The following is a 57,671-nucleotide window of genomic DNA, read 5'->3' as shown; positions in this document are numbered from 1 at the left end:
CTGTCTGAGTTACCCTCACGTAGTACTGGGTTTACAGCACTACCTAGTACTTTTGCAAATCTTGCACGTATAGATTTTTCTTCATCTGTTGTAGGCTCTTCCGGAAAATCTGGAATTGCATATCCATCACTCTGTAATTCTTTTATAGCCGCTGTAAGCTGTGGTATAGAAGCAGAGATATTAGGAAGCTTTATAATATTTGCTTCTGGTTTTTTTGCAAGTTCTCCTAGTGCTGCAAGCGCATCTTCTTGTCTTTGATCTTCTGTAAGATATTCAGAAAAGTTTGCTATGATACGACCAGCCAGAGAGATATCCACTAGCTCCATCTCAATATCAGAAGATTTTGTAAAGCGCTTTACAATAGGGAGGAATGAATGTGTTGCAAGCATAGGAGCTTCATCCGTAAGTGTATATTTAATGGTGGTTTTATCTGTCGCCATTCAGGAGTTTTTTTATTTAATAAATCAGTTGAAATTTACTTGCTGAGCAAGCCTAGCAAATATAGTAATTTGTAGGGCATTTTTCCACCTAAAATCACGTCTAACTTAAGTCATCTTTTCTGTTAATTTCAGCCTAATTATTTATGTTTATCTATCACAAAACTCGCTATGCTTCTTATTTGATATTTTGACAATATGTCTGTATTACAATTATTGCTTTGTAAGTCTAAAAGTGGAAGGAGTTACAGGCCAACCACAAAATCCGTCATTACCTTCAAATCCTTCAATAAAACGTAAATCAAATACCGTGTCGTCTATTTCGTCTATTGTGCCGTTTAAATCGTTAGATGGACCTAATAGCACTTGATGGTCAGCTTCTACACGTGATGAACAGACTATAGCTGAGCGTATGTATCGAGTCATTATAGCTTGGTCACAGGCTATAGTAAACTCAACTTCAGATAATATAAATGTACCATCAAACATTTGTTGCGTGTCTCTAAATATTTCAAAATGACGAACATTAGGTCGTGATCTTTCAAGTGTAAATTGATTTGGAGTTATAAAAGTAGGACCATCAAATCCATTTACTACACTGCTGTAGTCATAAACTCCTGTAAACTTATCATTATCGATGCCTTCTACAACGTATATATCATAGCTGAATGGAGAGTTTATTGAGCCTGGGTAACTTATAATAGGGCCTATGCTGTTCTCGTGATTAAAGGCCAGTCCATTGGTAAGATGCAGCGTCAAGTCTATAACAAATTTATCAGTACAAGATATTTCATTGATAGTAAGATTAGTGTTTTCAAGAAGCTCTTGGGTTGTTATTGTTAGTTCTGTGACTGGGTAACCTCGCTCACCTTGTGTAAAATCTGATGCGCTAAGTGTTTTAAAGAGCACTGAAGATGTGCTATTGTCTCCATTTTCAGATGTTCGATCTACAAATGATAGAAAGACGTCTACACGGTCAAGTAATTCTCCCTCGTTTCCATCTTGCATCTCAAGGACGTAAGAAATAGGTGTAGCAGGTGATTGTACATCATATACTGAGTTGTTAATTGCGCGGGTACGTAGCACAGCTCCGTTTCTTACGTTATCTAAGACATAATTAATTGCGTTGTCTGGTTCTTCACAAGATGTAAAAACCAATAGTGATACTATCACTGATAGGTATATTATTTTCATATTTGATTGATGTTTAGTTAGTTTTAAATATCGTGGGAAATGTTAAAATAATAGTACTATCCGATAAAAGTTTCCACAAGTTTTGAGCATTATAACGTTCATTTATATGAAAAACAAAAGCCATATCCCTGTACAAAGTACGTTGATATGGCTTTTTAGAAATTGCTTTACCGGTAAACCCTTGAAGTTTTATAACAGTGTTTTAATGACTGTAACCGTTCAATTTCTGCTGAAATAGTGTTGTTTGTCAATATAAAACAAACTATCTCAGGGATGTCGCGTTACTTAAGATTATTTGATAAGTAGATGATTTACAATATCTACTCATCTAGCTTGTGCAGCGGGTCTTATTAGTAACCACAACTTAACTAAAATAATATGGTAATACTATTGTAGTTTTCTGGATGGTTAAAATCGTCTAGTGGATTAGAACTATATAAATGTAGTAATAGTTTTGATTCGTTAGTTTAAAATGTATTTATTTAATTTTCAACCTATTATTAACTTGAGTTCTTAACTTTTGTTCATAAAAAAAGCCTCACTATAAAAGTGAAGCTTTTTGAATAAAATTGTCCAGTAAGACTATCCGCGTCTTTCTTTGATACGGGCTTTCTTACCTGTAAGACCTCTGAAGTAGAAGATACGTGCACGACGTACAATACCTCTTTTGTTTACTTCAATCTTCTGGATAGCTGGAAGGTTAAGCGGGAATACACGCTCTACACCTACAGTACCAGACATCTTACGGATTGTAAAAGTCTGAGTTCTTCCAGTACCTCTTAATTGTAATACAACTCCTCTAAAGAACTGTGTTCTACTTTTTTCACCTTCCTTAATTTCATAGTACACAGTGATAGTATCACCTGCTGCAAAGGTTGGGAAATCATTTTTTGGGATGAATTCGTCTTGTACGAATTTTACTAAATCTTCCATTTTATGGATATTAAAGTGATTTTACGTTAGGGCAACATTCACGAACATCGTCAGAGGTTAGCCTAAGCGGGTGCAATATTACTTGCGGTTTTAATTTTTTTAAAATGCCTTTTAATGTAATTTTTAACGCTTTCGCGAAAGCAATACTAAGCAGCATTTTAAATAACAAAAAGAACCCCTATATAAATATAGAAGTTCTCTGTATGTCTATAACGTATAACCCTTAAAGAGCTGCTACGTGCTTTGCAAGCTTAGATTTTAAGTTAGCAGCTTTATTATCGTGGATAATATTGCGTTTAGCTAACTTATCAATCATAGAAGCTACTGCTGGATATAAAGCCTGAGCATCTTTCTGCTCAGTCATATCGCGTAATCTCTTAATCGCGTTACGAGTCGTTCTGTGCTGGTAACGATTTCTAAGACGCTTTGCTTCGTTGCTTCTAATTCTCTTTAAAGCTGACTTGTGATTTGCCATTATTGTTTTTTCTAATAATTATAAAAATTGTAGCCCGTAGGGGAATCGAACCCCTCTTACATGGATGAAAACCATGCGTCCTAGCCGATAGACGAACGGGCCAGAAATTCTAGTTTCATATTTCTCAATATTACCTCTAGAATTGTAAATCAAAAATTGTAGCCCGTAGGGGAATCGAACCCCTCTTACATGGATGAAAACCATGCGTCCTAGCCGATAGACGAACGGGCCTAGAACAATCGCTTAAATTGCGGATGCAAAAATAAACATATTTCTAGATGATACAAACCATTTTTAAACTTTTTTTAAACTTTTTTAGTAAGCCTTGGCAAACAGCACTCTACGAGACGAACTTTTTCCAGAAAACACACAAGTTCCTTCTTCAATAATTGCATCCATAGGAATACATCTGATAGTTGCTTTAGTAATTTCTTTGATTTTGTCTTCAGTTTCGGTGGTGCCATCCCAGTGTGCGCTTATAAATCCACCTTTAGTGTTTAACACATCCTTGAATTCTTCAAAGGTGTCTACAGGTGTTATATGGTCGTTTCTGTAATTCTTAGCCTTAGTGTAGAGATTTTCTTGTATCTCCTTTAAAAGTGTGATAACAGTTTCTACTACTGTTTCTTTTGCAACAAATTCCTTTGTTAATGTATCTCTTCTAGCTAGTTCTACTGTGCGCTTCTCAAGATCTTTTGGTCCTATGCCTATTCTTAAAGGCACTCCTTTTAGTTCATACTCATTAAATTTCCATCCTGGTTTATGAGTATCTCTATTGTCAAATTTTACAGATACACCGTGTAGTTTCAGATCTTGCACCAGTTCATTTGCTACTTGAGATATAGCGTCAAGTTGCTCTTGGTTCTTGTAAATAGGAACAATTACTACCTGAAAAGGTGCTAAGTTAGGAGGTAGTACTAAGCCTTGATCATCACTATGTGTCATAATTAGTGCTCCCATAAGTCGTGTTGACACCCCCCAAGAGGTTGCCCAAACGTGCTCTTGTTTTCCTTGGTTTGAGGTAAATTTAACATCGAATGCTTTTGCAAAATTCTGACCTAAGAAGTGAGAGGTTCCTGCTTGTAGTGCTTTACCGTCTTGCATAAGCGCCTCTATACAATAGGTCTCATCTGCACCTGCAAAGCGTTCACTTTCTGTTTTAACTCCTTTTATAACGGGTACAGCAAGAAAGTTTTCTGCAAACTCTGCATACACATTATTCATAAGCTCAGCTTCTTGTAGTGCTTCTTCTTTTGTTGCGTGTGCCGTATGTCCCTCTTGCCATAAAAATTCTGCCGTTCTTAAGAAAAGGCGTGTGCGCATTTCCCATCTTACAACATTTGCCCATTGATTAATAAGTAATGGAAGGTCTCTATACGACTGTATCCAGCCTTTGTAGGTATTCCATATAATAGCTTCACTTGTAGGTCTTACTATTAATTCTTCTTCTAGTTTTGCATTAGGATCTACTATAAGTTTGCTTGAATCTTCTGGATCTGTCTTTAATCTGTAGTGAGTAACTACAGCACATTCCTTAGCAAAACCTTCGGCGTTTTTTTCTTCAGCCTCAAATAAGCTTTTTGGGACAAATAATGGAAAATATGCATTCTCGTGTCCTGTCTCCTTAAACATACGGTCAAGCTCTGCTTGCATTTTTTCCCAGATTGCATATCCGTAGGGTTTAATTACCATACAACCGCGTACTGCAGAATTTTCTGCAAGATCTGCTTGAACTACTAGCTCGTTATACCATTTTGAATAATCTTCACTCCTTTTTGTGAGTTTCTTGCCCATAAAAACCTATTTTGGCACAAATATTGTGACTTTGCTTATCGTAAAATTACCAAGCGAAATTAGGTATTTTTACACCAAGCAACAATTAAAACAGCACCGATATGAATTTTTCTACATCACTCACAACCTCAATTAAGAGTTTATCATTATCTGCACTGGCAGCTACATTACTAGTTGCTTGTAGTGCATCACAAACAGTTTATGACGATGATGGTATTTATAGTAGTAATGAAAGTGCTAATTCGACTACCCAAGAGGCAACTACTTCAAATGGGTCTAACACACAAGTCTATAAAAACTATTTTGAAAAGGGTGCCCAAGAACTTGGAGAGATTCAAGAAGAAGGAGCCATATTTACAGATATAGAAGAATATTCTTCTGAAGATAGTAATGCTATCTATGTGGACGGAACAGATTTTGAATCTGCTACCGGTTATGGTGCTTGGGGTGACGAAGTTCAAGATGTGCAAGTAACGATTTATAATAATAGTCCTTTATGGGGATGGAATCGCTGGGGCGGTTTAGGATGGAACGGTGGATTTGGCTGGAACGGTGGCTTTGGCTGGGGTAGAGGCTTTGGCTGGGGAGGAAACTTCTGGTCACCTTGGTATGGTGGTTATTACAACCCTTTCTGGGGTGGAGGCTTTGCTTACAATAGCCCATTTTACTATGGTAATTTTAACCATTTTAATAATAATTTTTATTACGGAAACCGTAGATATAACGGTAATAGAGTAGCTTACAATACAGGTAGAAGATCGATAAACGGTTCTGGAAGAAGAATGGGAGCAACAGATGCTATCGCTGCATCAAGATCAAGATTAAGAACATCATCTAGAAGTAGAGCAACTTATAGTCGTAACAAAGGTACTGCAAGACCTACATCTAACCGTAACGGTACTTATAGAAATGGAGTGTCTAGAGGAACGCCAAATTCAGCTCAAAGACCATCTACTGGTTCTAGACCTAATACGTACTCAAGACCTTCTTCAAGAACAAGACCTACAACTAGACCTAGCAGTCGTCCTACTCGACCAAGCGGAACTCAATCAAGACCTTCTTCAAGACCTAGTGGAAGTAAAGCAAGACCTTCTTCAAGGCCTTCTTCGAGACCTACGTCTAGACCTAGCTCTTCATCTAGAAGAAGTTCTTATAGTAGACCATCTTCTTCTTCATCTAGAAGCAGCGGATCAAGATCTAGCTCAAGTTCAAGCAGAAGCGGTGGACGCAGAGGATAATAACTGCAAACTACATTAAAAAAAAAACTACATATGAAAAAGTTATTATTAATGGTGGCCATTGCGGCCTCTGGAACAACTTTTGCCCAAAGTATAACAGAAGCACTTAATTATAGTACATCAAATACTACTGGTACGGCAAGATATAGAGCAATGGGAGGTGCCTTTGGAGCATTAGGAGGTGATCTAAGTGCTATAGGTGATAATCCAGCCTCGAGCGCGGTTTTTACTAAAGGAACTGTAGCGTTTTCGCTATCAAGCGATAATATAGATAATAGTACTACATTTCTGGGAAATGGAACTACATCATCAGATTCTGATCTTTCTGTCAATCAAGCTGGAGGTGTTTTTGTTATAGATGGAGCTGGAAACTCAAAATGGAATAAATTTACTCTTGGCTTTAATTACGATCGCATAGGTAATCTAGACAATCAATACAGAGCCATAGGTACCAATACAAACTCAATATCTTCATATTTTTCAGATTTTGCACAAGGAGTACCACTTGATTTACTGGAGACACTAGATGGTGAGTCTGTGACTGATTTATATCAATTTCTCGGAGAGACTGAAGGTTTTGGAGCGCAACAGGCTTTATTAGGATTTCAATCATTTATTCTCGACCCTGTAACAAATGATGCAGGTAATACGGAGTACTTTGTAAATACAGTAGGAGAGTCTTATGAGCAAGAATATTTATTTGCTTCTGAGGGTTATAGTGGTAAAGCTTCTTTTAATCTAGGGGCACAGTATAATGATAAATTATACTTAGGTCTTAACTTAAATTCTCACTTTTTAGATTATAATCAATCTACGGTGCTTTTTGAGTCTAATGATGCTGGGCCAGATCAAGGTTTTACAAATGTTACAGATGTAAGATTTGAAAACAATTTAAGAACAATAGGTAGTGGTTTTTCTTTCCAGCTAGGAGCAATCTCTAAAGTGACAGAAAACCTTCGTTTAGGTCTAACTTACGATTCACCTACCTGGACTACAATAGATGAAGAAACCACTCAGAGAATCACAACCACAGCTGTAGATGATGCAGGTGTGTTTACCACAGTAGTTAACCCTAGAGTAACTAATGTGTATGAGAGCTATGAGATTAAGTCACCGGGTAAATATACAGGTAGTGCGGCATATCTATTTGGCAAGAAAGGCCTCATAAGTTTTGACTATTCTTATAAAGATTACACAACACTAAGTTTTAGACCAGATAATGATGCATTTTTTAATGCTCAAAATGCGGCTATAGATAATCTACTTCAGCCGGTTAATGCTTATAAGCTAGGAGGAGAGATAAGAGCTCAGGAGTGGAGTTTTAGAGCAGGTTACAGATATGAAGACAGCCCTTTTAAAGATGAAACAACTGTAAGTGAGTTAACAGGTTACTCAGCGGGTATAGGTTATAATTTTGGAAATATTAAAGTAGACGTTGCATATGATAACTTTACTCAAGACCGCACAAGTCCACTATATTCAACAGGTTTAGTTAATGATGTAACCGTAGAGCGTGATAATACCTCTATTATCGCTACGCTTTCATTGAGCTTGTAATAATAATTTTATTTATTCATCAATCAATAAAAGACTATCTTCGGGTGGTCTTTTTTTATTTTAATATGAGCTCAATTATTGCATTATCAGGAAGTAACAGTACAAAATCTATAAACACGATGTTGCTAGATTATATAGTTACTACTATTCATTCTCACAAGGCGTCTAGACTATCATTATTATCCTATGATATACCTATGTATAATCTAGATTTAGAGCAGGAGAGGGGTATACCTGTGGATGTGCAGATTATAAAGAATAAAATAGCCGAAGCAGATGGTGTCATAATAGCCGTAAATGAACACAACGGAATGGTATCTGCCTTTTTTAAAAACATATTTGACTGGCTTTCACGTGCAGACCGTAATTTTCTAGCCGGTAAAAAACTTCTTGTGGTAAGTACCTCTCCAGGAGCTCGCGGTGCAGCATCTGCTTTAAATTATATAAAAGAGACGGCACCACGTTTTGGAGGTGAGGTAGTAGAGAGTTTTAGCTTCCCATCATTTCAAGATAACTTTGACGTAACCCAGTCTAGTATTACAAACTCAGATCTTGAGATGGGTATTAGCCAAGTTGTGGCTTCTTTTTTACAAGCACTAGATTAGTAATCTCTAGCAACTTCAAGTAGTACTATACTATAAGGCGTGTCTATTGATACCTTTCCATTTATTGCGGTAACCTCTTTTCCTGAGTATGCGTCTCTAAGTTTTTCCGCTTTCGCGAAAGCGTTACCCACTTCAATTTCCTTTTTACCCACAGCTAGGTCTAAACCTACGACTACTGTATCTGTAAAGTTGTCTTTTGTAAATGCTCTTTTAAAGACATAAGGAGCCTGGCTAAGCATCTCGTGAGTACCAGCACCCACAGATGGATGATTCTTTCTAAAAACACCTAGTTTTTGCCAGTGAGAGAGCACATCGCCAGTAGTCTCTGTGTCTATTGTGCCCCAGTTCATAAAGCTTCTTAGGGTTGCATCACCTTGAGTACCTTCTATAGTAAGATCACGTGCCGTCTCATCACCATAATATACTTGTGAGATACCTGTTGTGAGGAGGAGTTTTGTACCAGTTTCTATAGTTTTAGTGCGGTCTTTGTCAAATGGCTGCCCATCATCGTGAGAGGTTGCATAGTTTACAAAACTCTTGTCTTTAAATAGTGAGTCTTTTATGGTAGCATATTTATTAAATAAGGACTCATAGCTACCCTGCGCATCATACTTAAATTGAAAGTTGATGAGGTTATCAAATCCATTTTCGAAATAGTTTACCTTTTTATCGCCAAAATCATAAGCCAGTCCACCGTCTACAGAGTAGTTATACACTTCGCCAAACATAAAAAAGTCTGTGTCATCTAGTACTAGATCTGGGTTGTTGGTCTTAAAATCTGCAAATGCTTTATCTGCTTGAGCACGCAATACCACCCAAGACTCTTCATCTACGTGTTTTGTCGTGTCTACTCTAAAAGCATCTACACCATACTCTCGTATATAATCTGTAAGCCATTTTATGATATAGTTACGTGGTGTCTTTTTAAGATTATTTGAAACAAAGTAGGCATCTAGCTCTGCAATTTCTTCTTCATAGCGTCCTTCTTTTTTCCACTTTTCGATAAGCGTGGGAGGTAGTGTTACTTCTTTTGAGCTTTCTGTAAGGATATCTGGTAGATTTTCTACAAGGCTACAAGCTGTTGTGTTCTCATAGGTGCTAAAAGCGCAGTTAGGATTTTCTCTAGCCCAGTCTGTACCCCAGAAAGGATCTTGCTCTGTTACCGGTCCTGTATGATTAAGAACCACATCCATAACGATACGTATATCATTAGTATGTGCCGTCTCTATAAGCTCTTTGAGGTCTTCTTTTGTCCCAAAGTTTGGGTCAAGAGCTGTCCAGTCTTTTGTCCAGTACCCGTGATAGCCATAAGTAACACCTGTACCTTCATCTACCGGGCCGTGTACTTGCTCAACAACAGGAGTAAACCAGATAGCATTAATTCCTAAATCTGTAAAGTAACCCTCTTTAATTTTTTTTGTGATTCCTTTTATGTCTCCTCCTTCAAAACCTCTTAAAGTGGCAGTTTCTTCTGTTCTATTAAAATTTACATCATTTGATGTGTCTCCGTTATAGAAACGATCTGTAAGGAGGAAGTACATATTTGAAGCTTCCCAAAAGAAAGGTGCTTTCTCCTTTACTGGGGCTGTTGCAACAGTAGTCTCTTCCTTTTTACAAGCTATAAGTAAAAGAATTACAGAGGCGCTTAGTAGTGCATATTTTAGTTTCATAACGATGGGTGTTTTAATGGTAGCTAATCTAGTAAATCCTTTTGAAAGTTGAGACGAGTAGATGCCTAAAGAAAATAGTACATTTACGCACTTAAAATATTTTATGCCTTCATTTAAAGTCTGGCTTAGTGCCGCTCGCCCTCGTACCTTACCACTCTCTATAGCCGGTATACTAGTAGGTGGTGGCCTAGCGTTAAAAGAAAATGCTTATAATGGTCTCATCTTTGGCCTTGCTATACTAGCTACACTGGGGTTTCAAATCTTATCTAACTATGCAAATGATTATGGTGACGGTGTAAAAGGTACTGATAATGATGAGCGTGTGGGGCCTGCAAGGGCAATGCAAAGTGGCTTGCTCACCGCAACGCACCTCAAAAAAGCTATTATTATCACCTCGATTATCACTATTGTAATAGTACTAAGCCTTATTTATACAGCTTTTGGGAAGGATCAATTTATACTATCTCTCGTATTCTTTTTATTAGGTATAGCCGCCATTATAGCTGCAATAAAGTACACCGTAGGTAGAAGTGCTTATGGTTATAAAGGATTAGGAGATGTATTTGTCTTTTTGTTTTTTGGGTTAGTAGGTGTGCTGGGCTCTTTCTTTTTATTTACACAATACATACAGTTCATACATATATTACCCGCTATAACAATAGGTGCACTTTCTGTAATGGTATTACATCTCAATAATATGCGTGATCGTGTGTCTGATACTCGTGTGGGTAAAAATACCCTAGCCGTTATTTTGGGGCAGAAGGGAGCTGTGCGTTACCATAACATCTTGTTTCTAGTAGCGATTTGTTGCTGGGTTAGTTTTATAGCCTTGAGGGCAACAGATCTTTTAGACTATGTATCTATCATAGCATTCTTACCGCTGGTTAAGCATATGCTTACGGTGAGAAATACAAGGGAGCACGCCTTGCTTGATCCAGAGTTAAAGAAAGTGGCGTTGTCTACATTTTTACTCGCCTTGCTATTCTTTATGGGGAGTTACTTTTAAATGTAGTTTTTACGCTTTCGCGAAAGCGTAACATAAACCATAATAGTTCTAGTATTTATAAATAGGGCATAAAAAAAAGGAAGCATTACTGCTTCCTTTCTTTATATAACACTTAAAATCGACTAGTTTACAGAAGATGCAAGCTCAGATCCAGCTTTAAACTTTACTACATTTTTTGCAGCGATCTTGATAGTTTTTCCAGTTTGAGGATTTCTTCCTTCACGAGCATTACGCTTAGATACAGACCAAGATCCAAAACCTACTAGAGAAACACGTCCTCCTTTTTTAAGAGTACCTTCAACGTCTCCTAAGAAAGATTCTAATGCTTTTTTTGCTGCAGCTTTAGTGATACCAGCGTGCTCTGCCATTCCGTCGATTAATTCTGATTTGTTCATAATATAATTTGTTAATTAATTAATTGTGGTTAAACTGTATGTTTAATTCCCTAACAAATTTATACGGATTATTCGCTTACGCAAGCTATAGCAAGGGAAATCGGGGTTTTTGTTAATAAGTATGCCCATTTGTTGATAAAGAGGGGTGTATTTTGTAATTCTCTTAACGTCAATGGTTATGGGGGTTTAGCGCATTTTGGCATTTTTATCAAACTTGTAACCATTAAGTAGGTCCTTTACCGCCATCTTTTTCTTTCCAGAAAGCTGGATTTCTGTGATACAAATGTATCCTTCTGGAGTTGCAATGGCGAGATGATCATCTACCTGCGTTACGGCTCCTGAGGGAATGAGCATCTCTTTATCTGCTTTGGCGAAAGCGCCATAAATTTTTACGCGTTGCTCCTTGCCACCATTTTCTAGTATGGTATAAGCAGCAGGGTAAGGGCTTAGCCCTCTTATGTGATTGTAGATTTCTTGAAGTGGGGCGTCCCAGTTTATTCTCGTATTCTCACTATGTAATTTGTAAGCGGTCTTTAATTCTTTTGATGAGTCTTGTATATGTGTCTTTACATCATCTCGCTCAATTGCCTTAACCGTTTTAATTACAAGTTCTTTACCAGCTATCATAAGACGGTCGTGCAGGTGACCTGCATTTTCTTTATCATCTATAGCTAGTGATTCTTGTAAGATGATTTCTCCGGTGTCTATTTTTTCGTCTATAAAAAATGTAGTTACACCTGTTTCTGTCTCACCGTTTATAATTGCCCAGTTTATAGGCGCTGCACCACGATATTGAGGAAGTAATGATGCGTGTAGGTTAAATGTGCCATAAGCAGGCATCTTCCATACCGCTTCTGGTAACATTCTAAAGGCAACCACAATTTGAAGGTTTGCCTTAAGTGCTTCAAGTTCTTCTAGAAAAGATTCGCTCTTAAGATTAGTAGGTTGTAAGATGTTGAGGTTTCTCGCTTTTGCAAATGCCTTGACATCGCTCTCTCGTATTTTTTGTCCTCTACCTGCTGGTCTATCTGGTGCCGTAATTACACCTACTACGTTATATCCTTCGTCTAGTAAACCGTGTAAGATGGTCACTGCAAACTCTGGCGTGCCCATAAAAACTATGCGTAAATCTCTCATAATAGGGTGTATGTGTTATTAGGTAAAATGGCTATTTTTTTCTGTTCCAAAAGTAGTCGAATAGAATTGATTATTGTCTGTTGTGGGTATGCTAGTTGTGCAATTTCTCGTGAACTTTTTGCACCGTCTTTAAGTAAATCTATAATGGCATTATCTATAGATGTTCTGGTTTTTATAACTGTACGGTTTCTGCATACATCACAATTACCACAAGGCTCATCAAGCACTTCGTCAAAGTAATGCATAAGCTGTATAGCTCTACACGTAGTATCATTTGCTATATAGTCTTTAACGGCTTGTACTTGGTTTTTCTTGTAGTTTTCTTGGGTTTTTATAAAGGGAGCAATCACATTAATAGTACGGTCATCTTCTCTAGGGACTAAAAAGGTAATTGCCGTGTCAAAGTTTTGATGCTCGTAATCTATTATATCATCTTGGTCTAGCGTGAGAAGCACTTGATGTACTTGCTCTAGGGTTTTACCAGCTTTATTTGCAATGATATTATAGTTGATATTAGTCACCTGTTCAAAGACTGCTCCATACGTACGTAATACAGCCTTTACAACATCGTCTAGTTGATTGTTTCGTAGTAAGTAATAGGTGAGTGCAAAGTCATTTACTTTAAAGTTAATAGTTGCTCTCTTTGTAAACTCTTGAGATAAACTTATGACGCTATTGCGATCTAATACCTGTAACGCATTATAGGTGAGAATGGTGTGCAATTTATATGCGCCACAAAACTCACTAAAGTTAAAGCGGTGTAAGCTATCTTGTCCTTCTCCGTATGAGATTTGAAAATAGTTTACTAGATGTTTATAGGTTTTTTTTACCGTATGAGTGTCTGGTATTACTTTAAGAAACTGGTTTTCTAGACGTACCTCGTCGTTCTCATTATATAATAATACGGCTTGAGATTCTTGACCTGCCCTTCCTGCTCTTCCTGCTTCTTGAAAGTAGTTTTCTATACTGTCAGGAATTTCTAAGTGCACTACGGTATCTACATCTGCTTTGTCTATTCCCATACCAAAGGCACTTGTACCCACCATTACCTGTACTTTATTTGTACGCCAGGCTAAGTATTGTTTATGACGTTCCTCCCGAGACATACCCCCGTGATATGAGGTGGCTGTGATGCCTCGTCCCTTTAAAAAATGAGCTGTATTAAGTGTTGCCTTTCTATTACGTACATATACAATAGCGCTTTGCTGTGTGTTTGCTAGTATGGTTTCTAGCTCATAAAACTTATCTGTAGCAAGTTGTATTTTATATGTGAGGTTTTTTCTATGATATGAAGTTTTAAATAATTGTGGTTGTTTGAGATCTAGTAAAGTAGTTATATCCTCAAGTACCTTAGTTGTAGCAGTGGCGGTGAGAGCAATAATGGGGCAGTTAGGTTTTAAAGCTCTAAGTTTTGAAATATCTCTATATGCCGGTCTAAAATCGTGACCCCATTGCGAGATACAGTGAGCCTCATCTACCGCAATAAGGCTTACATTCATAAGCTTTATGCGTTCTTGCACTAGTTCTTGCTGTAATCGTTCTGGTGATAGGTAAAGAAGCTTGTAATTGCCATAAATACAATTATCAAGTAAGGTGTCTAGTTCTCCATAGCTTATGCCGCTTGTAATAGACAGTGCTTTTATCCCTTTTTCTTGAAGCCCCATCACTTGATCTTTCATCAAGGCTATGAGTGGCGATACTACAATAGTAATTCCATCTAATAGAAGTGAGGGCAGCTGGTAACATAATGATTTACCACCGCCAGTAGGTAATAAAGCAATGCTATCCTCACCAGCAAGAACGTTTTTTATAATCTCTGCTTGTTGCGGTCTAAAATTACTATGACCCCAGTATGTGGTGAGTATATCTTTTGCTTTATCTATCAAGAAGTAAGTGTGTTAAGTATAAATTGCGCTCTCTCTTCTACAGGACCAGTTGGTACAGGTATAGGTGAGTAGCCATACTGTTTATATGTCTGTACAAGATGTTCTTCTATTTCCTTTGCTTGGTCAAAGGTTTCATAACGTTCTTGATCAATCACGTGTATTTTTTCCCAAGTAGGTAATATAAAAACAAGGTCATAAGTGTGTGTCTTACAAGCCTCAATAAAATCTTCTGGATATTCTTGATTTACAAAGTCCATATATGCCACCGTGTCAGGTATGCCGCGATCTATAAAAACAAAATCATTTTTAAAACCCTCTACATCCTTAAATTGCTTGATACGTGCATCTCTTAACAGGGTAGAAAAGAGTAATGGCTTCTCTAAAAAAAGCTGGTCAATGCCCTCCTTTTGGGCATTGCTTATCACTTGTCGTGATATTTCTTCTAGGCAGGCATAGCCTAGATTTTCTAAGTGATTAAGTAATGTTGTTTTTCCTGTAGAAGGGCCACCTATGAGGAGTATTCTTTTTGGCATAAAAATGGTAATCTTTAAAGCAAAATTAAGCAAACTACAGGGAATGTGATTTCAGTATCTTTGCAATAGAAAATAAGAAGATGGATTCAGGAAAGAAAACAGAAGAATTTTACACAAAATTAAAAGCACAGTTAGCAGACACTTCAATGTGGCCAGCACCATATTTGTATAAATTTATAGTACCAGCAAGCGCCGAAAAGGAAGCACAAATCGTTAAGATTTTTGATCATCTAGGTGCCGTCATAAAGAAAAATGCATCACGCACAGGTAAGTACACTAGCGTTTCTATAAACGTGCGTATGAAAAACCCAGACGCGGTTATAGCAAAGTATAAAGAAGTGGCAGAGGTAGAGGGTGTCATCTCTTTATAGGGTGTGATTACGCTTTCGCGAAAGCGTACTTATAACAAATAACTGTTATCAATTTATTAAACCTGTAAGCATTTATACAAATTTTAGTATTTTGCAGATGTCTTTACATAAAAGATAACTTCACTTAATTTTTTACAATTGATAGATCAATTAGAGTACAACACGGAGAGAGTCCATCTCATCATACCCGAGTACGGGCGCCATATTCAAAAAATGGTAAATGATGCGACGGCAATGGAAGACGCCGAAGAGCGTAACAAAACTGCAAAAGCAATTATTGCGGTGATGGGTAATTTACAACCGCACTTGCGTGATGTACCAGATTTTCAACATAAATTATGGGATCAGTTATTTATAATGTCTGATTTTAAACTAGATGTAGAGTCTCCATACGGAAAACCATCTAGAGAAGAGCTTGCAGAGCGTCCAGAACCTCTAGAGTACCCACAAAATCATCCCAAATATCGTTTTTATGGTAATAACATAAAGCGTATGATAGATGTAGCGGTCTCTTGGGAAAAAGGAGAGATGCGTGAAGGGCTTGCAATGACTATTGCAAATCATATGAAAAAGTGTTTCTTAAACTGGAACAAAGACACCGTAGAGGATGATGTAATCTTTGATCACCTTTTTGAACTTAGTAACGGTGAGATTAACCTTAAAGAACGTGACGAGCAGTTACGTGATTCTGATAGATTAATACGTGCTAATAAAAAGGCTAAAGCTGCAGACAACCCAGTAAAGAAAAGAAATTATTCAAAAAACAATAACCGTAAGAAGCGTTATTAAAAAATATACCTCAATCTACCTATGGCAACATTTCAGATAGAAGGCGGTCACCAGCTTAAAGGTGATATTCAACCACAAGGAGCAAAAAACGAAGCATTACAGATACTATGTGGCGTACTGCTTACTCCTGAAAAAGTAACCATCAGTAACGTACCAGACATTATAGATGTAAACAAGCTCATTATGATCTTGCAAAATCTAGGTGTAAAGGTTGAGAAGTTAGAAAAAGGCGTCTTTACCTTTCAGGCAGATGAGCTAGATCTTGATTATCTAGAAAGCGAGAAATTTAAGAAAGAAGGAAGCGGTCTACGTGGTTCTATAATGATTGTAGGGCCTTTACTAGCACGTTTTGGTAAAGGATACATTCCTCGTCCGGGTGGAGATAAAATAGGTCGCCGTCGTCTAGATACGCACTTTGAAGGGTTTATAAAATTAGGAGCAAAATTTCGCTATAACCGTGAGGAGCGTTTTTATGGAGTAGAAGCTCCAGAAGGACTCACAGGTGCCTATATGTTACTAGATGAAGCTTCGGTTACTGGTACTGCAAACATTGTAATGGCAGCTGTGCTTGCAAAAGGAACGACTACAATTTATAATGCCGCTTGTGAACCGTACTTACAGCAACTCTGTAAGATGATGGTACGTATGGGAGCAGATATAAAGGGTATAGGTTCTAATATGTTAATTATAGAAGGAGTAGAAAAACTAGGTGGTTGCGATCACCGCGTTTTACCAGATATGATTGAGATAGGCTCGTGGATAGGTCTTGCTGCGATGACTAAAAGTGAGATAACAATCAAAAACGTGAGCTGGGATGATCTAGGTGTGATTCCTAACACCTTTAGAAAACTAGGTATCACATTAGAGCGCAAAGGAGATGATATTTATATCCCTGCTCATACAGATGGGTACGAGGTTGAGTCATATATAGATGGATCATTTATGACCATTGCAGATGCGCCTTGGCCAGGTTTTACACCAGACTTACTAAGTATCATACTCGTTGTGGCTACACAGGCAAAAGGTGAACTTATGGTGCACCAAAAGATGTTTGAAAGCCGTCTTTTCTTTACAGATAAGCTTATAGATATGGGAGCAAAAGTGATACTTTGTGATCCACACCGTGCAACCGTAATAGGACACAATTTCCAGTCTACACTTAAAGCAACAACAATGACATCGCCAGATATACGCGCTGGTATCTCATTACTTATAGCAGCCTTAAGTGCAAAAGGAACATCTACCATTCATAATATCGAGCAAATAGATCGTGGGTATGAAAATATAGATGAGCGTCTTAGAGCCATAGGAGCTAAGATTACAAGAATAGATTAATCTGATTATTATAGATATAACAAAGGCGCAAATTTAATTTGCGCCTTTTTTTGTTAATGTCATTTCTAAAACGATCTGTATATTACAGTAAAAGTTGAAAACCCCGTGACAAAAAATAAACCCATAATCATAGCGCATAGAGGAGCACAGTCTATCTATCCAGAGCATACAATGCAAGGATATAAAATGGCAGTACAACTAGGTGCAGATTATATTGAGCCAGACCTTGTGATGACTAAAGATGGTGTGCTCATAGCCCGTCACGAGCCATTTATATCTACTACAACAAATGTCTCAACACTACCACAGTATGCAAATCGTAAGACCACAAAGCTCCTTGATGGCGTTGCTGTTACAGACTGGTTTGTGTCTGATTTTACCCTTGGAGAGTTAAAAACATTACGAGCTAGACAGTCGTGGGCAAACAGAACGCACGAGTACGATGACCTTTTTGAGATACCTACCTTTGAGGAGATTCTCGCTTTCGCGAAAGCGCACAAAACCACAGCAGGAAACCCCGTAGGAGTTTACCCAGAACTCAAACATCCTACCTATCATAAAGAGCTTGGCTTGCCTATGGAAGATCATTTTTTAAAAATGATTAATGAGGCAGGTTATAACAGCAAAGAGTCCTCTATCTATGTACAATGTTTTGAGGTTGCAACCCTGCAATACTTGCGTTCAAAAAGTGATATAAAACTCATACAGCTACTAGGCGCAGCTGGTATTAAAAATGATGGTAATCTACTATTTACAAAAGAAGATGGAAGCTACGACCCAGAAGGTCAACCATATGATTTTATAAAAAATAAAGATAAGCGCTCATACCAGTTTTTTACATCAAAAGAAGGGGTTGAGTTTATGGCAACCTATGCAGATGCTGTAGGCCCTTGGAAACCTTTTATTATCTCTGTAACCTCAGAGGGTGTATTAACCCCAGTAACAAACTTTGTTGCGCTCGCTCATAGCCACAATCTTGAGGTGCATCCTTACACCTTTAGAAATGAAGATACCAAGTGGGTGAAAGATACTAATCATATAGACGAGTATCTACGCTTTTTTGAAGCAGGTGTAGATGGTGTCTTTAGCGACTACACAAATGAGGCAGTCGCTGCTAGAAGTAAATTTTTAAAAAGTCACTAGTTTATTTCTCCCACTCTGTGTGAAAAATACCCTCACGGTCTAGTCGCTCATACGTGTGTGATCCAAAATAATCTCGCTGCGCCTGTATCACATTAAGTGGTAGTCGTGTTGAGGTGTATGCGTCAAAATACGTGAGTGAGTTAGATAAACCTGGTAGGGGTATCCCATTTACAGCACCAAAGGCTACAAGCTCTCTTGCCGCATCTACCGTATCTTGAATTTTTGGAATAAATGATGGTGACAGTAACAGGTTAGGTAGCTCACTATCTTCTGTAAAGGCGTCAGTAATATCTGCCAGTAGCTTTGCTCTTATGATACATCCTGCACGCCATATCTTTGCAATAACCGCGATATCTAGGTTATAACCATACTCCTTAGATGCATCTGCGAGTTGGTGTAATCCTTGTGCGTAGGTGATGATATAAGAGAAGTAAAGTGCTTTTTCTGTAAGGTCAGTAAGTTTTTCTTTTGCCATCGTAGCAACCTCTGGGCGGTCATAAAGCGAGTCTGCAACTGTGCGTTCATCCTTAAGTGCAGAAATCTCACGCATACTTACGGCAATATCTATAGAGGGTACTGGTATACCTAGATCCATTGCGTTTTGCGATGTCCATTTTCCAGTTCCTTTTTGCTTTGCTTTATCTAGTATTTGATCTACTAGGTCACCATCTGTGAGGGTGTCTTTTTCGGCAAAAATTTCTGAGGTTATTTCAACCAGAAAAGATTGTAGTCTTCCCTCATTCCAAGACTTATATGTCTCGTGTAGTTCTTGATTACTTAGTTTTCCAGCTTTTTTAAGCACGTCATACATTTCAGACGTGAGTTGCATAAGTCCGTACTCAATACCGTTATGTACCATTTTCACATAGTTTCCGGCAGATTTTGGTCCTAGGTATGCCACACAAGGTTCGCCATTATATTTGGCAGATACTGCTTCAAAAATAGGTTGTACGGCGGCATAGCCAGGTTTTGATCCTCCAGGCATTATGCTTGGGCCTTTGCGAGCTCCTTTTGCACCACCAGAAACACCAGCGCCAAAAAAGTGTATTCCCTTTTCGGCAAGGTAGGCTTCTCTTCGGTCTGTGTCTGTAAAGAAGGAGTTTCCTCCATCTATAATGATATCACCTTTATCCAAGTGCGGTAAGAGGCTTTCTATCACGATGTCTACTACTTTTCCGGCAGGTACTAATAGCATAATTTTACGTGGTGATGAGAGCGCTTTCGCGAAAGCGGAAACTTCTACAGTCGCATTTACTTTATCTACATTGCCGCCTTCATCTATGAGTGCTTGTACCTTTTCTGTATCAAGATCATTACCCATTGCTGTAAAACCATTGTCTGCAACGTTAAGTATAAAGTTACGTCCCATAACGCCTAGTCCTACTAAGCCAAAATCATAAGTATTTTCCATAATTGATCTTTCTTTTACTACAAAACAACACCGCCTTGTAGCCGAAATTTTGTCTGTTACAATACACCACGCATCGCACATCAAAAATAGTGGAAAAATATTGGTTTTTTGTGGGTAAGTGGTGTCAAAGTCCGTTGGGAATGGTGTAAAGTTTCAATACTTTTGACCTTAAATAAAACTAGCTCATTATGCGCAAGACAGAGAATCAATTATTAGTCATTTTTGGCGCATCGGGAGACCTCACTGCCCGTAAATTAGTTCCTGCATTATATAAGCTTTACAAAGACAAGCATTTACCAGAGCACTTTGCTGTGCTAGGGGTGGCGCGTAGCTTTATGACAGATGAGGAGTTTAGAAAACGTGTAGCATTAGAGAGTAAGTATCTTGATGATAGTGAGGAGTTTATAGCTGCATTTTCAGAAAAGCTGTTTTATGAGGACCTACATAAAAAGTACGATGTAGATTATAGAGAGCTTAACGAGCGCGTACAAGATCTTAATACGACGTATCAATGTGATAATAACATCATATTTTATCTATCTACACCGCCTAGTTTATTTGAGGCTATTGCAAAAAATCTCACAGCAAAGGGTCTTAATGATGAGCGTCTAGGGTGGAAACGCCTTATTGTAGAGAAGCCATTTGGTTACAGTCTTGAGACTGCAAAGTCACTTAATGAGGGATTACACAGATATTTTAAAGAATCACAGATTTATAGAATAGATCATTACCTAGGTAAAGAGACCGTTCAAAATATACTCGTCACACGATTTGCAAACAGTATTTTTGAACCTTTATGGAATCGTGATTACATACACCACGTAGAGATTACAAATGCAGAGAGTGGAGGCGTAGAGTCTAGAGGTGGTTATTATGACAAGTCTGGAGCACTTAGAGATATGTTTCAGAGTCACTTACTGCAGCTTGTAGCACTTATAGTTATGGAGCCACCACTAAGTGCAAATCCTGAGGAGATACGTAATGAAAAGATGAAAGCCCTTAAGTCTCTACGATTAATGACTGACCCAAAGGTGCTGGAAGAAAATACCATACGCGGTCAATATCTAGCCTCAGAAATAGAAGGAGAGAAAGTAAAAGGATACAGAGAAGAGGTAGATGTAGATCCAGATAGTACTACAGAGACCTATGCCGCTGTCAAGTTTTATGTAGATAACTGGAGATGGGCAGATGTGCCATTTTATGTGCGTACGGCAAAGCGTATGCCTACTAAGGTTACAGAAGTGGTGATACACTTTAAGTCTCCACACCATCAGATTTTTAAAAATTCTGATATGAACAAGGATAACAAGCTCATTATACGCATACAGCCAGATGAGGGAATCTTAGTAAAATTTGGTGTAAAAGTACCAGGTCAAGGATTTGCAGTAGAGCGTGGTAATCTAGACTTTTATTATGAAAGCCTAGGTGACGAGTCACATATTATGGAGGCTTATGAACGTTTATTACTAGACGCAATGCAAGGTGACGCTACCTTGTATGCCCGTGCAGATGAGGTAGAGGCAGCCTGGAGATTTACAGACCCTATCTTAGATCACTGGAAAAAAGGTGATGCAAAGATTTATGGATACTCTGCTGGTGTGTGGGGACCACAACACGCAGATGAGCTTATAGAAGGAAAGAGTATGTGGCGTAACCCTTGTGAGAACCTCGCAGACGATGCTGGATATTGCGTTATAGAATAACTAAAGAAACACGATGAAACTACATATATCAAAAACTAAAAGCGACGTTGCTCAAGATTTTGCAAAATTTCTAATGGGCCTTGCAAGTGATGAAAAGTCTATTACAGTAGCCCTTTCTGGAGGAAGTACCCCAAAAATAGTTTTTGATTACCTCGCGGCTAATTATAAGGAAACAGACTGGTCAAAATTCCACTTTTACTGGGGTGATGAGCGTTGCGTGCTTCCTACAGATGAGCAGAGTAATTATAAAATGACGGTAGATCACTTGTTTTCTAAAATCCAACTACCAGAGGCAAACATACACCGCATACTAGGTGAAAATATTCCAGAGGCAGAGGCGGTGCGCTACTCAAAAGAGCTAGAACAAACACTAGCTTCTGAAAATGAGGTGCCACAATTTGACCTCGTGATTTTAGGAATGGGAGATGATGGGCATACGGCATCTATATTTCCGCACGAGATAGGTCTTTGGGATTCAGAAAACTGGTGTGAGGTAGCCACACACCCTGAGTCTGGGCAGCAGCGTGTAAGTATTACAGGAGATATTATAAACAATGCAAAGACTGTAGCATTTCTTGTCACGGGAGCTTCAAAACAAGAAAAGGTTAAGGTAATTATTAATAAAGAAGATAACTTTCTTGATTACCCTGCAAGCCTAGTCTCACCTCAATCTGGCGAGCTGCACTGGTTTATGGATGAAGAGGCGACCTTGCAGTTATAAATTATCGGTCCTATTTATCTTATTTCTTTTAGAAGTCTTCTTGGGATAATTACGCTTTCGCGAAAGCGTAATAAAAATCTACATCATACCTCTTGATTTAATTACTTTTGCACACTTAAATTAATACAATGATAGCAGTAGATAATCTTGCAGTAGAGTTTAGCGGCGACACGCTTTTTAGTAACGTTTCTTTCACCATAAATGAAAATGACAAAATTGCCCTTATGGGTAAAAATGGTGCGGGTAAGTCTACTATGATGAAGATTATTGCTGGTGTACAGAAAGCCACACGTGGTAACGTGCGTACGCCTAAGGATGCTGTCATTGCATACCTACCGCAACACCTCCTTACAGATGATGATTGTACAGTTATGGAGGAGGCTTCAAAGGCGTTTTCTACCGTGCTAGATATGAAGGCAGAGATGGATCGTCTCAATAAAGAGCTAGAGACACGTACAGATTATGAGTCTCAAGAGTATATGGATATCATTACTAAGGTGACAGATATCGGTGAGAAATTTTATGCCATTGAGGAGGTAAATATAGAAGAAGAGGTAGAGAAGGCGCTAAGAGGTTTGGGCTTTAAAAGGTCAGATTTTAATAGGCCTACCAGTGAGTTTTCTGGAGGGTGGCGTATGCGTATTGAGCTCGCCAAAATTTTACTCAAAAAGCCTGATCTTATACTACTAGATGAGCCTACTAACCACGTAGATATTGAGTCGGTAATTTGGCTAGAAGATTTCTTACTTAACAAGGCAAAAGCCGTTATTGTGATCTCTCACGATAAGGCGTTTATAGATAATATTACAAACCGTACCATAGAGGTTACGATGGGGCGTATATATGATTATAAAGCAAACTACTCTCACTATCTTGAGTTGCGTGCAGACCGTCGCTCGCATCAAATAAAAGCGTACCAAGAGCAACAAAAATTTATTGCAGATAACCAGGCCTTTATAGACAGGTTTAAAGGAACTTACAGTAAGACAAATCAAGTCTCATCTAGAGAACGTATGCTCGAGAAGCTTGAGATTATAGAGATAGATGAGGTAGATAACTCTGCGCTAGCACTTAAATTTCCGCCGGCACCACGCTCTGGAGACTTTCCGGTAAAGGTAAAAGAGCTCACAAAAAAATATGATGATCATACCGTTTTTAGCAACGCAAGTATGGATATCGCTCGAGGCGAAAAGGTGAGTTTTGTAGGTAGAAATGGCGAGGGAAAATCTACAATGATTAAAGCCATTCTGGGCGAGATAGAAGTAGAAGGAGACTGCGAACTAGGTCATAACGTAAAAGTGGGGTATTTTGCTCAAAATCAAGCAGCGCTACTAGATCCAGAGCTCACTATCTTCCAAACGGTAGATGAGGTTGCAAAAGGAGATATGCGCACACAGATAAAAAATATCCTTGGGCGTTTTATGTTTTCTGGTGATGCGATAGATAAAAAGGTAAGTGTACTCTCAGGAGGAGAAAAGACCCGTCTTGCGATGGTAAAACTATTACTAGAGCCTGTAAATCTCTTAATACTAGATGAGCCTACAAATCACTTAGATATCAAATCAAAAGATGTGCTTAAGGAGGCGTTACAAACTTATGATGGTACCCTCATACTTGTCTCTCACGATAGAGATTTCTTGCAAGGCTTATCAAAAAAAGTATTTGAGTTTAAAGAAAAGCGCGTGATAGAGCATTTTGAAACAATAGATGCTTTCTTAAAGCGTAATCGCATAGAAAACCTAAAAGAGATAGATCTTATGAAGTCTTAATACATCGTATTAGGATTTGCACTTTTTTCTGGCACCTGTTGTATAGAGTCCCAGTGTTCTACAATTTTTAGATTGTTGTCAAATCTAAAAAAGTCCATCGTGATGTATTGATCATTACCCGGCCATACTTGATGTGTGTGTAAGGCAACGAGGTCATCTTCGGCAATGGCACGTACAAAGTTAATTGACTTTTGGGGATACTCAGCCTGCATTCTTTCAAAGTAATCTATAAACCCTTGTGTGCCATTTGCCACATCTGGATTGTGCTGTATATACTCATCTCCTACATAGAGCTCAACAGCCTTTTTAGGATTGCCCTCATAAGCCATTTTGTAAAAGTTAATAGCATTTTCTTTCATCTGTGCGCGTGTGTCCATAGCTTTTGCTTTAGTTAAAATTGGTTACCATCATTTACTTCTACCCAGTAACCGTCTGGGTCTTGTATATATAATTGTCTCACCTTATCCGGGCGTGTTGATATTGCGTTTTTAGTACCTGGCCAGTCATAATAATCTAGATTGTAGTTTATAATGCTTTCGCGAAAGCGATCAAAATCCCGCACAGCAAGCGCCAGGTGTACTCCTTTTGGAATACGTTTATCTAGGCTATCTACCTCGATAATGTGTAACTCTTGTGTGCTGCCTAGTCTAAACCAGCGTATGTGGGGTTGCTCTGTGCCATCTTCTATTTCTTGTAAGCCAAATATCTTTTGGTAGAAATCAACACTTCTCTCTAGATCATTTACATTTATTGCATAGTGATCTATAGCCACTTCTATTTGTTGTGTTGTAGCCTCACTTGTGTCTGATAGTGCTTGCTCCTTGCAACTCTGGATAAAAAAAGCAGTAGCAACAAGTGCTACTGCTTTGATATGTATATTTTTCATATTATTTCCCTTGATCTACTGGTGGTGGTCCTGGAGGTACAATAGCTTCATAAACGGCATCGCCTTTGCGCTCTTTATACTCTGCTTTTACCTCTTCTACAAGTTTTGGGTTTTCAAAAAGGTCTAGCATTGTCATACCCATTGCCTTGCTGGCATAGGTCATTCCTTTATGTCCTATAGACATACCACCACAGGCTACAACTGCCCACGAGTGCCACGGTGTATCCTTAGGAGCCGTAGTTACACCTAGATTAATGTTTGCTACATTCCAGCTTACATCACCTACATCTGTGCTTCCGCCACCTGGGTTTTCTCTAGTTTCTTCAAGTGGCTTGATAGCACTATCCATACCTACTTGTGGTTTTCCTGTTACTTCTTGTATCTTTTTACCAAAGGCGATTTCTTCTGGAGTGTATGTGATAGGGCCTAGCAGCTCTAGGTTTTTTTGCATTGCTGCACCACCGGTTCTGTTTACGAGCACTTCATAAATACCAGAAATGAGAGATACTTTGTAATCTACATTTGCGAGTATTGCTGCGCCTTCTGCCATTTCTTGTACGCGCTTGTATACTGGCATCATTCCTTTGCGTTCTGTGTCACGCACGCGCATCCATAATCTAGAGTAATCTGGAACCACGTTTACTACTTGTCCACCATCTTGTATGTGGTAGTGCATACGTACCGTAGGTTTTACGTGCTCACGGTAGTAGTTTATACCTGTTGTATAAAGTTCTAATGCATCAGAGGCAGAGCGACCATTCCAAGGGTCTGCGCTGGCGTGTGCTGCTTGACCAAAAAATTCTATTTTAAAATCTACAAGGGCAAGTGAGCTTTGTACATCTGCCTTAATTTCGGCAGCTGGGTGCCACGATACATTTACATCTACACCGTCCCAAACGCCGTCACGTACCATCCATATTTTTCCAAAGAATTTTTCTTCAGATGGGGTACCCATAAATTTTACAGTTCCTTTTATTTTTCCTGCTTCTATTTGCTCTTTAATAGCAATTGCTGCCCCTAGGCTTGCCGCACCAAACATATTGTGACCACAACCGTGACCAGCCTGCCCCTCGTTAAGCGGATTCTTAGTAGGCTCTGTTTTTTGAGAGAGTCCTGGTAATGCGTCAAACTCGCCTAGTACACTTATCACTGGGCTACCAGATCCATAGGTAGCAACAAAGGCAGTAGGCATACCAGCAACGCCGCGCTCTACGGTAAATCCTTGTTTTTCTGCATAGTCTGCTAGAATTTTAGCCGATTGTGTTTCTTCAAAGGCAGTTTCTGCCAGTGCCCAGATCTCGTCTGAGATGCGTATGAGTTCTTTTTCGTGTTTTTCGACAGAGGCAATTACGGCCTTCTTGTTTACAGACATCTTTTGAGCAGAGAGGCTCAACGTCATAAGTCCTAATGCGTAGAGGAGTACTTTTTTCTTCATAAAATGGTTGATTTATAGTAGCTTCTAAGATAGTAAAAAAGGATAAGACAAATTTCTTACCCATTATAGCTACTATATACATCTATTATACCTTCTCTAAAAATGTACAGTGAGTATAATGTACCAGACCGTCACCGCCCATAACCAGCATATTATGATATATAGAATGGTACGTAATAGGGGAGAAGCGATGATTTTTTTTACAAAGTGAGCTGCCAGTCCTGCCCAGATGAAGCCTAACGACCAGAACATACCAGCACTTATAACCGCTGGCCAGACCCAGTCTCCCGTCCAGCTAGAAAAACTTGGGTACGATGTAAATAGAAAAGATACCGTATAATATAGTGCAGCCCCTAGCGCTCCCATACTCAAGAGTCCTAGTGCGCAGGTGACTATTGCGGCAATTATAGAAAAACGGGTGGTAAATGATAAGGACTTCCAGTATTTAAGCACAAGTTGATGTCTATGTGTGAATGCTAAAAGTAAGGTAATATACGCTTTCGCGAAAGCGTAATTTTTAATCCCTGCTAGACAATACCTCCGTTTGCATTTATCACTTGGCCAGTGATCCATTGTGAGTTATCGCTTACCATAAGCTGTACTACCTTTGCGATATCCTCTGGCTGGGCAAGTCTGTTAAAGGGTGATTTACCTTCAAGCTCTTTTATAAACTCTTGAGATTTACCTTTTAAAAATAGGTCTGTCTCTGTAGGGCCAGGAGCTATACAATTTACCGTTATGCCTCTGCCTATCTCTTGGCTAACTACACGAGACATTTGCTCGATAGCCGCTTTTGTAGAAGAATAGATTGCATATGATGGTAACATCATCTTAGTGGTGCTGGAGGAAAAATTTATAATCTTACCGTCATCTTGTAAGTGATTAAAGGCCTCCTGCATTGTATTAAATATTCCTCGTACGTTTACATCATATTGTGATGTATAGTCATCTTGAGTAACTTCATTAAACGGCTTATTTTTCATAATGCCTGCACAGTTTATGAGCATATCAAGTTTACCATAAACAGTAAGAACCTCCTTAAACATAGCTTTTACCTGCTCTGTGTCACTTACATCTGCTTTTATTTTTATGGCGTTGCCACCTTCGTTTCTTATAGCATCTAGTGTGTGTTGTGCATCTTCATCACTAGAGGCATAGTTTATCACTACTTGTGCTCCTTGTTGAGCAAGTAGTTGTGCAGTTGCACTACCTATCCCTTTTGAAGAACCAGTAATTAAGATGACTTTATTAGTAAGATTATTCATTATCAAGTGCTTTTAAGGTGTGCGTGTTAAGTAATTGATATATAGCTATCGCAAGTAATACAATTGCTATATACACGAGCATCATTTTTGGCTCTGGGCGTATCAAAAATTCGGTAAGTAGGCCACCTACCATTGTACCACTTAGTAGCAAATAGCCTGCTATATGAGTAGTCTCTGCTCTTTTAGCAACCGTAAGTGAGAGTGCAAGAAGTATTGCTGTAATTATCTCTACTACACCTGTAATATATCTCGCAAGATCATTTGGTATTCCTATAACTTCCTCAAAATTAGAAAAACCTTTTACACTTTGCTCTAGTCCAATGAGTTTAGGTATCGCAAAATACCCAATGGCTATAATCGCTATAACGGTAAGTACCGTGGCTGTTCTTTTTGTTTTCATTCTTTTTTTTTTCTCAAATATGCCAAGTATGAGTTGGCTTTCAAACGTAATTTGAGATTCTTTATGAAAACATTAGCGAGCGGTGTTAAACTCTATTTATTTTGTAAGGTTTAGAATATATAGGTATTACGCTTTCGCGAAAGCGTTCTAAGCAACCGCCTCTTTATACGTTTTAAGACAGCGCTCTCTAGCCTCTTTGTGGTCTACCATTTTATCTGGATACGAAAGCTCTTGTAGCTCTGGCACCCATTTATTGATATATTCCTTTTGCTTGTCAAATTTATCAACCTGTGTCATAGGGTTAAAAATTCTAAAGTAAGGTGCAGCATCTACTCCAGAACCTGCTGCCCACTGCCAGTTACCCACGTTTGAGCTCATATCATAATCGAGTAGCTTTTCCGCAAAGTAGGTTTCTCCCCAGCGCCAGTCTATAAGTAGGTGCTTGCATAAAAAGCTCGCTGTGAGCATACGCACACGGTTGTGCATATAACCCGTTGCATTGAGCTCGCGCATACCAGCATCTACTAGGGCATAGCCCGTCTGGCCGTTTTTCCATTTTTCAAACTCTTCTTCATTATCACGCCAGTCTATACGGTCATATTTTGATCTAAAGGCTTTGTCTTTAGTATGCGGGAAGTGATATAAAATTTGCATAAAAAACTCACGCCATATGAGTTCGCTCCAGAAAACCTCGTTAGTCTGAGCGATCGCTTTTTTTACCATTTTACGTACCGAAACTGTACCAAAACGTAAGTGCGGCCCCAATCGCGATGTCCCATTTTGCGCAGGAAAATTGCGTGTGTCCTCATAATTTTCAATAAGAGTAGGAGTGACGTCATAATCTGGTACCTCAATGCTAGATTTTTTAAAACCCATATCTGCCAGTGTGACATTAGGCAGTCTACTATGATCTATAAGATTGTCAAGATACTGCGAGGTGTAATGTATGATGAGGTCTTTATCTTCATCAAAAGTCGCTTTCCACTTATTTTTAAAAGGTGTGTAGACCACATAAGGATCGCCATCTCCTTTTACAATCTCATCTTTTTCAAAAATCACTTGATCTTTAAAGGTGGTAAATGAGATATCATTTTCTTCTAGTAGTGATGCAATTTTTTTATCACGCTCTAGTGCATACGGCTCATAATCTCTATTTGTGACTACTGCCTGCACATCATAATCTGCTATGAGCTCTTTAAAAACTTGCTCTGGAGTGCTGTAAAACATTGCCAGCGAGCTGTCGTGCTCTGCTTGCAAGGTGTCACGCATTTTTTGTAATTCATTATAAATAAAAGTAACGCGAGCGTCGTCTTCTGGGAGTTTATCAAGAATTTCTTTATCAAAGATAAAAATAGGTAAGACCGGGTAGTCTCCCTTTAGTGCTTCTAGAAAACCTACATTATCATCCAGTCGTAAATCACGACGAAACCAAAATATTGTTACTTTTTTTGTGCTCATAGATTACAAATTTAAGGCTTTAAGAAATGGGGGTTTCTTAAAGCCTTGATTGGGTTTTTATACGCTTTCGCGAAAGCGTTCTAAACCTCTTTATTAAATACTTAGTTTACATTAAGTGTACTCATACCACCATCTACACCTATCACTTGACCAGTGATCCAAGTGCTGTCATCACCAAGTAAGAAGGCTGCTGCATTTGCAATATCTTCTGAGGTACCTACACGCTTAAGCGGGTGGCGCTCGTTCATCATTTCTTTTTTCTTGTCGTTGCTTAAGAGACGCTTTGCAAGTGGAGTGTCTGTAAGTGATGGTGCTATTACATTTACACGTAGCTTAGGCGCATACTCCGCTGCGAGTGCTTTGGCAAATCCTTCTATAGCTCCCTTTGCAGCGGCAACACTTGTGTGAAAAGGCATTCCCACCTTTACAGCAACTGTACTAAAGAAAACAAGACTTGCTTGCTCAGATTTCTTAAGGTGCTCCATTACTTGGTGTACCACGTTTACCATACTCAAAAAATTAAGCTCCATATCTTTACGGAAGGTATCTACCGTGAGCATTTTAAAGGGCTTTAAGTTTATAGTGCCTGGACAAAACACAAAACCATCTAGGTGGTCTGGCAACTGGCTTAGGTCTAGCTCATCCTTTTCTGTGTCATACTCGATGTAGTTTACATCTAGATTACCTAGATTCTCGTTAGTACGAGAAGCGACATATACTGTGTGGTCTTGGTATAGCTTGCTTGCGATTTCAAAACCTATTCCGTGGCTTCCTCCTATTAATAGTATGTTTTTGCTCATAGTGTTATTTTTATGCGTGTTAGGCTAGTATATCTTGTTTAAGTGTAGTTGCTGTTTGTTCTGGGTTTTTATAAACACCAAATTTGTCTTCGAGTGCTTTCTTTCTGTATTCAAAAATCTCTTCTAGTTTTGGTTTTACCAGAAAAGGGTGTGCAAGTCTTCCTAAAAAGCCTGCAGGTACTTTATAGTCTACAATATCTTCCATCTCTACGCCGCCTGGTATCTCTTTTATAAAATGCTTGTGATGCCATAGGGCATAAGGGCCGTACTTTTGCTCATCTACAAAATAGGCACCTTCCTTTACACTTATGATTTCTGTAACCCACTGCATCTTAATATTTGCAATAGGGGTGACGGTGTATTGTATAAGTTGGCCAGCATACACCGGTCTATCTGCACCAGAGATGATATTAAAATTCATATAATCTGGAGTGATGGTACCTAGGTTACGTGCGTTTGATAAAAACTGCCAAGCCTCATCTACACTTATAGGTAGATTTTGCTTAGAATGTATTTGATAGATTTTCATAACTTATTTTCTAATTATAAAAATACAATCAAAATGTTTATCAAAACAAGCTATTTAGTTAAACAAAAATTAAATAATTGTGAGTTGTGCAAAGATTTTGGTTGAAGATGTGTGGGGTAGGTATGTATTAAGCATCACAACACTGCTCGTCTTTTACGAGCTTGCAACTTGCTACGGCTAGTATTGCACCTATAAATGGAGCGGTAACATATAGCCACATAGGTTCCCATTGACCAGAAAATATGGCAGGACCTATAGATCGCGCAGGATTCATAGACGCATTAGTCATAGGTCCCGCAAACATTGCTTCTAGCAATACGACACCACCTATGGCGATACCCGCGATGACACCTATTTCTTTTGCGCCTGTAGATACGTTTATGATGACCAGCATTAAGAAAAAGGTGAGGAGTATCTCTAGTACAAAAGCCTTATAATGTTCAAAAGAGGGAACGGTGCTTCCTAAAAATTCACTCTCAGGAAACAAGAACCACAACATCGCACCGGCAAGTGTAGCTCCTACTACTTGTGCAATGATATACTTAGGCACCTCTCTCCACGCAAATTTCTTTGCATAAGCAAAAGCTACTGTCACCGCAGGGTTAAAGTGCGCACCAGATATATCGCCAAAAGCATAGATCATAGCCATCACAATAAGCCCCCAGGTAATTGCAACACCGGGGTGGGTAACGGCGCCGCCTGTAGTCTCGTTTACTGTCATAGCGCCACAACCACAAAAAACCATTGTAAATGTTCCTATTATTTCGGCTATGTAGCGTTTCATATGTGCTGTTTTGCGATAAAGATACAGAGCGTTATATTAAGGTTTTGTTAACATATGACGCATTTTAACATCTTATTTTTGTGTGAGGAAATTTTCGCGAAAGCGTAAAACAATCCATAACCAATAAAATCAAGCATTATGAAAAAATTACTTTTTGTAGCCTTCTTAGGTCTTATGACGGCAGGAACTACAGCACAAATTAAAACACCAGCACCTAGCCCAGCAGCAAAGGTGATGCAAACGGTAGGTCTTACAGATGTTACTCTTGAGTACTCTAGACCTGCAATGAGAGGACGTACTATTATGGGTGACCTTGTACCTTACGGTGCAATGTGGCGCACAGGAGCAAATGCAAATACAACCGTTGAGTTTTCTACACCAGTAACAGTTGCAGGTACAGAGCTTAAGGCAGGAAAATATGCAGTATACACAAAGCCTACAGCATCTACTTGGGAAGTATACTTCTACACAGATACAAATAACTGGGGTACACCTCAAAAGTGGGACGATAGCAAGGTTGCTGCAAAGGCAACGGCAAAGGCACAAATGAGCAATATGCCAGCAGAGTCTTTTACTATGGGAATCAACCACCTGTCTAACGATGGTGCACACCTTACAATGCAATGGGATCAAACGTATGTAGCTGTACCATTTACAGTACCGGCAAACCAGACAGTACTTGCGAGTATAGATAAGATGATGGCAGGACCAGGTATGGGAGATTACTATGCTGCAGCAGTATATCTTTCTAGCACTGGACAGTCACTAGATAAAGCAAAGACGTATATGGACAAAGCGATGTCTATGAACAAAGACCCTAAGTTCTGGCAACTACGCCAGCAGTCATTATTACTTGCAAAGGTAGGAGACAAAAAAGGAGCTATAAAAGCAGCACAAGCGTCACTTAAAGGAGCAAAAGAAGCAAAAAATCAAGACTACGTAAAGATGAACACGGACTCACTAAAAGAGTGGGGAGCGATGTAATCATTGTTTAGTTCGCTTTCGCGAAAAAGTAAGAGCCCTCACACGAGGGCTTTTTTTATGTCTAGTGGTCACAAATTACCTGGCAGATGCGTGTAAAAAAGAGCCATTCATTGCGCTTTTAACTTCGCAGCTCTTTGTATCTTTGTGTAACTTTTAAAAACAAATTATGAGTTCATACGATGTAGCCGTTATAGGCTCTGGTCCTGGTGGATATGTTGCAGCAATACGTTGTGCACAACTAGGAATGAAAACAGCAATAATAGAAAAATATAGTACACTAGGAGGAACTTGTCTTAACGTAGGGTGTATCCCGTCTAAGGCGCTTCTAGACTCATCACACCATTATGAAGATGCCATCAAACATTTTGAAGAGCACGGTATCGAGGTAGGTGATGTAAAATTTAACCTAGAGAAAATGATTGCCCGCAAGCAAAGCGTAGTTGACGTTACTACAAAGGGTATCGAGTTCTTAATGGGTAAAAATGAGATAGACGTTTACCAGGGTGTGGGATCTTTTAAAGATGCTACACATATAGATATCGCAGGAGAGAAAAACCTAACTATAGAGGCAAAAAATACCATTATAGCAACAGGATCTAAGCCTAGCACATTACCTTTTATAAACATAGATAAAGAACGTATCATCACTTCTACAGAAGCATTAAAACTTCCAGAAGTACCTAAGCACCTTGTTGTCATAGGTGGTGGTGTGATAGGTCTTGAGCTTGGTCAAGTATACAAGCGTCTAGGTGCAGAGGTAACCGTAGTAGAGTATATGGATCGCATTATCCCTACGATGGATGGCGCTCAGAGTAAAGAATTACTTAAGGTCTTTAAGAAGCAAAAAGTAAAATTTGCCCTATCTCACGGAGTTACTGCTGTAGAGCGTGACGGAGATGAGATTACCATCAAAGCGACAAATAATAAAAAAGGTGTAGATGTAGAGTTTAAGGCAGACTACGTACTTGTAGCTGTGGGACGTCGTGCTTATACAGACGGTCTTAACCTTGATGCCGTAGGTATCAAGACAGACGAGCGTGGTAAAGTAGAAGTAAACGAGCACCTGCAAACTAATGTGTCAAACATTTATGCCATAGGTGACGTGATAAAAGGAGCAATGCTCGCTCACAAAGCCGAAGAAGAAGGAACACTCGTTGCCGAAATTCTTGCAGGTCAAAAACCACATATAGATTACAACCTTATACCAGGTGTAGTATACACTTGGCCAGAAGTTGCCTCTGTAGGTAAAACCGAAGAGCAACTTAAAGAAGCTGGAGTAGCCTACAAGTCTGGACAGTTCCCTATGCGTGCATTAGGACGTAGCCGCGCGAGTGGTGATACAGACGGATTTGTAAAAATACTTGCAGATAAGGAAACAGATGAGGTACTAGGCGTACATATGGTAGGAGCTCGTGTAGCAGACCTTATAGCCGAAGGAGTAACCGCAATGGAGTTTAGAGCAAGTGCAGAAGATATTGCACGTATGAGCCACGCACACCCTACGTATGCAGAAGCTGTAAAAGAAGCTGCCCTCGCTGCAACCGAAGATAGACCTATACACATCTAGTCAACACTAGAATGATATATTATAAAAAAAACCTGCTAGTGATAGCAGGTTTTTTTTTGGTTTGTGGGTTATTACGCTTTCGCGAAAATTATTAGTGGCTTATATTACTATTTTTATTCTAGGTAATTTCATTCTTAGGAGTTCTTAGTTTCAAGTTTTCAAAATGTGGAAAAGAAATTAAGGGACTAAAGTCAACTTTCCAAAAGTCTAATTCAAAAAGTTCATCATTATTATCACAGGTCAATTCGATATCAACTAAAATTCCATCCTTATCAATGTATTCTGCAGAAATTATCTGTTTTTTACGTGATTGTAAATTTTCTAAGTCAAATGATATTGATCCCATCCCACCATCGTTTAGTTCACGTACCATTTGAGGAATATCAAATTGTCCATTTGTAAGCTTTTGCAATAATTTAAGTTCTGCTGATTTTATAGGTCTCATTTTCTTGGTTGTAAATGACTTAAACTAACAAATAAAATAAGTCTTGTTATACTGATTTTATTTGGTTATCTAAATATAAAACTATTTGTGCACCACGAATAGAGCTTTCAAACCTGCTCGGTATTACAGCGAATAAACTCTTAGAAAAAGCTTTGGTTAAGCGAATTCGAAATGAGCTTAATTTTAACTCAGTTCTTTGTTGTGTGGGTGATTGTTTAAAAGAATTAATTTTTAAGCACAGGTTTTAATATTTTAAATCTTTTTATGGTTAAATTTTTAATTTTGACTACAATTTTACGCAAGACTTTTCTATCGGAATAATTTTCAACAAGTTCAAAAGTCACTTCGTCATCACTAAATTCTGTATTTTCAAATGACCTGTTAATTTTATTCCCAGAACCAATAAGTAACAATTCTTGTAATTCTATTAAAAACGATAAAAATGCTTCTTTAGTTTCAAAATTCGCTCCTATAAGTATTTTGAGAAAATTCTTATTAATTCCACTGAACCATATTGGCTCAATTAATAGTGAGTTAGAGTTTGCTGTATTTAATAAAATCAAACAATTAGAGCGATTGATATGGTAGCCTAAATAGTTTGTTAAATGGACTTTATAAAATTCATAATATGGAAGAATTTTATTCACTTTTGGCTTAATAATTTTTTGAATTTCTCCTCTTTCAGGATAATAATACCAACTTCCATCAGCTATAATTAAGGAGTCGTTTGGGATTCTTTTTTCTAATTCAGATTTAATTTGGGCAAATTCCTGTCCAAAGGAAATTGTAATAGTACCAAATGTTAATAATATTAATGCCTTTAATTTCATTTTTGATTTTTGGTTTCTCAAATGTAAATCTAATAGGGAAATGAGAAAATTGTAATTGAGTGATCCAGGCTTTTTAGTTAGTGAATGGCCATCTAAAAAATATACATAAAATACATAAAGCAAGTGACACTCCCGATAATTATCAGGATTGCTGGTGTGCCTAAGTTTTCTTTTTTTACTAATTCTTCAAAAACAGGTTTTATTACTGAGGTCACAATTTTTCATTCAAATCCTGTCTTCCTACAATTGTCATTATATCTATGAAGTTCTCATTTACTTTAAAATAAATACTATCAACCCCGCAAACACAGCGTCTGTAGTCTTTCTTTATATAGTCGACAGATTCGAATGAGAAAGGTCTTTGAGTAATTATGTCAAAGTATTTAAAGAACGATTCAAAATATTTATCTGCTTGAACCATTCCAAACTTTTTTACACCGTATTGATGTATCCGTATCAAGTCATTTTTTGCTTCATTACTTAATCTATACTTCATCATTAAGCAAAGACTTTGATCGCGCTAAAATATCTACTTTACTGTCACTTGTAAATCCACTTTTTTCGGCTTTCTCTAATTTAGCTCGAATCCAGTCAATTTCTAATTGTTGTTTTCGAGTTTGCCTTATAAGATCATTTACAAGTTCACTCTTACTAGAGTACTCTCCTTTATCCACTTGATTTTTTAGCCATTCGTCGTTTGGCTTTGTGAATGATATACTTTGTCTTGCCATAATTTTCTTTTGATGTAAATATACACCAAAAGCGAACCGATTTCAAATGCTACTCCCAGTAGCTCTAAAGATTTTTGTTGAGTCTGTTGTTTGTTTTTTAATTGATTACATAAATATACACGCTATAAAAGTTTGAAATCACTATGTTTTTACTTTAGTTTTTATGGGTTATCAACATTATAGTTTCTCTTACTATATCCTCCCAATTTTCAACTATTTTGAACACCAAAGGAGAAATAAAATAAGGTCGTTTTGTATTTTTGCAGCTCTTAAAAAGAGTACATATGTGGTACAGACGCGCGCTTAAAATATCAATCATTTTCTTATACCTCATTATCATCGCAGGGGCGGTGGTACGTATGACGGGAAGCGGTATGGGTTGCCCAGACTGGCCGCAGTGTTTTGGGTACTTAGTACCTCCTACAGAAGAGAGCGAGCTGCAATGGGAGCCTAACCATAGTTATGAAGATGGACAGGTCATTATACGCAATGAGTCTCTGCGCGTTGCCCCAGCAGATTTTACTTCTGGAGCCACCTATAATGAGCAAAACTGGGACACTTATGACACGCACGACTATGCCAGCTTTAACGTATGGCACACCTGGATAGAGTATATAAACAGGCTTGTAACGGCACTAGCCGGTATCCCTATGTTACTTATGGTGATTCTCGCTTTCTGGTACTGGAAGGGGCGCAAGGGGCTTATTTTTGCCACCTTTATGGTGTTGCCTTTAATGCTTTTTCAGGCGTGGCTGGGTAAGCAAGTAGTAGACTCAAACTTACTACCGGTAAAAATTACCATCCATATGATTGCGGCCCTCTTCATAGTAGCGCTACTCTTGTTCTTGTGGTATAAATCGCAGCATAAAGAGATGGGGATTACGCTTTCGCGAAAGCGTACTTATGACCCTGTTTTTAAAAACCTCATTGTGGTCGCTAGTATACTCACGCTTGTGCAAATTGCACTAGGCACACAAGTGCGACAGTATGTAGATGAGCGCGTGGCAGAGGTAGGTTATGAGGCAAAGGAGTTATGGCTTAACCCGGCTACGGTATGGTTTTATGTACATAGATCGTTTTCTATACTCGTGACATTATTAAACCTATATATATTCTGGCGTAATAAAAACTTACTGCTAGGGCATACCAAGTTACTTAACTGGACACTCATACTTATAGCCTTAGAGGTGGTGACGGGTATCGCGATGTATTATATAGATTTCCCGTTTGGGAGTCAGCCATTACATTTAGTCTTAGCGTCATTACTTTTTGGGGTTCAGTTTTATATTTTGTTAGAAAGTTTCCCAAAAAGGGAGGCTATCACACCTACGATATAGGGATAAACCAAGTATCTTTACCATCTTAAAATTTGTACAATGATTTACCGTTTTAGAGCAATTCTAGACACAGAAGAAGATGTTTTTCGCGATCTTGAGATCGAAGCTGCGGCTACGCTTGAAGACTTGCATAATGCTATAAACCAGTCTTTTGGGTTTGATGGGGCAGAGGTTGCTGCTTTTTACCTAAGTGATGATACCTGGATGCAGGGCGAAGAGTTTGCCCAGTTTGAAATGGGTGAGGGTGAGAGCCAGTTGCGCCTTATGAATGAGACGTCACTAGACGGGCTTCTGGGAGAACACCAGACGCGTCTTATATATGTATATGACTTCTTAAATATGTGGCGTTTTCTTGTAGAGCTTGCAGAGATTACAGAGCCAGAAGATGGTGTGACGTATCCTAACCTTATGTTTGTACAAGGGCAAGTGCCAGACCAAGCGCCAGAGTTTGAGATGGAGCCACAAGACGAGGAAGATGAGGATGATGATGAGTTTAATGATGATTACAACATCGACGATTTTGACGATTTAAGTTTTGATGAGAACTGGAATTAGTATTCTTGTATCTCTTTATAACCTAACCTGTGTGCATCGCATACATCACAACATATACATACGACTATGATAAATCTATATAGCGCTCAGATAGAGTCACTATCTATACACCGTATAGGTAATAAAGGAAAGGCAGAAGGACTTTTTGTATCTCAAGACCCATATCCTTTAAGTGATGAGCTTACTCCGCTTATTAAGGAGTTTTTCTTTAAGCCTTTTAGAGAAAAGGAAGAGAACTACTATAAGTTTTTTCACGATCAAGATTTAGAGTTTAACACGCTTTTTACGTTAGCAAAGAAAGTTTTTGATAACCCACACGGGACGCATTTACTCTCTGAGGATATTGCAAAACACTTATATGCACAAAGTGATCATCCGCACATTAAGGCTGGTGAGTTGTATATCGCACACCTAGAAGGCGTACAGATAGATAATATCAAGACAGATGCTTTAGGGATCTTTAAGAGTGAGTTAAAGCAGGATTTCTTACAGTTTCGCGAAAGCGGGACAAACCTAGAGATGATACTTGAGCAAGGTATTAATCTTAATAAACTAGATAAAGGCTGTCTTATCTTTAACCATAAGGAGGATGAAGGGTATAAGGTACTCTCTGTAGATTCTAACCGTTATGACACAAAGTACTGGCTAGAGAATTTTATGGGTGTAGAGACCTTTGAAGATGATAACTTCTACACAAAGAAGTATCTTAAGTTTTGTCAAGACTTTGCAAAAGACGTAGTACTCCCTGCCGAAGATAAAAAGGAAGAAGTGCTGTTTATGAACCGCGCGGTAAATCACTTTGCAAAAAATGACACCTTTGAGGAAACGGCTTTTATGAATGACGTGATAGATAATCCGGATCTTATTCCAGAGTTTCGCCATTATAAAACAGAGCAGTCGCCTAAGTATAAAATAGAAGACCTTACAGACTTCTCGATAAGCAATAAAGCGGTTACAGCACAGCGTAAGAAAATAAAAAGTGTGATTAATCTCGATACCAATATCCAGATTAAAATGGACTTTATTAACCCAGAAAGCGCAGAGAAATTTGTAGAAAAAGGATGGGATGAAGAAAAGCAGATGTACTACTACCTTGTGTACTTTAACAAGGAGCAGAACTAAGCCTTACCATATTATATAAAAAAAAGCGTAGCAGATAGCTACGCTTTTTTTTTTGCTCTAAATCTCCTTTATGAGACGTTTAAGACTGATGTCTTCATAATTACGTTTTACAAACTCTAGCGCTGCGCGTAGTACGGCTCCCATATTTGCAGCACGTTTAAATTTGAGATCACTTGTAAAGTCAAAAATATCTGCTCGTAGTTGGCGCACATTCTCACGAGGAGAGATGTTATCTGTAGCCATTACACGTATTAATCTCGTGAGTCTCTTTTTACCATTGAGAATTCTCCTTGCAAGTAGGGCTCTCTCTTCATTACGGTATTGCTCGATAGAGCGGTTGTCTAGTCGTTTTGCAACCAGTTGTACCAGTCTTATGTTTTCTTTAAAAATAGCAGGTTGATATACTTTAAAATTACCTTCAAAACACTGTTGGTCAAAATCTATTGCGCGTATTTTATAACGTACCGTGTCAAAATCGTGGGTAGGGATGATAACGTAGTTATAAGCTCTCATATCACCCAGTAGGGTAATCATACAGCGCTCGTTAAACTTTACAAACTCCTTTGCGATTTGTGTAAGACCTAGGTCGTCACACTCGCTTAGGTGATTTTTTATAAACTCATCACCAGGTATACCAGAGATGTGCTCTTCTATAAGCGTGTCTTCATATACCAGAAAGTTAATACGGTTAGGCGATAAGATGTGCTCAAGCTCAAGTCCATAAACTCTACTAGCATCTGCCTGCTTTACATAAAAGTATACGTAGTTATTATTATAAATATTAAGCACCTTAATACGAAAGGGCTTAGAGTTACCAAAAGTGCAAAAGTCTATACCCGCAATGCGTAGGTAGTCAAAGATATTCTCATTACCATCTGAGTGCAGCTGGGTATAAATACGTTTAAGATTATACTCTATCTCATCTTGTTCAAACTCGGGATAGTAAACACGTATCCACAGCGTGTCATTATCTTCTTTATCAAAAACACTCACACCACCAGAAAACCTAAGCAGATCTTCATAAGAGATTGTAACCTCAGATGTCCTTGCGTAGGTGTCTAGATAGGAAAGAAGCTTCTCATTTACGGGAAATGAGGGTTTCTTTTTAGACATCAGTTTGTTTTCCATTGCGGGGCGTTTTTATGTAAAGATACTAAAGGCGTGTAACAAAAGGTCTACATAGCCGTCTTGTAAACACTAGCAATCAAAAAACATACTTCATATTGGAAACAATCCTAACGATTAATAATCTAACGAAACATTACGGCCTTGTAAAGGCTGTAAATGACCTCTCGTTTACGATAGAAAAAGGAAACGTATATGGCATACTAGGCCCTAACGGTAGTGGTAAATCTACCACCTTAGGTATGGTACTTAATGTGGTAAACCCTACTTCTGGAAACTTTCACTGGTTTGATGGGTCAGACACCACACATAATGCTTTAAAAAAGGTGGGAGCTATTATAGAGCGACCTAACTTTTACCCATATATGACTGCGGCACAAAACTTACAGTTAGTCTGCAAGATAAAAGATGTCCCGTCAGATAAGATTCAAGAAAAACTTGAGATTGTAGGACTTCTAGATCGTATGCATAGCAAGTTTAGTACCTACTCACTAGGTATGAAACAACGTCTAGCCATTGCCTCGGCACTTCTTAACGATCCAGAGATACTTATACTAGATGAGCCTACAAATGGTCTTGACCCACAAGGTATACACCAGATACGTGAGATTATAAAGAAAATTGCCGCAGGAGGTACTACCATTCTACTTGCCTCTCACTTACTAGATGAGGTAGAAAAAGTATGTACACACGTAGTTATCTTACGTAAAGGCGTAAAGTTATATTCAGGACGAGTAGATGCCATGAATGCAAGTCACGGCTTTTTTGAGTTGCGCACAGATAACTTATCTATGCTCGAGACCTATCTCAATGCCCACTCAGATTTTGGCGAGGTAAAGATAGAAGGCGACTTGCTCACTGGATTTTTATTAAATCCGCTAGAAGCCAAAGAGCTCAACACGCAACTACACCAGCAAGGTATCGTGCTCACGCACCTTGTAAAGCGCAAAGAGAGCTTAGAAGAGCAATTCCTTGAATTAACTAAAAACTAAACAACCCAATGTTACGACTACTCACCATAGAATATCATAAACTCAGACATAGTAAGACATCACGTGTCCTTATCATAGGGTACTTTGTGTTACTATCTGCTATAGCACTGCTTGCCTCAATTAAGTTTAACCTTTTTGGAGCCGAATTTAGACTGGCAGACCAAGGTATTTTTAACTTTCCATACATCTGGCACTTTAATACGTATGTAGCGGCAATACTCAAATTTTTCTTAGCCGTTGTAATAGTATCAATGACCGCAAACGAGTACAGCAATAGAACGCTTAAACAAAACCTCATAGACGGTTTGAGTAAGAAGGAATTTATACTCTCTAAGTTCTTAACCGTTGTTGTCTTCTCAGCTATCTCTACTTTATTTGTGGCGGTACTCAGTCTTATCTTAGGCTTCTCGTTTTCAGACTTTACAGAGATGTCTATCATATTTTCTGACCTAGAGTTCTTATTTGCCTTTTTCCTTAAGCTGGTTGCCTTTTTCTCATTCTGTTTATTTTTAGGGATACTTATAAAACGCTCTGCATTTGCACTTGGCTTTTTATTAATGTGGTATTTCTTTGAAGGGGTCGTGCAGCTCATCTGTTTATTCTTTCAAGAGAAGTATGATATGGAAGGACTGCGCAGCAATGTGTCACAATTTTTACCACTTGAGAGTATGAGTAATCTTATAGAACAACCACTCACAAGGCTCAATATTGTACAGTCTGCAGCAAATCAAATTCAGGCAGATGTCCTTTCAGATTACACAGTATACTTTCACGAGATAGCTATCGTATCGGTATGGACGTTCTTATTTATATATGCAAGTTTATTATTGTTAAAGAAAAGAGACTTGTAGCATCACGCTTTCGCGAAAGCGTAATCAATCACAATGCAACCTCAAAAGGGTTGCATTTTTTGTATATTCATATCAGAAAACAGCCCTAGCGGTGACTTAAAAACCTAATGCTTTAATAATCTTGAGAAAGTGATGGTAGTTGAAACCCCGTTTATAGCTGAAAATTAAAAGGATAATACCCTGTAAAGTACTGTGAATCTTAAAAAATAACCTATTTTCGCGAGAATGTCTATGACCTTTAAAGATCTCAATCTCGATAAATTTTTGTGGAATGCCCTAGATGATATGGGGTACACACAACCTACTCCTATACAGGTAGATGCACTTGCGCCTGTAATGTCTGGAAGTGACGTAGTAGGAATTGCTCAAACCGGAACAGGTAAAACATTTGCATACCTCTTACCTATATTAAGAACATTACCATACTCAAGACAAGAAAACCCTCGTGTACTTATTCTAGTCCCTACTAGAGAACTTGTACTACAAGTGGTAAACGAACTTGAAAAGCTCACAAAATACATAGATGTGCGTATTGCGGGTGTTTATGGTGGTTCTAATATTAATACCCAAAAGGCACTCATTGCTCAAGGGCAAGATATTGTAGTAGCGACACCTGGTAGACTGTATGATCTAGCCGTGAGTAGAGTATTACAACTTAAATCTATCCAAAAGGTAGTGATAGATGAGGTAGATGTGATGCTGGATCTAGGTTTTAGACCACAGCTTATGAACATTTTTGACATTCTCCCAAAAAGGAGACAGCACATTATGTTTAGCGCCACGATGACAGAGGATGTAGATGCGCTTATTAAAGATTATTTTAACAAACCTCAGTTCATAAAAGTTGCTCGTAGTGGGACACCACTAGAAAATATAAAGCAAGTAGGGTATAAGATACCTAACTTCTATACCAAGGTTAACTTTTTACTAGAAGAGCTCGCTTCCGCGAAAGCGTACCCAAAAACGTTGTTATTTGTAAGAGACAAGCGTATGGCAGACAGGCTATACCTCAAGCTTGAAGAAGCGTTTCCAGGGCAAGTAGATCTCATACACTCTAACAAGACACAAAATTACCGTATAAACAGTATAAATGCCTTTTCTGAAGGTAAAGTACGTATGATGGTAGCGACAGATGTAATGGCGCGTGGTCTTGATATAGATGACATAACACACGTTATAAATGTAAACACACCTCGTTTTCCTGAAAACTATTTGCATAGAATAGGGCGTACCGGTAGAGCACAAAAAGAAGGTACTTCAATAGTATTAAGCACTCCAGCCGAAGATGCTTTTCTAGAAGAGATAGAAGCGCTTATGGGTATAAAAGTACCTATAGAGACGCTGCCAGAAGATGTTCAAATCTCTAAAGAACTCACACCAGAAGAGCGACCAGAAGCCAAAGAAATTTTTAATCCTCATAAATGGAATAAAAATGATGAGGATGCTCCGGGACCAGCTTTTCACGAGAAGAGTGAGAAAAACTCTAAGGTAAATCTGGGAGGTTCTTACAGAAGAGAAATTGCAAAAAAATACAAGAAGCCTAAGACCAGAGGCGATAAAAACTATAATAAAAGAAATAAACGCAAGTAAACAATGAAGCGACTACTGCAGATGTTAGGGATCTGTCTAGCCGTACTACTATTACATTCTTGTTTTGACAAGAGTAAGTATGCCCCCGAGCCTTACTTAAGGCCGCTAGAGATAATAAAACTATCTGATCAAGACTATATGCACGTCTCATATCTTAAGGACGGTAAAGATGGTTACATACCTTGTAATGGTTATATACGTAAGGAGGGTGATGAGGTTTTTGTATTTGAGACACCCCTAGATGATTCAACATCTGTACAACTTATTGACTTTATACAGAATGACCTTAACGCGACCATAAAGGCCGTTATGGTGAGTCACGCTCATATAGATGGCGCAGGCGGTGTAAAAGCATTTAATGAAGCAGGCATACCTACATATGGCTCGTCAAAAACAGCAGCATTACTTGCTAGAGATACAATCACCTTAAGTAATACTTTTCAGCGTAAAGATAGTTTGATGCTAGGGAAGACCCTCGTAAAGATGGATTACTTAGGTCCTGCACATACAGATGATAATGCGATAGCCTATCTAGAAGGACCAGAGGTATTACTAGGCGGGTGTATGATAAAATCTCTAGAAGCAGGAAAAGGCAATCTAGCAGATGCAAACCTAAAGGAATGGGCAAAGACCGTAGCCACAGCAAAGTATCTGTATCCAGATGTAAAGCAAGTAATACCAGGTCACGGGATGCGTGGAGACAGCACACTGCTTACCTATACCATAAAAATGTTTCAGGAGGAAAAGCCCATAATTAAAGAATTAACAAACACCACTGAGCAGGAAACTGTTCAATTATAACTAATATATAATGGAGAATAATAAAAAAGTAGCAGGTCTAGCACCTATAGCCGTAGAGCTTGAAGAAGGAAAAAAATACTCTTGGTGTACTTGTGGACACTCTGCAAAACAGCCATTTTGTGATGGCGGACATAAAGCGGCAGAGAGTACCCCTAGTTTACGTTTTGAGGCAGTAAAAACAGGCACTGCCTATTTATGTAATTGTAAGATGACTAAAAATCCTCCTTATTGTGATGGGAGTCATAAAACCTGCGAGATAGGTTAAAACGGTCATTTATAGATATAAAAAATCCCCTTGATATACTTCAAGGGGATTTTTGTTTTATAAGCTATAATCTTATGCAGTAAGCCCCATAGTCTTTGCTTTATCCATCATAAAGGCAACGGCAGCTTCTTTTTCGTTAGGTATCTCTCCTTCTAGTATAGCTTCCTTTATGGCTTCTTTGAGCGTTCCTATCTCACGACAAGGTTTTAGATTAAAGGTTTCCATAATTTCTTCACCAGATACTGGTGGCTGGAAGTTACGTATGTGATCGCGCTCCTCAACCTCTTTCATCTTCTCACGCACAACCTTAAAGTTGTTATGGTAGCGTCTAAAGCGTTTTGGGTTTTTTGTAGTAATATCTGCCTCACAAAGCGTCATAAGATCTTCTATATAATCTCCTGCGTCAAAAATGAGTCTGCGCACAGCACTATCTGTCACGTGATCTTCAGAGATAACAATAGGGCGTGAGCTCATCAATACCATCTTTTGAACAAACTTCATCTTGTCATTAAGAGGCATTTTAAGGCGCTTAAATAGTTTGTAAACCATCTTTGACCCTACAAACTCGTGCCCGTGAAAGGTCCACCCCACTTTTTTTGAAAACTTCTTAGTAGGTGCTTTTCCTATATCGTGTAAAAGCGCTGCCCATCTCAACCATAGATTATCTGTATGGCGAGAGATATTATCTACCACCTCTAGGGTGTGGTAAAAGTTGTCCTTATGTTTTTGCCCCTCTATCTCGTCTATACCCTTAAGAGCAACAAGCTCTGGCAAGATATAAGGAAGTAAGCCTGTTTTTTCTAATAATAAGAATCCTTTAGAAGGCACTGGGCTCAACATTATCTTGTTAAGCTCGTCTACAATGCGTTCATTAGTAATAATCTTAATACGCTCTGCATTACGTGTGATAGACTCCATAGACTTGCGTTCTATCATAAAATCAAGCTGTGTGGCAAATCTTATGGCACGCATCATACGCAACGGGTCATCACTATAGGTAATATCTGGATCAAGTGGAGTGCGTATTATTTTGCGATCCAAATCACTTATCCCTCCAAAGGGGTCAATTAAATCTCCATAACCCTCATCATTAAGACGTATGGCTAGCGCATTTATAGTAAAGTCTCTACGGTTTTGATCATCTGCTAGCGTGCCGTCTTCTACTACTGGGTTGCGGCTATCTTTTGAGTAAGACTCCTTGCGGGCTCCTACAAACTCTACATCTATCTGGTTAGAGCGCAACATTGCGGTCCCGTAGGTTTTAAAAACTTGAACTTTAGGTTTGTTAGGTAACAGTTCAGAGACTTTGCGAGCTAGCTTTATACCGCTCCCTACGGCTACAACGTCTATATCTTTTACCTCACCACGTTTAAGGATGTAGTCACGCACAAACCCTCCTATGACGTATGTCTCGAGTTGTAAATCATCTGCAGCGCGTGAGATGGTATTAAAAATAGGATTGTTTAAAGCGTTTTTAAGATTCATTAGGTATGTAAAATATAAGGCAAAGGTACGGCTTCATTCCCTCTTTGTAAAAGTAGAATGAGCTGTAAAAAGGGTTGCCTATGTAGTATGTTTATGTGGGGGTAATTACGCTTTCGCGAAAGCGTAAAAAACTACTTTCTAATAATAGTTACTTTACCGTCTTCTGTAAGTTTTATAATAGCACTTGGTTTGCTAGATTTACGACTACGATCTATGTTTACTACATAATCTACACCATCTATAATCTCTTGTGAGATCTCGCTAAAGCTTTGTGGTGTAGGTTGTCCAGTAATATTTGCACTCGTTGAAACGATAGGTTTTTTAAACTTTTTAAGAAGAAAATTACAAAACTGATTGCGACACACTCTAAAGGCTGTACTGTTATTTGGTGCAATAACATTAGTCGCTACACGTATAGGATCGTCGTAGATAATGGTAGTGGGCTTTGCAGCATATTTAAGAATATCATAAGCTACCTCAGGTATATTTTCTACATACTGGTTGAGCATTTTGAAGTCACTAACTAAGCAGATTAGAGATTTACTTTCTGCTCGTTTTTTTAGGGCATATACTTTATCTACGGCGTCTGGATTAGTCGCATCACAACCTATACCCCATACGGTATCTGTAGGGTAGAGGATGAGACCCCCGCGTTTAAGTACTGCTAGTGCTGCGTCGTGTTCTTCTTTCATTTAGTTTATTTATTGAGTACCTCTCGGTATACGTTTATATATTGTCTCGCCGCCTCATCCCAGCAAAACTTTTTTGAGTGTGTTATACTTTTCTCTTGAAAAGCGCTTTTGTTGTGAGCTACCTCTGCAAGACCTGATGTTACTATTTCTGCCATATATTTGGCATCATAGTGATCCCAGTAAAAAGCGACATCACCGCCTACCTCTGGTAAGGAAGTGTTGTTAGATATAAAAGCAGGTTTGCCAAAACGCATAGCTTCGATTGCTGGTATACCAAAACCTTCTCTCAACGTAGGAAACATAAAAGCTTCACAATTTTTATAGTAATAAAATTTATCTAAGTCAGAGATACGTCCAGTGAGGTGTACACGATTTTCTAAGCCCAAATCTTTTATTGTTGCTTTTAGTTTTCCTTGTGCATATTCTGATGCCATTTTACCCGAAATCACCAGGTCAAATCCATTTAAATACTTGAGCATCTTAACCAGTGCGTGTTGATTTTTGCGTTCACATACGTCTCCTATAGTAAATAGGAATGGCCTGGAAGGTGATATCTCTGGAGTGTATGTGTCTGAAATTTCGACCTCTTTTATAGTATTTCCATTATAAATAATATACTCTGGAACCTCTGGCACTTTGAAATATCGATGTGTAGATTGTTTTGCAAAAGTAGATATGTAAGTAATAGCTGTCGCTCTATCTAGTTTTTCTTGAAAACGTTTGTTTCTCTTATGATTTAGATCAGATGAAATTTCATCTATGAAGTTTACATCGTGTACTGTTAGTACATAAGGTAAATCGCGTAGAGGTTCAATTTTCGTATTTTGATTGAGTGAATGCCATATATCAAAACGTTTCCGTATACCAATACTTTTATTTCTTGTAAAGTTGTAATACTTTTTTATTGCTACATTTTGACCAAAATGTTCACTCCATTTATTCTTATCTCTTGCGTGTATTACAAATTGAAAATTATTTGAATTTTGACGTATGAGTGCGTCTATAAGATGCTTGTTAAATTGCCCGAACCCAGAAAATTCATTTTTGAGGTTATGGCTTTCTAAAAAGATAGAGGACTGATTTGACATAACCGCAAAGATAGCAATACTAATGCTAGGTTTCATAGTTCACAAATCTGTACTTTTACCTCGTGAAACACACTTTTTCTGATACATATACAGGCGAGCAAGAGGAAATTTGCGCAATGATTGCAAATTTTGATACGCAAGGAAAATCCTTTGATGAGCGTGATCGTAACTCACTTAAACTATTTAATATAGGTGATGAGACGATTAATGTAAAGTCATTTAAAGTTCCTCACCTTGTAAATAAAATTGCTTATAAATTTTTTAGAAGCTCAAAGGCCGAACGCTCATTTACTTACGCACATAAGTTACTTGAGAACGGGATCTTAACTCCTGCGCCTATTGCTTATTTTGAAGAAGAAACTATACTCTTTGGCCATAGTTATTATGTAAGTAAGCATCTTAAGTACGACCTTACGTATAGAGAACTCACAACCGAAGGTATTTACAAGGGTAATAAAGAGATACTGGCAGCCTTTGCAAAGTTCACGTATACACTTCACAATAAAGGCATACATTTTCTAGATCATTCTCCTGGTAATACGCTTATAGTTATCAATGATGATGGCTATGATTTTTACCTCGTAGATCTCAATAGGATGAATTTTGGACCTATGGATTTTGAAACTCGTATGGCAAATTTTGCACGCCTTTCATATAATGAGAGTGATATTGCTATTATGGCAAAAGCTTACGCGAAAGAAAGTGGAGAAGATCAAGAAAAAGTTTACAAAGCTATATGCAATGCAACTCAGTCTTTTCAAGAGAAATTTCATAAAAAGCAAAAGCTCAAAAAGAAGCTAAAATTCTGGAAGAAAGCATAAAGTTGCGTCTATTGTATCTAGATTAATTCTTACTAGAGATATTAAGACAGCAAGTCGTTATTTAGTTCTACCTTCGCGATTATATAGAAGTGGCTGCATATAGGTCATTTCAGAAAACCTATTTATGTCATTTAAATCTTTGGGGCTATCTGACGCCCTGCTCAAAGCTGTGAGCGAAAAAGGCTATACAACGCCATCACCTATTCAACAAAAAGCAATTCCAAAAGTACTAGAAGGTAAGGATGTTCTTGCCAGTGCTCAAACAGGTACCGGTAAAACCGCAGGCTTTACACTACCTATGTTACACAACCTTATCGCAAACCCGCGACAAGGTAGGCGCAAAGTAAGAGCGCTTGTACTTACACCTACTAGAGAGCTAGCTGCTCAGATCTATGATAATGTGCGCGAGTATAGTAAGTATGTAGACATTAAATCTACAGTAATTTTTGGAGGAGTAAACCAAAATCCTCAAGTACGTACCATACGTCAAGGAGTAGATATCCTTGTGGCAACACCTGGGAGACTACTTGATCTTGAGAATCAAGGCCTACTTAGTCTTTCTGATATTGAGTTTTTAGTACTTGATGAAGCAGACCGTATGCTTGATATGGGGTTCATACACGATATTAAAAAAGTATTAAGACTAGTGCCTGCAAAGAGACAGAACCTGCTTTTTAGCGCTACTTTTAATAAAGATATTAAGAAACTTGCAAGTAGTATACTTACAAATCCGGTACTAGTAGAAGCAACACCAGAAAACACAACCGCTGAAAAAGTAGACCAGAAGACGTATAGAGTAGATAAGTCTCGTAAGACTGAAATGCTTATAAAGTTTATTAATGAAGGTAACTGGGATCAGGTACTGGTATTTACGAGAACAAAGCACGGTGCAAACCGTCTTAGTCAAAAACTAGATAAAGCAGGAATAACATCTGCAGCTATTCACGGTAATAAAACACAAAATGCGAGAGTAAAAGCACTTGCAGGTTTTAAAAGTGGTAAAATAAGAGTGCTTGTAGCAACAGATATTGCTGCACGTGGTCTTGATATTCCATTACTACCTTATGTTATAAACTACGAGCTTCCTAATGTGCCAGAAGATTATGTGCATAGAATAGGTCGTACGGGTAGAGCAGGAGCTAGCGGCCAGGCTATATCTTTAGTAGGTGTAGATGAGGTTGCTTATGTACGAGGTATAGAAAAACTATTAGGAGAAAAACTTCATAGCGAGGTGCTAGAAGGTTTTCAACCTACAGATACAATAGAGCAACTTAAAAAGGAGGCAGCCGAAAATAAAGCGCGTCACCAGCAAGGACGCCGTAATAGTCGTAATAACAAACCATCTGGTAATAGAGGTGGAGATACTTTTAATAGCCGTTCTAATAAGTCTAGAAGAAGAAGGTAGGTTTATAGTTTTTATGAAGAATTTATTCAAAAGTCCCCTTGAAGATAATCAAGGGGACTTTTTTTTTGACTTTTCATAAATTTTGAAAATCATTAAGTAGGTGTTTAATGTATTGATAATAAGTCGTGTGTGTGGTTAATTGTGCTATGTAAACTTGTCTTAACAATTTCTTATTCTTATTTATTCTAAATAAAGTTGTGTAGACCACTTCTCTCTATTATTTTTGCCGTCGTAAACAAATTTACTATTTATAATAAGTCTAAATAAAAATGAAGAACTACTTACCACTAGCACTAGCACTTACGACAATTGCATTTACATCTTGTGAAGATGATGATACAGTAATAACTGATGGAGGTACAGATATAGAAGTGACGGCACCGGCTACATACTCTTTTGAGAGAGATGGAGAGAGTACTGTAAGCTTTTCTGGTCAAACTACTAGAATACAAATGGCTCAAGAGCTTGTAAGCGAGATGAGTGATTTTGATAATGCAACTGTAGCATCACTATCTAATATGTTTTCAAATGAAGAAAACCCTTTTGAGAATGAAGATTTAAATGCTTCAGATAAAAGTATAAAGAGCAAGGTTGCTGCCTCAGCAGATTATTATGCTGGTAATACTGCAGCATCTGCAACAGTAAAGGCATTTTTTGAAGCACGTCTTGCAGATCAAGTAAACGAAGTTTTTCCTGCTCAAAACACAGTTGCTACAGAAGGCGTAGCTGGACAAATTGCAGATGGAGAGAGTACAAGATATGTAAACGCTCAAGGTTTTGAGTACAACCAGATAGTTGCAAAGGGACTTATAGGAGCTCTTATGATAGATCAAGCGCTTAATAACTATTTAGGTACGGCTGTTCTTGACGAAGCTACTAATGTAGAAGATAATGATAACGGTGTTGTAGTAGAAGGGAAGTCTTATACTAATATGGAACACAAGTGGGATGAAGCATTTGGTTACCTATACGGTAATGCTGCAGATGCGGCAAATGCAAATGCTACAGCAGGAACAGATGACAACTTCCTTAATAAGTACTTAGGTAGAGTAGAAGGAGATGAAGATTTTGCAGGAATTGCTCAGGAAGTATTTGATGCTTTTAAACTAGGTCGTGCTGCTATTGTAGCCGGAGATTATGAGCTTAGAGATGAGCAAGCAGAAATATTAAGAACAAGATTGTCTGAAGTAGTAGGAATACGTGCTGTATACTACTTACAGCAAGGTAAAAATGCAATAGAAGCAGAAAACTTTGGGACAGCTTTTCACGACTTATCAGAAGGATTTGGATTTGTATATAGCTTACAGTTTACACGTAACCCTAATACAGATGCACCTTACCTTTCTACAGAAGAGGTAAATACATTTATTAGTCAGCTTACAGCAGATAATGGTTTATGGGATGTTACTCCAGAAACACTTGATGCTATATCTACTGCTATTGCGGCACAATTTGACTTTACAGTGGAGCAAGCAGGAAGTTAATTTAAGTTTGTATGTTTTCAACAAGGGAGCCCATTGGCTCCCTTTTGGTGGTAAAAAGAATAATTAATTATGAAAAGAATTTTTGGAATACTAGCAATTTCGCTATTCATTTATGCCTGTGGAGGAGATGACACTACAGTAAGTACAGATGATACAGATACTGTAACTCCAGTAACTTTTGATCGTAGTGCAATGCTCACAAACTGGGCAGATAATATTATAATACCAGGTTATCAAGACTTCGTTGCAAAAGTTAACACCTTAGAAGCGCAAGTAGCCTCGTTTACAGATACGCCTAGTGATCTTACCGCGGTAAGAGCAGCTTGGCTAGATGCATATACCACTTGGCAACGTGTATCTATGTTTGAAGTAGGACCTGCAGAGACGGTTAACTTACGTCTTAATGTAAATATATATCCGGCAAATGTTGCTACTATAGAAGATAACATCACAGCAGGGTCTTATAACTTAGATCTTTCTTCTAACAGAGCAGCCAAAGGTTTTCCAGCAATAGACTATTTACTATATGGTCTAGGTGAAGACGACGCAGCTATACTTGCAATATATAATGGTACAGATGGTGATGCTTACAAGCAATATCTTCTAGATATAACAGCAGATATGAAAACTCTTTCAATCACAGTACTTAACGAGTGGGAAGGAGATTACAGAGATACTTTTATTGCAAACGATGGTGCCTCTGCAACGGCATCTACAGATCGTTTTGTAAATGATTATATCTTTTATTTTGAGAAGCACTTAAGAGCGGGAAAAATGGGAATCCCTGGAGGCGTGTTTTCTGGAAGTGTTGAGCCTAATAATATAGAAGCACTTTATGCTGGAGGTATCTCAAAAGATCTTTTTATAGTAGGACTTAACGCTACACAAGATTTCTTTAATGGTAAAGCATATAACAGTAGCACACAAGGTGAGAGCCTTGCAAGTTACTTAGATGAACTTAATGCAATAAAGGATGGGGCAGATTTAAGCGAGATAATTAACTCTCAATTTGATGTCTCAAGAACCGTAGTTTCGGCTTTAGGTAACTTTGAGCAGGAGCTGGCCATAAACCCTCCTACAAATTTCTTAAACGCTTATGATGAGGTACAACGCCTTGTGCCATTACTCAAAGTAGATATGGTAAGCGCTATGAGTATAAGCATAGACTTTGCAGATGCAGATGGTGATTAGATAACTAATGAGTACACGCATAACAACATATTTTAATACCCAAAGAGAGGCCGCACCACTAGCGGTCTTTCGTGTGTTTTTTGGTGTACTAATGTTTGCGAGTATTGTGCGCTTTTGGAGTTATGGATGGATAGAAAAATTTTATATCACTCCTAGCTTTCACTTTACTTTCTATGGGTTTGAGTGGGTGAGACCCTTAGGTGATTATACCTACTTACTATTTGCCATTTGTGCATTGAGTAGCCTCTTTATAATGGTAGGTTATAAGTACCGCTGGGCAATTATAATTTTCTTTTTAAGCTTTACTTACATAGAGCTTATGGATAAGACAATGTATCTTAACCACTACTACTTCATCAGTATGTTGAGCTTCTTGATGATATTTCTTCCAGCTGGAGCTTACTTCTCTGTAGATGCTATTACGCTTTCGGGAAAGCGTAACACAACCCCACCACAATTCATCCCATCGTGGACTATTGATAGTATAAAATTGCTTTTGGGTATTGTTTATGTGTATGCTGGTCTGGCAAAACTTAATAGTGACTGGCTCTTTAAAGCGATGCCGCTTAAAATATGGTTACCGTCTAAATTTGATATACCCCTCATAGGTAATCTTATGGGTGAGGAGTGGGTTCAGTATGCCTTTAGCTGGTTTGGTGCGGGTTATGACTTGTTTATTCCCTTCTTTTTGCTGTATAAAAAAACGCGCCCTTATGCCTTTGTAATGGTGATAATCTTTCACGTGCTTACACGCGTGTTGTTTCCTATCGGGATGTTTCCTTATGTGATGATTGTGAGCGCACTTATCTTTTTTGACGCAGCGTTTCATAAAAAGATTATTTACGCTTTCGCGAAAGCGTTAAAATACCCCACAGCACTACTTAAAACGAGTAGGCAATACGTTGCTAGTTCTGCTATTTCAAAAAATTATGCGGTTGCTGTTGTTGTAATATTCTTTATGATACAGATATTATTACCGTGGCGATACCTGGCTTATCCTGGTGAGTTATTCTGGACCGAAGAGGGTTATCGTTTTTCCTGGCGCGTGATGCTTATGGAAAAATCTGGATATGCTCAGTTTAAAATAGTAGACGGTGTGACGGGCAGACGTTTTTATGTAGATAACACAGATTTTTTAACTCCGTTGCAAGAAAAGCAAATGAGTTTCCAGCCAGACTTTATTCTCGAGTATGCTCACTATCTTCGCGACCATTTTGAGAGTCAAGGCCATCAAGAGGTACAAGTATATGTTGAGTCATATGTTGCGCTTAATGGGAGATTGAGTACAACATATATAGATCCAGAGGTAAATCTGGCAGAAATAGAAGATTCTTTTAAACACAAAACGTGGGTTACCCCATTTACAGATGAGATTAAAGGTTTATAATACACTTATTTTTATACTTATAGCAACTACTGTTATTGCCCAAAACAGCCTGAGCGGTACGATCTCTTCTCAAGATGGGAAGGCGCTAGAAGATGTTGAGATCTACTTAAGAGAAGCAAATCAAGTAGCTAGTACAGATGCGTCTGGAAAATACCGTTTTGAAAATATAGAAAATGGCACGTATAACCTCATCGTTTTTGGACTGGCCTATGAACTCGTAGAGCAACAAATACGTATAGAAGGAGAAACTGTAAAAGACTATACACTTACACCACTAGGTGAATCCCTAAGCGAGGTAGTACTCACAAGCCGAAGAGAAAAGATTTTTGCCTTACGATCTCTAAAAAAAGTAGAAGGAACTGCAATTTATGCGGGTAAAAAAAGTGAAGTAGTACTGGTAGATCAACTTACGGCAAACCTTGCTGCAAATGCCCCGAGACAAATATATAGCCAGGTAGTAGGCCTTAATATCTACGAGAACGGCGATGCAGGGTTGCAGCTTAATATAGGTGGCCGCGGTCTAGACCCTAATCGCTCTGCAAACTTTAATATACGACAGAATAATTATGACATAAGCGCAGATGTGCTGGGGTACCCAGAGAGTTACTATACACCACCAGCAGAGGCGCTTAAAGAGATACAAGTAGTGCGTGGTGCTGCATCTTTACAGTACGGAACACAGTTTGGCGGATTGATAAATTTTAAATTCAGAGAGCCCGAGAAAGACAAGAAGATTGAATTAATATCAAGGCAAACCGCAGGCTCGTATGGATTGCTTACCTCTTTTAATAGCCTAAGTGGTACGGTAGGTAAATTGAGCTATTACACATATTTTAATTACAAAGAAGGCGACGGCTGGAGACCTAACTCTCAGTTTAATAGTCGTAATTATTTTGCACACGTGGCATATGAGTTAAGCGAGCGCACTACACTTACGGGAGAACTTACCCTTTTTAATTATTTAGCAAAACAAGCTGGAGGTCTTACAGATGCTCAATTTATAGAAGACCCTAACTTTAGTAACCGTGATCGTAACTGGTTTGATGTAGACTGGAAGGTGTACTCACTGCGTCTTGATCACGCTTTTAGTGATAAAACAGATTTTAGTTTAAATGTTTTTGGACTTGATGCACAACGTAGCGCTGTAGGTTTTAGAACAAATAGAGTATCACAACCAGATGATGTAGAAGAGCCTAGAGAACTTCTTGTAGATAATTTTACAAACTGGGGAGCAGAGGCAAGATTACTTAGCAGGTATCGCATAGGTCATAAGGATGCGGTCTTCTTGATAGGAAGTAAGTACTATGATGCTAGTAATAGCCAGCAACAAGGACCCGGAACTACAGCTGCCGATGCAGATTTTAGTTTTGCAACAGAGCAGTTTCCTAATTATGAACGCCAGGCACAGTTTGATTTTCCTAATAAGAACCTAGCGGTTTTTGGAGAAAATATTTTTAATCTTACAGATAGATTTACGGTTACACCAGGCTTTAGATTTGAGTATATAAAAACAGCAAGTACTGGTTCTTATAAAGACATCGTGTTAGATCTAGCAGGTAACGTGCTTGTAAATCAAGACCTGGCAGATAATCGTGATTTTGAACGTGACTTTTTATTATTGGGACTTGGTACTACATACCAGCTATCTCCTGCTGTTGAGTTGTATGGTAACTTTAGTCAAAACTATCGTTCTGTTACTTTTAATGATATACGAGTGGTAAATCCATCTTTTGTGGTAGATGAAGATATTAAAGATGAAGAAGGCTTTACCGTAGATATAGGGGCAAGAGGTCGCATAGATAATAAATTTGCTTATGATGTAAGTGCCTTTGGTGTGCGCTATGATGACCGTCTGGGAGAAGTGCTTTTTGAAGATACAGATGGTAGTATAAAAAGGCGTCGTGGTAATATAGGTGATGCTTTTATTTATGGTCTTGAAGTTTTTACAGACTGGAACCTACGCAATACTTTTTTTGAAAGTCATAAAGAGTTTAAACTCAATTTATTTACAAACCTCGCGCTTACTAGTTCAGAGTATCTTAGTTCTGAGGAGATAGGGGTAGAGGGTAATGAGGTAGAGTTTATACCAGATGTAAATTTAAAAACAGGATTAAATTTTGGTTATAACAACCTTACAGCAAGTGTTCAATATACATACCTCACAGAGCAATTTACAGATGCTACAAATGCGCCACAAGATGTAAATGATAATCAACGTGGTATAGAGGGGAGTATTCCCTCATACGGAGTGCTAGATGTTTCGGCAGCTTACTCTTGGAAACAGTTTAAGTTAGAGGCTGGGCTTAATAATGCACTTGATGAGTCATATTTTACAAGAAGAGCAACCGGGTATCCTGGTCCTGGTATTATACCTGCAGAGCCTCTCACATTTTATACTACATTACAAATTAAATTGTAAGCCTATCTTTTACGAGATATGTTACTTACAACAAAAGCCCTCTCATAAAGGTATGAGAGGGCTTTTGTTATTTATTAATAAGTAAAGTACTAAGCTTGTGCTTGTGGTGCCCACGATGCACAGAGCATACCTGGTGCAGCAGTTTTTGGGTTTGCACAATCACTTTCTTCATAGCGCTTGCAAGTAACACAGTTACGGTCATCCTTAAGAGCAGCCTTCATTTCAAAGCTGTCACAAGTGTATGCGGAGTTTACGTGTACTTGGTGCTTGTTACAATAATTATCGTCTTTAAGTTGATCACAGTTTATACAGTTATGTGCGAGTTTAATAGCCATCTTTTTCTTTTTCTAAGTTCGTATTCTTTCTTAAAGTTATGAATAAAGGATGTTTGAAAATTATAAATAACTGTTAATCAGGTTGTTTGTATTTAGATTGATTAAGAATAAAGAGATAGTTGCGGTAAAATTGTTTCAAAATTTCTTAGCGATATTCTATTTAAATCACTCATTTTAAGTGTCTTAAATGTAGATTTGATAGATGGGCGAGTTATATTGATTAATTAAGCGTATCTTTGCACGCAATTAATTGTTAGCGTGGATTTATAGTAGTACGCTTTCGCGAAAGCGTAAAAAACTCCACTCTCACCTCTTAAAACAATAATTGCTATGACTGCACACGAAAATAAAATTCTAGGAGAAGGGCTCACCTATGACGACGTACTTCTAGTTCCTGCTTTTTCTGAAGTATTACCTAGAGAAGTAAGCATACAATCAAAATTTACTCGCAACATCACTCTTAATGTACCTATTGTCTCTGCGGCGATGGATACGGTTACAGAGAGTCGT

58 protein-coding genes and 2 tRNA genes (2 of these 60 running past the window's edge) are annotated in these 57,671 nt (G+C 38.3%); 28 read left to right on the top strand and 32 right to left on the bottom strand.

Going from position 1 to position 57,671, the window contains the following annotated elements; translation table 11 throughout:
* The 7 genes from ACJJVM_RS03060 to proS all read right to left on the bottom strand — a co-directional run.
* Positions 1–440, bottom strand: partial view of an NADP-dependent isocitrate dehydrogenase gene (locus ACJJVM_RS03060; protein ID WP_405210765.1) — the 5' end (the start) only. Its footprint begins 1,783 nt before the window's first position; 440 of the gene's 2,223 nt are visible here — the first part of the coding sequence; it begins with the start codon at positions 438–440; its stop codon lies beyond the left edge, outside the window.
* A 210-nt stretch (positions 441–650) separates the two neighbouring features.
* A complete protein-coding gene (locus ACJJVM_RS03055) occupies positions 651–1,631 on the bottom strand; it encodes a hypothetical protein (protein ID WP_405210764.1) in 981 nt (326 codons plus the stop codon).
* Between the two features lie 582 nt (positions 1,632–2,213).
* The gene (gene rplS, locus ACJJVM_RS03050) at positions 2,214–2,564 is read right to left on the bottom strand and encodes a 50S ribosomal protein L19 (RefSeq protein ID WP_035328245.1); all 351 of its coding nucleotides are present in this window, start codon (positions 2,562–2,564) and stop codon (positions 2,214–2,216) included.
* A 223-nt stretch (positions 2,565–2,787) separates the two neighbouring features.
* The gene (rpsT, locus tag ACJJVM_RS03045) at positions 2,788–3,039 is read right to left on the bottom strand and encodes a 30S ribosomal protein S20 (RefSeq protein WP_013751623.1); all 252 of its coding nucleotides are present in this window, start codon (positions 3,037–3,039) and stop codon (positions 2,788–2,790) included.
* Between the two features lie 30 nt (positions 3,040–3,069).
* Positions 3,070–3,141, bottom strand: a tRNA-Glu gene (locus ACJJVM_RS03040).
* Positions 3,142–3,198: 57 nt separating this feature from the next.
* A tRNA-Glu gene (locus ACJJVM_RS03035) sits at positions 3,199–3,270 on the bottom strand.
* 84 nt (positions 3,271–3,354) lie between these two features.
* Positions 3,355–4,833, bottom strand: coding sequence for a proline--tRNA ligase (proS, locus tag ACJJVM_RS03030; protein ID WP_405210763.1), 1,479 nt, complete (start codon positions 4,831–4,833; stop codon positions 3,355–3,357).
* Between the two features lie 101 nt (positions 4,834–4,934).
* Here proS and ACJJVM_RS03025 point away from each other — a divergent pair, with 101 nt between their 5' ends.
* From ACJJVM_RS03025 to ACJJVM_RS03015, 3 genes are all read left to right on the top strand, one after another.
* Positions 4,935–6,071 carry a hypothetical protein gene (locus tag ACJJVM_RS03025; RefSeq protein ID WP_405210762.1) on the top strand — a complete coding sequence of 379 codons (1,137 nt, stop codon included), beginning with the start codon at positions 4,935–4,937 and terminating at the stop codon, positions 6,069–6,071.
* Positions 6,072–6,104: 33 nt separating this feature from the next.
* A complete protein-coding gene (locus ACJJVM_RS03020) occupies positions 6,105–7,628 on the top strand; it encodes an OmpP1/FadL family transporter (protein ID WP_405210761.1) in 1,524 nt (507 codons plus the stop codon).
* Positions 7,629–7,693: 65 nt separating this feature from the next.
* Complete coding sequence (locus ACJJVM_RS03015) at positions 7,694–8,233, top strand: NADPH-dependent FMN reductase (RefSeq protein ID WP_405210760.1); 540 nt, start codon at positions 7,694–7,696, stop codon at positions 8,231–8,233.
* Here the strand turns inward: ACJJVM_RS03015 and ACJJVM_RS03010 are convergent.
* The gene (locus ACJJVM_RS03010; protein WP_405210759.1) at positions 8,230–9,903 is read right to left on the bottom strand and encodes an alpha-amylase family glycosyl hydrolase; all 1,674 of its coding nucleotides are present in this window, start codon (positions 9,901–9,903) and stop codon (positions 8,230–8,232) included. The two genes, ACJJVM_RS03015 and ACJJVM_RS03010, sit on opposite strands and share 4 nt — an antisense overlap.
* Positions 9,904–10,006: 103 nt before the next feature.
* Between ACJJVM_RS03010 and menA the strand changes: the two genes are divergently transcribed.
* Positions 10,007–10,909, top strand: a complete 903-nt coding sequence (gene menA / locus ACJJVM_RS03005; protein WP_405210758.1) for a 1,4-dihydroxy-2-naphthoate octaprenyltransferase — start codon at positions 10,007–10,009, stop codon at positions 10,907–10,909.
* Between the two features lie 122 nt (positions 10,910–11,031).
* Here menA and ACJJVM_RS03000 read toward each other — a convergent pair whose 3' ends face one another.
* The 4 genes from ACJJVM_RS03000 to ACJJVM_RS02985 all read right to left on the bottom strand — a co-directional run bounded on the left by ACJJVM_RS03000 (position 11,032) and on the right by ACJJVM_RS02985 (position 14,860).
* Positions 11,032–11,304: an HU family DNA-binding protein gene (locus ACJJVM_RS03000; RefSeq protein ID WP_038600373.1), complete on the bottom strand. Its 273-nt coding sequence runs from the start codon at positions 11,302–11,304 to the stop codon at positions 11,032–11,034.
* Between the two features lie 186 nt (positions 11,305–11,490).
* Positions 11,491–12,441, bottom strand: coding sequence for a methionyl-tRNA formyltransferase (gene fmt, locus ACJJVM_RS02995; RefSeq protein ID WP_035328265.1), 951 nt, complete (start codon positions 12,439–12,441; stop codon positions 11,491–11,493).
* Positions 12,438–14,327 carry an ATP-dependent DNA helicase RecQ gene (locus tag ACJJVM_RS02990; RefSeq protein ID WP_405210757.1) on the bottom strand — a complete coding sequence of 630 codons (1,890 nt, stop codon included), beginning with the start codon at positions 14,325–14,327 and terminating at the stop codon, positions 12,438–12,440. The genes fmt and ACJJVM_RS02990 overlap by 4 nt, the downstream gene beginning before the upstream one ends.
* Positions 14,324–14,860 carry an AAA family ATPase gene (locus tag ACJJVM_RS02985; RefSeq protein WP_405210756.1) on the bottom strand — a complete coding sequence of 179 codons (537 nt, stop codon included), beginning with the start codon at positions 14,858–14,860 and terminating at the stop codon, positions 14,324–14,326. The genes ACJJVM_RS02990 and ACJJVM_RS02985 overlap by 4 nt, the downstream gene beginning before the upstream one ends.
* Before the next feature lie 80 nt (positions 14,861–14,940).
* Here ACJJVM_RS02985 and ACJJVM_RS02980 point away from each other — a divergent pair, with 80 nt between their 5' ends.
* The 4 genes from ACJJVM_RS02980 (at position 14,941) to ACJJVM_RS02965 (ending at position 18,498) form a co-directional block, all read left to right on the top strand.
* The gene (locus ACJJVM_RS02980) at positions 14,941–15,231 is read left to right on the top strand and encodes a DUF493 family protein (protein ID WP_038600378.1); all 291 of its coding nucleotides are present in this window, start codon (positions 14,941–14,943) and stop codon (positions 15,229–15,231) included.
* Positions 15,232–15,369: 138 nt separating this feature from the next.
* Entirely contained in the window at positions 15,370–16,020 is a 651-nt protein-coding gene (locus ACJJVM_RS02975) for a DUF4290 domain-containing protein (RefSeq protein WP_035328269.1), read from the top strand.
* 21 nt (positions 16,021–16,041) lie between these two features.
* Positions 16,042–17,355, top strand: coding sequence for a UDP-N-acetylglucosamine 1-carboxyvinyltransferase (murA, locus tag ACJJVM_RS02970; protein ID WP_038600381.1), 1,314 nt, complete (start codon positions 16,042–16,044; stop codon positions 17,353–17,355).
* A 105-nt stretch (positions 17,356–17,460) separates the two neighbouring features.
* On the top strand, positions 17,461–18,498 hold the full coding sequence (locus ACJJVM_RS02965) for a glycerophosphodiester phosphodiesterase (protein ID WP_405210755.1): 1,038 nt from the start codon (positions 17,461–17,463) through the stop codon (positions 18,496–18,498).
* Between the two features lies 1 nt (position 18,499).
* Here ACJJVM_RS02965 and gndA read toward each other — a convergent pair whose 3' ends face one another.
* Positions 18,500–19,909 (bottom strand): NADP-dependent phosphogluconate dehydrogenase, encoded by a 1,410-nt coding sequence (gndA, locus tag ACJJVM_RS02960; RefSeq protein WP_405210754.1) that lies wholly within the window; start codon positions 19,907–19,909, stop codon positions 18,500–18,502.
* Positions 19,910–20,097: 188 nt separating this feature from the next.
* Between gndA and zwf the strand changes: the two genes are divergently transcribed.
* The 3 genes from zwf to ACJJVM_RS02945 all read left to right on the top strand — a co-directional run bounded on the left by zwf (position 20,098) and on the right by ACJJVM_RS02945 (position 24,102).
* Positions 20,098–21,612 (top strand): glucose-6-phosphate dehydrogenase, encoded by a 1,515-nt coding sequence (zwf, locus tag ACJJVM_RS02955; RefSeq protein WP_405210753.1) that lies wholly within the window; start codon positions 20,098–20,100, stop codon positions 21,610–21,612.
* Between the two features lie 13 nt (positions 21,613–21,625).
* Positions 21,626–22,333 (top strand): 6-phosphogluconolactonase, encoded by a 708-nt coding sequence (pgl, locus tag ACJJVM_RS02950; protein WP_405210752.1) that lies wholly within the window; start codon positions 21,626–21,628, stop codon positions 22,331–22,333.
* 128 nt (positions 22,334–22,461) lie between these two features.
* Positions 22,462–24,102, top strand: coding sequence for an ABC-F family ATP-binding cassette domain-containing protein (locus ACJJVM_RS02945; protein ID WP_298354216.1), 1,641 nt, complete (start codon positions 22,462–22,464; stop codon positions 24,100–24,102).
* Here the strand turns inward: ACJJVM_RS02945 and ACJJVM_RS02940 are convergent.
* From ACJJVM_RS02940 to ACJJVM_RS02895, 10 genes are all read right to left on the bottom strand, one after another.
* Entirely contained in the window at positions 24,099–24,479 is a 381-nt protein-coding gene (locus ACJJVM_RS02940) for an ester cyclase (protein WP_405210751.1), read from the bottom strand. The genes ACJJVM_RS02945 and ACJJVM_RS02940 overlap by 4 nt on opposite strands.
* Positions 24,480–24,493: 14 nt before the next feature.
* Positions 24,494–24,988 (bottom strand): VOC family protein, encoded by a 495-nt coding sequence (locus tag ACJJVM_RS02935; RefSeq protein ID WP_405210750.1) that lies wholly within the window; start codon positions 24,986–24,988, stop codon positions 24,494–24,496.
* A gap of 1 nt (position 24,989) precedes the next feature.
* Complete coding sequence (locus ACJJVM_RS02930) at positions 24,990–26,423, bottom strand: amidohydrolase (protein ID WP_038600398.1); 1,434 nt, start codon at positions 26,421–26,423, stop codon at positions 24,990–24,992.
* 96 nt (positions 26,424–26,519) lie between these two features.
* Positions 26,520–26,996 carry a hypothetical protein gene (locus tag ACJJVM_RS02925; protein ID WP_405210749.1) on the bottom strand — a complete coding sequence of 159 codons (477 nt, stop codon included), beginning with the start codon at positions 26,994–26,996 and terminating at the stop codon, positions 26,520–26,522.
* A complete protein-coding gene (locus ACJJVM_RS02920) occupies positions 26,951–27,688 on the bottom strand; it encodes an SDR family oxidoreductase (RefSeq protein ID WP_405210748.1) in 738 nt (245 codons plus the stop codon). The genes ACJJVM_RS02925 and ACJJVM_RS02920 overlap by 46 nt, the downstream gene beginning before the upstream one ends.
* Positions 27,681–28,088 (bottom strand): DoxX family protein, encoded by a 408-nt coding sequence (locus tag ACJJVM_RS02915; protein WP_405210747.1) that lies wholly within the window; start codon positions 28,086–28,088, stop codon positions 27,681–27,683. The genes ACJJVM_RS02920 and ACJJVM_RS02915 overlap by 8 nt, the downstream gene beginning before the upstream one ends.
* A 147-nt stretch (positions 28,089–28,235) precedes the next feature.
* Positions 28,236–29,546, bottom strand: a complete 1,311-nt coding sequence (locus ACJJVM_RS02910; protein WP_405210746.1) for a cryptochrome/photolyase family protein — start codon at positions 29,544–29,546, stop codon at positions 28,236–28,238.
* Positions 29,547–29,647: 101 nt separating this feature from the next.
* The gene (locus tag ACJJVM_RS02905; protein ID WP_035328292.1) at positions 29,648–30,346 is read right to left on the bottom strand and encodes an SDR family NAD(P)-dependent oxidoreductase; all 699 of its coding nucleotides are present in this window, start codon (positions 30,344–30,346) and stop codon (positions 29,648–29,650) included.
* A gap of 19 nt (positions 30,347–30,365) precedes the next feature.
* Entirely contained in the window at positions 30,366–30,875 is a 510-nt protein-coding gene (locus ACJJVM_RS02900; RefSeq protein WP_405210745.1) for a cell division inhibitor, read from the bottom strand.
* A gap of 127 nt (positions 30,876–31,002) precedes the next feature.
* Positions 31,003–31,686 (bottom strand): MIP/aquaporin family protein, encoded by a 684-nt coding sequence (locus tag ACJJVM_RS02895; protein WP_405212162.1) that lies wholly within the window; start codon positions 31,684–31,686, stop codon positions 31,003–31,005.
* Between the two features lie 111 nt (positions 31,687–31,797).
* On the opposite strand from ACJJVM_RS02895, the gene ACJJVM_RS02890 reads away from it, so the two are divergent.
* Both ACJJVM_RS02890 and lpdA read left to right on the top strand, forming a co-directional pair.
* Positions 31,798–32,643 carry a DUF2911 domain-containing protein gene (locus ACJJVM_RS02890; protein ID WP_405210744.1) on the top strand — a complete coding sequence of 282 codons (846 nt, stop codon included), beginning with the start codon at positions 31,798–31,800 and terminating at the stop codon, positions 32,641–32,643.
* 166 nt (positions 32,644–32,809) lie between these two features.
* A complete protein-coding gene (gene lpdA, locus ACJJVM_RS02885) occupies positions 32,810–34,210 on the top strand; it encodes a dihydrolipoyl dehydrogenase (RefSeq protein WP_298354180.1) in 1,401 nt (466 codons plus the stop codon).
* A gap of 118 nt (positions 34,211–34,328) precedes the next feature.
* Here the strand turns inward: lpdA and ACJJVM_RS02880 are convergent, their stop codons facing one another.
* The 4 genes from ACJJVM_RS02880 to ACJJVM_RS02865 all read right to left on the bottom strand — a co-directional run bounded on the left by ACJJVM_RS02880 (position 34,329) and on the right by ACJJVM_RS02865 (position 36,216).
* Positions 34,329–34,655: a DUF6984 family protein gene (locus ACJJVM_RS02880; protein ID WP_405210743.1), complete on the bottom strand. Its 327-nt coding sequence runs from the start codon at positions 34,653–34,655 to the stop codon at positions 34,329–34,331.
* Positions 34,656–34,879: 224 nt separating this feature from the next.
* Positions 34,880–35,485, bottom strand: coding sequence for a hypothetical protein (locus tag ACJJVM_RS02875; protein ID WP_405210742.1), 606 nt, complete (start codon positions 35,483–35,485; stop codon positions 34,880–34,882).
* Between the two features lie 211 nt (positions 35,486–35,696).
* Complete coding sequence (locus tag ACJJVM_RS02870; RefSeq protein ID WP_405212161.1) at positions 35,697–35,981, bottom strand: type II toxin-antitoxin system RelE/ParE family toxin; 285 nt, start codon at positions 35,979–35,981, stop codon at positions 35,697–35,699.
* Positions 35,971–36,216: a type II toxin-antitoxin system ParD family antitoxin gene (locus tag ACJJVM_RS02865; RefSeq protein ID WP_405210741.1), complete on the bottom strand. Its 246-nt coding sequence runs from the start codon at positions 36,214–36,216 to the stop codon at positions 35,971–35,973. The genes ACJJVM_RS02870 and ACJJVM_RS02865 overlap by 11 nt, the downstream gene beginning before the upstream one ends.
* A gap of 284 nt (positions 36,217–36,500) precedes the next feature.
* Between ACJJVM_RS02865 and ACJJVM_RS02860 the strand changes: the two genes are divergently transcribed.
* The 3 genes from ACJJVM_RS02860 (at position 36,501) to ACJJVM_RS02850 (ending at position 39,230) form a co-directional block, all read left to right on the top strand.
* Positions 36,501–37,553: a heme A synthase gene (locus ACJJVM_RS02860; RefSeq protein ID WP_298354174.1), complete on the top strand. Its 1,053-nt coding sequence runs from the start codon at positions 36,501–36,503 to the stop codon at positions 37,551–37,553.
* A 39-nt stretch (positions 37,554–37,592) separates the two neighbouring features.
* Positions 37,593–38,108, top strand: coding sequence for an IS1096 element passenger TnpR family protein (locus ACJJVM_RS02855; protein ID WP_035328315.1), 516 nt, complete (start codon positions 37,593–37,595; stop codon positions 38,106–38,108).
* 66 nt (positions 38,109–38,174) lie between these two features.
* On the top strand, positions 38,175–39,230 hold the full coding sequence (locus ACJJVM_RS02850; protein WP_298354170.1) for a nucleoid-associated protein: 1,056 nt from the start codon (positions 38,175–38,177) through the stop codon (positions 39,228–39,230).
* Positions 39,231–39,287: 57 nt separating this feature from the next.
* Here the strand turns inward: ACJJVM_RS02850 and ACJJVM_RS02845 are convergent, their stop codons facing one another.
* Complete coding sequence (locus tag ACJJVM_RS02845; protein WP_405210740.1) at positions 39,288–40,358, bottom strand: hypothetical protein; 1,071 nt, start codon at positions 40,356–40,358, stop codon at positions 39,288–39,290.
* Positions 40,359–40,453: 95 nt separating this feature from the next.
* Between ACJJVM_RS02845 and ACJJVM_RS02840 the strand changes: the two genes are divergently transcribed.
* The 5 genes from ACJJVM_RS02840 to ACJJVM_RS02820 all read left to right on the top strand — a co-directional run bounded on the left by ACJJVM_RS02840 (position 40,454) and on the right by ACJJVM_RS02820 (position 44,854).
* Complete coding sequence (locus tag ACJJVM_RS02840) at positions 40,454–41,347, top strand: ABC transporter ATP-binding protein (protein ID WP_038600433.1); 894 nt, start codon at positions 40,454–40,456, stop codon at positions 41,345–41,347.
* An 8-nt stretch (positions 41,348–41,355) separates the two neighbouring features.
* Positions 41,356–42,198 (top strand): ABC transporter permease, encoded by an 843-nt coding sequence (locus tag ACJJVM_RS02835; protein WP_298354163.1) that lies wholly within the window; start codon positions 41,356–41,358, stop codon positions 42,196–42,198.
* Between the two features lie 231 nt (positions 42,199–42,429).
* Positions 42,430–43,788 (top strand): DEAD/DEAH box helicase, encoded by a 1,359-nt coding sequence (locus ACJJVM_RS02830; protein ID WP_405210739.1) that lies wholly within the window; start codon positions 42,430–42,432, stop codon positions 43,786–43,788.
* Between the two features lie 3 nt (positions 43,789–43,791).
* A complete protein-coding gene (gene bla / locus ACJJVM_RS02825) occupies positions 43,792–44,589 on the top strand; it encodes a subclass B1 metallo-beta-lactamase (protein ID WP_298354160.1) in 798 nt (265 codons plus the stop codon).
* A 10-nt stretch (positions 44,590–44,599) separates the two neighbouring features.
* Positions 44,600–44,854: a CDGSH iron-sulfur domain-containing protein gene (locus ACJJVM_RS02820; RefSeq protein WP_035328326.1), complete on the top strand. Its 255-nt coding sequence runs from the start codon at positions 44,600–44,602 to the stop codon at positions 44,852–44,854.
* A 72-nt stretch (positions 44,855–44,926) separates the two neighbouring features.
* Here the strand turns inward: ACJJVM_RS02820 and ACJJVM_RS02815 are convergent, their stop codons facing one another.
* From ACJJVM_RS02815 to ACJJVM_RS02805, 3 genes are all read right to left on the bottom strand, one after another.
* On the bottom strand, positions 44,927–46,339 hold the full coding sequence (locus tag ACJJVM_RS02815; protein ID WP_405210738.1) for a CCA tRNA nucleotidyltransferase: 1,413 nt from the start codon (positions 46,337–46,339) through the stop codon (positions 44,927–44,929).
* 131 nt (positions 46,340–46,470) lie between these two features.
* Positions 46,471–47,031, bottom strand: coding sequence for an L-threonylcarbamoyladenylate synthase (locus tag ACJJVM_RS02810; RefSeq protein ID WP_405210737.1), 561 nt, complete (start codon positions 47,029–47,031; stop codon positions 46,471–46,473).
* Between the two features lie 5 nt (positions 47,032–47,036).
* Entirely contained in the window at positions 47,037–48,155 is a 1,119-nt protein-coding gene (locus tag ACJJVM_RS02805; protein ID WP_405210736.1) for a glycosyltransferase family 4 protein, read from the bottom strand.
* 26 nt (positions 48,156–48,181) lie between these two features.
* Between ACJJVM_RS02805 and ACJJVM_RS02800 the strand changes: the two genes are divergently transcribed.
* From ACJJVM_RS02800 to ACJJVM_RS02775, 6 genes are all read left to right on the top strand, one after another.
* Positions 48,182–48,940, top strand: coding sequence for a Kdo domain containing protein (locus ACJJVM_RS02800; RefSeq protein WP_405210735.1), 759 nt, complete (start codon positions 48,182–48,184; stop codon positions 48,938–48,940).
* A gap of 124 nt (positions 48,941–49,064) precedes the next feature.
* Positions 49,065–50,345 carry a DEAD/DEAH box helicase gene (locus ACJJVM_RS02795; protein ID WP_405210734.1) on the top strand — a complete coding sequence of 427 codons (1,281 nt, stop codon included), beginning with the start codon at positions 49,065–49,067 and terminating at the stop codon, positions 50,343–50,345.
* 269 nt (positions 50,346–50,614) lie between these two features.
* Complete coding sequence (locus ACJJVM_RS02790) at positions 50,615–51,829, top strand: DUF4856 domain-containing protein (protein WP_405210733.1); 1,215 nt, start codon at positions 50,615–50,617, stop codon at positions 51,827–51,829.
* A gap of 69 nt (positions 51,830–51,898) precedes the next feature.
* Positions 51,899–53,020, top strand: coding sequence for an imelysin family protein (locus ACJJVM_RS02785; protein WP_405210732.1), 1,122 nt, complete (start codon positions 51,899–51,901; stop codon positions 53,018–53,020).
* A gap of 7 nt (positions 53,021–53,027) precedes the next feature.
* Positions 53,028–54,407, top strand: coding sequence for an HTTM domain-containing protein (locus tag ACJJVM_RS02780; protein ID WP_405210731.1), 1,380 nt, complete (start codon positions 53,028–53,030; stop codon positions 54,405–54,407).
* Positions 54,388–56,826 (top strand): TonB-dependent receptor domain-containing protein, encoded by a 2,439-nt coding sequence (locus ACJJVM_RS02775; protein WP_405210730.1) that lies wholly within the window; start codon positions 54,388–54,390, stop codon positions 56,824–56,826. The genes ACJJVM_RS02780 and ACJJVM_RS02775 overlap by 20 nt, the downstream gene beginning before the upstream one ends.
* 89 nt (positions 56,827–56,915) lie before the next feature.
* Here ACJJVM_RS02775 and ACJJVM_RS02770 read toward each other — a convergent pair whose 3' ends face one another.
* A complete protein-coding gene (locus ACJJVM_RS02770; RefSeq protein WP_038600477.1) occupies positions 56,916–57,161 on the bottom strand; it encodes a hypothetical protein in 246 nt (81 codons plus the stop codon).
* A 330-nt stretch (positions 57,162–57,491) separates the two neighbouring features.
* Between ACJJVM_RS02770 and guaB the strand changes: the two genes are divergently transcribed.
* Positions 57,492–57,671, top strand: partial view of an IMP dehydrogenase gene (gene guaB, locus ACJJVM_RS02765; protein WP_038600485.1) — the 5' end (the start) only. It continues 1,293 nt past the right edge of the window; the window shows 180 of its 1,473 coding nt (coding positions 1–180); the start codon lies at positions 57,492–57,494; the stop codon falls past the right edge of the window.

Source organism: Dokdonia sp. Asnod2-E02 (assembly GCF_045063915.1).
Lineage (GTDB): Bacteria > Bacteroidota > Bacteroidia > Flavobacteriales > Flavobacteriaceae > Dokdonia.
The sequence above is the reverse complement of the archived record's forward strand: the minus strand, read 5'-3'. Positions and strand labels throughout refer to the sequence as shown.

Coding starts and splice junctions, on each gene's coding strand:
- ACJJVM_RS02910 (WP_405210746.1), bottom strand. CDS start 29,546: ATGAGCACAAAAAAAGTAACAATATTTTGGTTTCGTCGTGATTTACGA.
- ACJJVM_RS02935 (WP_405210750.1), bottom strand. CDS start 24,988: ATGAAAAATATACATATCAAAGCAGTAGCACTTGTTGCTACTGCTTTT.
- ACJJVM_RS03025 (WP_405210762.1), top strand. CDS start 4,935: ATGAATTTTTCTACATCACTCACAACCTCAATTAAGAGTTTATCATTA.
- ACJJVM_RS02930 (WP_038600398.1), bottom strand. CDS start 26,423: ATGAAGAAAAAAGTACTCCTCTACGCATTAGGACTTATGACGTTGAGC.
- menA (WP_405210758.1), top strand. CDS start 10,007: ATGCCTTCATTTAAAGTCTGGCTTAGTGCCGCTCGCCCTCGTACCTTA.
- ACJJVM_RS02835 (WP_298354163.1), top strand. CDS start 41,356: ATGTTACGACTACTCACCATAGAATATCATAAACTCAGACATAGTAAG.
- zwf (WP_405210753.1), top strand. CDS start 20,098: ATGCGCAAGACAGAGAATCAATTATTAGTCATTTTTGGCGCATCGGGA.
- lpdA (WP_298354180.1), top strand. CDS start 32,810: ATGAGTTCATACGATGTAGCCGTTATAGGCTCTGGTCCTGGTGGATAT.
- ACJJVM_RS02785 (WP_405210732.1), top strand. CDS start 51,899: ATGAAAAGAATTTTTGGAATACTAGCAATTTCGCTATTCATTTATGCC.
- ACJJVM_RS03000 (WP_038600373.1), bottom strand. CDS start 11,304: ATGAACAAATCAGAATTAATCGACGGAATGGCAGAGCACGCTGGTATC.
- ACJJVM_RS02805 (WP_405210736.1), bottom strand. CDS start 48,155: ATGAAACCTAGCATTAGTATTGCTATCTTTGCGGTTATGTCAAATCAG.
- murA (WP_038600381.1), top strand. CDS start 16,042: ATGGCAACATTTCAGATAGAAGGCGGTCACCAGCTTAAAGGTGATATT.
- ACJJVM_RS02875 (WP_405210742.1), bottom strand. CDS start 35,485: ATGAAATTAAAGGCATTAATATTATTAACATTTGGTACTATTACAATT.
- ACJJVM_RS02830 (WP_405210739.1), top strand. CDS start 42,430: ATGACCTTTAAAGATCTCAATCTCGATAAATTTTTGTGGAATGCCCTA.
- rplS (WP_035328245.1), bottom strand. CDS start 2,564: ATGGAAGATTTAGTAAAATTCGTACAAGACGAATTCATCCCAAAAAAT.
- gndA (WP_405210754.1), bottom strand. CDS start 19,909: ATGGAAAATACTTATGATTTTGGCTTAGTAGGACTAGGCGTTATGGGA.
- ACJJVM_RS02925 (WP_405210749.1), bottom strand. CDS start 26,996: ATGGATCACTGGCCAAGTGATAAATGCAAACGGAGGTATTGTCTAGCA.
- ACJJVM_RS02985 (WP_405210756.1), bottom strand. CDS start 14,860: ATGCCAAAAAGAATACTCCTCATAGGTGGCCCTTCTACAGGAAAAACA.
- ACJJVM_RS02900 (WP_405210745.1), bottom strand. CDS start 30,875: ATGAAAATCTATCAAATACATTCTAAGCAAAATCTACCTATAAGTGTA.
- ACJJVM_RS02815 (WP_405210738.1), bottom strand. CDS start 46,339: ATGAATCTTAAAAACGCTTTAAACAATCCTATTTTTAATACCATCTCA.
- ACJJVM_RS02880 (WP_405210743.1), bottom strand. CDS start 34,655: ATGAGACCTATAAAATCAGCAGAACTTAAATTATTGCAAAAGCTTACA.
- ACJJVM_RS02945 (WP_298354216.1), top strand. CDS start 22,462: ATGATAGCAGTAGATAATCTTGCAGTAGAGTTTAGCGGCGACACGCTT.
- ACJJVM_RS02810 (WP_405210737.1), bottom strand. CDS start 47,031: ATGAAAGAAGAACACGACGCAGCACTAGCAGTACTTAAACGCGGGGGT.
- ACJJVM_RS02940 (WP_405210751.1), bottom strand. CDS start 24,479: ATGGACACACGCGCACAGATGAAAGAAAATGCTATTAACTTTTACAAA.
- ACJJVM_RS03010 (WP_405210759.1), bottom strand. CDS start 9,903: ATGAAACTAAAATATGCACTACTAAGCGCCTCTGTAATTCTTTTACTT.
- ACJJVM_RS02850 (WP_298354170.1), top strand. CDS start 38,175: ATGATAAATCTATATAGCGCTCAGATAGAGTCACTATCTATACACCGT.
- proS (WP_405210763.1), bottom strand. CDS start 4,833: ATGGGCAAGAAACTCACAAAAAGGAGTGAAGATTATTCAAAATGGTAT.
- ACJJVM_RS02980 (WP_038600378.1), top strand. CDS start 14,941: ATGGATTCAGGAAAGAAAACAGAAGAATTTTACACAAAATTAAAAGCA.
- ACJJVM_RS02820 (WP_035328326.1), top strand. CDS start 44,600: ATGGAGAATAATAAAAAAGTAGCAGGTCTAGCACCTATAGCCGTAGAG.
- ACJJVM_RS03055 (WP_405210764.1), bottom strand. CDS start 1,631: ATGAAAATAATATACCTATCAGTGATAGTATCACTATTGGTTTTTACA.
- ACJJVM_RS02780 (WP_405210731.1), top strand. CDS start 53,028: ATGAGTACACGCATAACAACATATTTTAATACCCAAAGAGAGGCCGCA.
- ACJJVM_RS02790 (WP_405210733.1), top strand. CDS start 50,615: ATGAAGAACTACTTACCACTAGCACTAGCACTTACGACAATTGCATTT.
- ACJJVM_RS02775 (WP_405210730.1), top strand. CDS start 54,388: ATGAGATTAAAGGTTTATAATACACTTATTTTTATACTTATAGCAACT.
- ACJJVM_RS02890 (WP_405210744.1), top strand. CDS start 31,798: ATGAAAAAATTACTTTTTGTAGCCTTCTTAGGTCTTATGACGGCAGGA.
- ACJJVM_RS02860 (WP_298354174.1), top strand. CDS start 36,501: ATGTGGTACAGACGCGCGCTTAAAATATCAATCATTTTCTTATACCTC.
- ACJJVM_RS02920 (WP_405210748.1), bottom strand. CDS start 27,688: ATGAATAATCTTACTAATAAAGTCATCTTAATTACTGGTTCTTCAAAA.
- ACJJVM_RS02795 (WP_405210734.1), top strand. CDS start 49,065: ATGTCATTTAAATCTTTGGGGCTATCTGACGCCCTGCTCAAAGCTGTG.
- bla (WP_298354160.1), top strand. CDS start 43,792: ATGAAGCGACTACTGCAGATGTTAGGGATCTGTCTAGCCGTACTACTA.
- rpsT (WP_013751623.1), bottom strand. CDS start 3,039: ATGGCAAATCACAAGTCAGCTTTAAAGAGAATTAGAAGCAACGAAGCA.
- ACJJVM_RS02870 (WP_405212161.1), bottom strand. CDS start 35,981: ATGAAGTATAGATTAAGTAATGAAGCAAAAAATGACTTGATACGGATA.
- ACJJVM_RS02770 (WP_038600477.1), bottom strand. CDS start 57,161: ATGGCTATTAAACTCGCACATAACTGTATAAACTGTGATCAACTTAAA.
- ACJJVM_RS02905 (WP_035328292.1), bottom strand. CDS start 30,346: ATGAGCAAAAACATACTATTAATAGGAGGAAGCCACGGAATAGGTTTT.
- ACJJVM_RS02865 (WP_405210741.1), bottom strand. CDS start 36,216: ATGGCAAGACAAAGTATATCATTCACAAAGCCAAACGACGAATGGCTA.
- pgl (WP_405210752.1), top strand. CDS start 21,626: ATGAAACTACATATATCAAAAACTAAAAGCGACGTTGCTCAAGATTTT.
- fmt (WP_035328265.1), bottom strand. CDS start 12,441: ATGAGAGATTTACGCATAGTTTTTATGGGCACGCCAGAGTTTGCAGTG.
- ACJJVM_RS03020 (WP_405210761.1), top strand. CDS start 6,105: ATGAAAAAGTTATTATTAATGGTGGCCATTGCGGCCTCTGGAACAACT.
- ACJJVM_RS02915 (WP_405210747.1), bottom strand. CDS start 28,088: ATGAAAACAAAAAGAACAGCCACGGTACTTACCGTTATAGCGATTATA.
- ACJJVM_RS02845 (WP_405210740.1), bottom strand. CDS start 40,358: ATGGAAAACAAACTGATGTCTAAAAAGAAACCCTCATTTCCCGTAAAT.
- ACJJVM_RS02855 (WP_035328315.1), top strand. CDS start 37,593: ATGATTTACCGTTTTAGAGCAATTCTAGACACAGAAGAAGATGTTTTT.
- ACJJVM_RS03015 (WP_405210760.1), top strand. CDS start 7,694: ATGAGCTCAATTATTGCATTATCAGGAAGTAACAGTACAAAATCTATA.